Annotated in this window: 30 protein-coding genes (1 of these 30 running past the window's edge); 27 read left to right on the forward strand and 3 right to left on the reverse strand. The window is 57.8% G+C overall.

The window, feature by feature from the left end; genetic code table 11:
* The 3 genes in view from QC815_RS13785 to QC815_RS13795 are tightly spaced (at most 29 nt apart) and all read left to right on the forward strand, a layout consistent with a single transcriptional unit that may run on beyond the window.
* Positions 1-3,553: the 3' portion of a cellulose biosynthesis protein BcsC gene (locus QC815_RS13785; RefSeq protein WP_310540367.1), read on the forward strand. It extends 611 nt beyond the left edge of the window; the window shows 3,553 of its 4,164 coding nt (coding positions 612-4,164); its start codon lies beyond the left edge, outside the window; the stop codon is at positions 3,551-3,553.
* Positions 3,546-4,028, forward strand: a complete 483-nt coding sequence (bcsD, locus tag QC815_RS13790) for a cellulose biosynthesis protein BcsD (protein ID WP_230447436.1) — start codon at positions 3,546-3,548, stop codon at positions 4,026-4,028. The genes QC815_RS13785 and bcsD overlap by 8 nt, the downstream gene beginning before the upstream one ends.
* Positions 4,029-4,057: 29 nt before the next feature.
* Positions 4,058-5,083: a family 8 glycosyl hydrolase gene (locus QC815_RS13795; RefSeq protein WP_230447437.1), complete on the forward strand. Its 1,026-nt coding sequence runs from the start codon at positions 4,058-4,060 to the stop codon at positions 5,081-5,083.
* A gap of 104 nt (positions 5,084-5,187) precedes the next feature.
* Here the strand turns inward: QC815_RS13795 and QC815_RS13800 are convergent, their stop codons facing one another.
* Positions 5,188-5,859, reverse strand: coding sequence for an arylesterase (locus QC815_RS13800; RefSeq protein WP_310540371.1), 672 nt, complete (start codon positions 5,857-5,859; stop codon positions 5,188-5,190).
* Between QC815_RS13800 and QC815_RS13805 the strand changes: the two genes are divergently transcribed.
* The 13 genes from QC815_RS13805 to QC815_RS13865 all read left to right on the forward strand — a co-directional run bounded on the left by QC815_RS13805 (position 5,858) and on the right by QC815_RS13865 (position 23,074).
* Positions 5,858-6,643, forward strand: coding sequence for an ABC transporter ATP-binding protein (locus tag QC815_RS13805; RefSeq protein ID WP_230447438.1), 786 nt, complete (start codon positions 5,858-5,860; stop codon positions 6,641-6,643). The two genes, QC815_RS13800 and QC815_RS13805, sit on opposite strands and share 2 nt — an antisense overlap.
* The gene (locus tag QC815_RS13810) at positions 6,640-9,210 is read left to right on the forward strand and encodes an ABC transporter permease (protein WP_310540373.1); all 2,571 of its coding nucleotides are present in this window, start codon (positions 6,640-6,642) and stop codon (positions 9,208-9,210) included. The genes QC815_RS13805 and QC815_RS13810 overlap by 4 nt, the downstream gene beginning before the upstream one ends.
* A 231-nt stretch (positions 9,211-9,441) precedes the next feature.
* Entirely contained in the window at positions 9,442-9,666 is a 225-nt protein-coding gene (locus QC815_RS13815; RefSeq protein ID WP_230447440.1) for a hypothetical protein, read from the forward strand.
* Positions 9,656-10,024, forward strand: a complete 369-nt coding sequence (locus QC815_RS13820; protein WP_310540376.1) for a type II toxin-antitoxin system VapC family toxin — start codon at positions 9,656-9,658, stop codon at positions 10,022-10,024. The genes QC815_RS13815 and QC815_RS13820 overlap by 11 nt, the downstream gene beginning before the upstream one ends.
* A 152-nt stretch (positions 10,025-10,176) precedes the next feature.
* Positions 10,177-11,943, forward strand: coding sequence for an SLC13 family permease (locus tag QC815_RS13825; RefSeq protein WP_230447442.1), 1,767 nt, complete (start codon positions 10,177-10,179; stop codon positions 11,941-11,943).
* Positions 11,944-11,995: 52 nt separating this feature from the next.
* Positions 11,996-12,823 (forward strand): 3'(2'),5'-bisphosphate nucleotidase CysQ, encoded by an 828-nt coding sequence (gene cysQ, locus QC815_RS13830; protein ID WP_310540378.1) that lies wholly within the window; start codon positions 11,996-11,998, stop codon positions 12,821-12,823.
* A 144-nt stretch (positions 12,824-12,967) separates the two neighbouring features.
* Entirely contained in the window at positions 12,968-14,233 is a 1,266-nt protein-coding gene (gene glyA / locus QC815_RS13835) for a serine hydroxymethyltransferase (protein WP_230447444.1), read from the forward strand.
* 218 nt (positions 14,234-14,451) lie between these two features.
* Entirely contained in the window at positions 14,452-16,206 is a 1,755-nt protein-coding gene (locus QC815_RS13840) for a type I secretion system permease/ATPase (RefSeq protein ID WP_230447445.1), read from the forward strand.
* A 1-nt stretch (position 16,207) separates the two neighbouring features.
* Positions 16,208-17,587 carry an HlyD family type I secretion periplasmic adaptor subunit gene (locus QC815_RS13845; RefSeq protein WP_230447446.1) on the forward strand — a complete coding sequence of 460 codons (1,380 nt, stop codon included), beginning with the start codon at positions 16,208-16,210 and terminating at the stop codon, positions 17,585-17,587.
* A complete protein-coding gene (locus tag QC815_RS13850) occupies positions 17,587-19,053 on the forward strand; it encodes a TolC family outer membrane protein (RefSeq protein WP_230447447.1) in 1,467 nt (488 codons plus the stop codon). Before QC815_RS13845 ends, QC815_RS13850 begins: the two co-directional genes overlap by 1 nt.
* Positions 19,054-19,059: 6 nt before the next feature.
* Positions 19,060-20,436 carry an undecaprenyl-phosphate glucose phosphotransferase gene (locus QC815_RS13855; RefSeq protein ID WP_310540383.1) on the forward strand — a complete coding sequence of 459 codons (1,377 nt, stop codon included), beginning with the start codon at positions 19,060-19,062 and terminating at the stop codon, positions 20,434-20,436.
* A gap of 37 nt (positions 20,437-20,473) precedes the next feature.
* Complete coding sequence (locus QC815_RS13860) at positions 20,474-21,913, forward strand: mannose-1-phosphate guanylyltransferase/mannose-6-phosphate isomerase (RefSeq protein WP_310540385.1); 1,440 nt, start codon at positions 20,474-20,476, stop codon at positions 21,911-21,913.
* 45 nt (positions 21,914-21,958) lie between these two features.
* Positions 21,959-23,074, forward strand: a complete 1,116-nt coding sequence (locus QC815_RS13865; protein WP_230447450.1) for a glycosyltransferase — start codon at positions 21,959-21,961, stop codon at positions 23,072-23,074.
* 22 nt (positions 23,075-23,096) lie between these two features.
* Here the strand turns inward: QC815_RS13865 and QC815_RS13870 are convergent, their stop codons facing one another.
* Complete coding sequence (locus QC815_RS13870) at positions 23,097-24,263, reverse strand: glycosyltransferase family 4 protein (RefSeq protein WP_230447451.1); 1,167 nt, start codon at positions 24,261-24,263, stop codon at positions 23,097-23,099.
* 464 nt (positions 24,264-24,727) lie between these two features.
* Here QC815_RS13870 and gmd point away from each other — a divergent pair, with 464 nt between their 5' ends.
* From gmd to QC815_RS13910, 8 genes are all read left to right on the forward strand, one after another.
* Positions 24,728-25,717, forward strand: a complete 990-nt coding sequence (gene gmd, locus QC815_RS13875; protein WP_230447452.1) for a GDP-mannose 4,6-dehydratase — start codon at positions 24,728-24,730, stop codon at positions 25,715-25,717.
* Between the two features lie 20 nt (positions 25,718-25,737).
* Positions 25,738-26,721 carry a GDP-mannose 4,6-dehydratase gene (locus tag QC815_RS13880; RefSeq protein ID WP_230447453.1) on the forward strand — a complete coding sequence of 328 codons (984 nt, stop codon included), beginning with the start codon at positions 25,738-25,740 and terminating at the stop codon, positions 26,719-26,721.
* A gap of 12 nt (positions 26,722-26,733) precedes the next feature.
* Positions 26,734-27,510 carry an ABC transporter permease gene (locus QC815_RS13885; RefSeq protein ID WP_230447454.1) on the forward strand — a complete coding sequence of 259 codons (777 nt, stop codon included), beginning with the start codon at positions 26,734-26,736 and terminating at the stop codon, positions 27,508-27,510.
* Between the two features lie 9 nt (positions 27,511-27,519).
* Positions 27,520-28,752, forward strand: coding sequence for an ABC transporter ATP-binding protein (locus QC815_RS13890; RefSeq protein WP_230447455.1), 1,233 nt, complete (start codon positions 27,520-27,522; stop codon positions 28,750-28,752).
* Positions 28,739-30,175, forward strand: coding sequence for a class I SAM-dependent methyltransferase (locus QC815_RS13895; protein ID WP_310540391.1), 1,437 nt, complete (start codon positions 28,739-28,741; stop codon positions 30,173-30,175). Before QC815_RS13890 ends, QC815_RS13895 begins: the two co-directional genes overlap by 14 nt.
* Entirely contained in the window at positions 30,172-31,329 is a 1,158-nt protein-coding gene (locus tag QC815_RS13900) for a glycosyltransferase family 4 protein (RefSeq protein ID WP_230447457.1), read from the forward strand. The genes QC815_RS13895 and QC815_RS13900 overlap by 4 nt, the downstream gene beginning before the upstream one ends.
* 6 nt (positions 31,330-31,335) lie before the next feature.
* Positions 31,336-34,782: a glycosyltransferase family 4 protein gene (locus tag QC815_RS13905; protein WP_230447458.1), complete on the forward strand. Its 3,447-nt coding sequence runs from the start codon at positions 31,336-31,338 to the stop codon at positions 34,780-34,782.
* Positions 34,783-35,316: 534 nt separating this feature from the next.
* Positions 35,317-37,119, forward strand: coding sequence for a DUF4214 domain-containing protein (locus QC815_RS13910; RefSeq protein WP_310540394.1), 1,803 nt, complete (start codon positions 35,317-35,319; stop codon positions 37,117-37,119).
* 353 nt (positions 37,120-37,472) lie between these two features.
* Here QC815_RS13910 and QC815_RS13915 read toward each other — a convergent pair whose 3' ends face one another.
* Positions 37,473-38,633, reverse strand: a complete 1,161-nt coding sequence (locus tag QC815_RS13915) for a calcium-binding protein (protein WP_310540396.1) — start codon at positions 38,631-38,633, stop codon at positions 37,473-37,475.
* A gap of 231 nt (positions 38,634-38,864) precedes the next feature.
* Between QC815_RS13915 and QC815_RS13920 the strand changes: the two genes are divergently transcribed.
* The 3 genes from QC815_RS13920 to QC815_RS13930 form a co-directional block, all read left to right on the forward strand.
* Positions 38,865-40,016: a tyrosine-type recombinase/integrase gene (locus QC815_RS13920; protein ID WP_310540398.1), complete on the forward strand. Its 1,152-nt coding sequence runs from the start codon at positions 38,865-38,867 to the stop codon at positions 40,014-40,016.
* Between the two features lie 121 nt (positions 40,017-40,137).
* On the forward strand, positions 40,138-40,920 hold the full coding sequence (locus tag QC815_RS13925; protein ID WP_310540400.1) for a SapC family protein: 783 nt from the start codon (positions 40,138-40,140) through the stop codon (positions 40,918-40,920).
* Between the two features lie 228 nt (positions 40,921-41,148).
* On the forward strand, positions 41,149-42,181 hold a 1,033-nt coding region (locus QC815_RS13930; protein ID WP_310540402.1), incomplete at its 3' end, for a DUF4214 domain-containing protein.

Genomic DNA, 42,181 nt, shown 5'->3' on the forward strand with positions numbered 1-42,181 from the left:
GACGTACCGGGAAGGCACCCGTCGCCAGGGTATCAAACAGCTGGCAACCCTGTCCCGATCCAACAATGATAGCGTGGCTGAAGAGGCCCGGGATGCCTGGAGGCAAGCGCTCCTGTGGCTCAGTGCCACGCCTGCAGATGAACAGCTTTATGCTGCATATCTGGATGAGTTTCCTGAAGATACTTCCGTTGAAGAGCGCTATGAAACGTCGACAACCGAAACTCGTCGGGGGACAGGTTATAGCGCCATGGCATCGAATGATTTAAGCGATGCGGAAGAGGCGTTTCAAGACGCATTGGAAGAAGATCCCGATGATGCAGAAGCAAAAGCAGGGTTAGGGATACTGCGTCTTCGCCAGCAACGTTTCAACGAAGCACGTAATTTACTTGAAGAGGCGATTGACGAAGCGCCGGAACAACGTGATGAGTGGATGCCCGCTTTTCAAAGTGCTTCCTTTTATGCTCGCTTGTCGGAAGCTCGCCGGCTGGCTGATGCCGATAACCTTGAGCGCGCGCTATCCACGGTTCGTCCATTGACTCAGCAAGGTGGGGCGTCCGGTCGCTCCGCAAGACTGCTTGAAGCCGATATCTTAAAGCGGCAACGTCGTTTAGATGCCGCAGAAAAAGCCTATCGTCGTATTCTTAACGACTGGGACAATAATGCAGATGCACGGTTAGGGCTAGCCCAGGTCCTGGCAGAAAAAGGAAATTGGCGTGAAGCGCAGCAGGTTGCTCAAAGCTTGCCCAGTAACATGCGTGATCAATTAAGTGGTTTGGCATCCAGCCAAGTGAATGAGCTGCGCAGGCGTGCCGAAAGCGGTGATGCGTTTGATGCGGAGACAGCTCTGCGTCAGGCCATCGAGCTATCTCCCCGGGATCCGTGGGCACGACTGGATTTAGCCCGCTTGCTTGAAGCTCAAGGCCGAGAGGAAGAGGCTCAAGCAACGATCTCAGCGCTTGACCGCCCTGATGCAACCCCTGAGCAGCGATATGCGTATGCGCTTTACTCCTCGGAGAACGACCAATGGGCTGAAACTCAGCGCGCCCTGTCCAGCATTTCGACAGACGAAATGACGAATCCGATGCGTGAATTACGCCAGCAGGCTGCTCTTCAGCAACCGCTTCAAGAGGCCCTTGAGCAACTGGCAAGAGGTAACCGCAGAGCGGCGTTCGGAACACTGGATAGACTCTATGCAGACAATCCTGATTTGAGTCCGCGCCAAGTCGGTCAAGTGGCAAGCATGCTGAACGAGGCAGGAGAAACGCAAGAAGCGGCTCGTTGGGTTGATAGGGACTTGGCGCAAGGCCTCAACCCTGAATATGCCAGCGCTTATTTGAATCACGCACTGGTTCTGGCTCGGCATGGACGACCCGGTGAAGCTAACCAGCTGTTAGAGCGGGTAAGACAGCAGGACAATAGCCTGCTGCCCCAGGATGAACTTGAGCGTGTCGAAAATGGCATTGCCGTCATAGATGCAGATCGCTTGCGTCGCAATGGACAGTTGGCCAGTGCTTACGATGCTGTTGCAACGCCACTGCGTGAACAGCCAGATAATGAAGAGCTGCTATTGGCAATGGGCAGAATATACGCAGACGGAGAACGTTATTCCCAGGCCGAGCAAATATACACCTACGCATTGACTCGTCATCCGGACAGTGGCCCCGCATTGCAGGGAGCTGTACAGACGTCGTTGGCGTCAGGTCGTCCGCAAAAAGCCCAGCAATTACTTGATCGCTACCAGCAAGGTTCGGATACGCCTGAAATGTTGCTCCTGAAGGCGCGGGTTGCCCGGAGTAATGGCGATTCCAGCCGGGCACTGGCTCTGTTGTCAAAGGCACGCCAATCGCTGGGAGGCAGTGGAGGACGCACACTGGCATTATCGTCCTCGAATCCATTTACCAACAGTTCGCAGAATGACCAGTCCGGCAGTAATGACCGGCCGACCTGGCTACCGGGAGGCAGCGACCGACCTGTCGCTAGCAGCAGCGAAAGGGAGATGGCGAGAGCGCCCAGTGTAAGAGAACAGATTGACAGTTTGGCGCGCGAAATTCGCTACGAACGTGCACCCCGTCTAGGTGGAGAATTTGCTTTCAATTTCCGTGACGGTGAGAGCGGGTTGAGTGAGCAGAACCGGGTTGAAGCACCGGTCAGCTTCTCTGCAACGCCATTTGGAGAGGGCCGTTTTGATGTCACCGTGACACCGACGAGTGTCGATGCGGGTACGCCCACCGGGAATAGCGTTCAACGCTTTGGTCGCAGTGCGCTCGCCGAGAGTGCGGGCACTCTGGATCAATCGCTTAACGGGCTGACCCCGATTCTGGATGAGATCGAGTCATCCGTGACGAGTTTTTTTGATGCCCAGAACCGCTTGGAGACCGCTCAGGATAATCCTGACATCCCTGAGTCTGAAATAGATCGGCTTACCGCTGAGCTTGAAGAAGCTGAATCCAACTACAACTCAGCGCTGGATCGAAACCCTGTTTACGAAGCAGGTTTAAGAATCGCGGATTTGACCCAGGCGCAGCGTGATGTGTTCGCGGACTACCTTGGCGAGCAAGGCGTCGACTTTGATGCGCTGGCGCTAGATGGTACGTCTGCAGAAAGTTTCGCGAACAGCCGCGAGGTTATTGAGTCCTCGCTATCTGATATCCAATCTCGCCTGCAAAGCGCAGCCCAGGCTGCCCGACCTGGCAGTCAGCGTGAATCCGGGGCGGCATTGGCAATGGGCTATGAATATGGCGATGTCGACGTTGATATTGGTAGCACCCCGTTGGGCTTCGATGAAACGAATATCGTCGGTGGCATTAACTGGACACCCAATATCACCGAAAACACATCGCTTTCATTTACTGCCGAGAGAAGGGCCGTTAAAGACAGCTTGCTGTCGTATGCAGGTGCTCATGATGCACAGACCGGCGATAGCTGGGGGGGCGTGGTGCGCACCGGTGGACGACTGGGTATCAACTATGACACGCCCAGTGGTGGCGTCTATGCAAATGCAGGCGCCTATGAATATACGGGTAACAATGTAGCCGATAATACCGCCTACGACGTATCACTTGGTGGCTATGCACGTCCAATCAACAGCGAAAAGCGTGAGCTGCAAACTGGTATCAATGTGTCGGCCATGGCCTACGATCAAGATCTAAGTCACTTTACCTACGGTCACGGCGGGTACTTCAGCCCTCAAGATTACGTCAGCGTCTCATTCCCTATACGTTACCAGGAGAATGTAAGCGACGATTTATCATGGGCTGCTCAGGTATCGCCTGGCTATCAGAGCTACAGCACGGACGATATTGATTACTTCCCGACTGATCCATCATCGCAAGCGTTGCTGGATGTGTTCTCGACGCTGATTGCTGGGAGCGAGTCGCGTTACTCGGGGGAAAGCGTGAGTGGTGCAGGCGTTTCAGCGTCAGGGGAGGTGGAATACAACATGACACCTGAGCTTTCTATGGGAGGCCGGGTAGGCTTCAATAGCTTCGGTGACTATGAGGATGTATCCGCCGGAATGTTCATCAATTATACCTTTGGAGGTGGTAGTGACTAACACTAACGTTAATACGGCAACCTATCTTTCTTATTACACTGAACGTCACTGTAGCCCGCAGTGGAATCGCTTCCTGGCGTTGGTATTCGATGAATTGATGACCCAAACGGATCGCGAAGGGGCATCGGGTTTTTTGCGACACATAGGCAGCCGGCTGGCTGCCGAATGGCCGCTAGGAGAGTATGAAACGCTCGAAGCCCTGGAGCTTTCAATCAATGGTGCACTCAACCAGTTGGATTGGGGATGGGTCAGCATACGTCCAGAAGGTAATCATCTGTCCATCCAGCACGTTGCCTTTCCTGTTCCAGGAACGACAGAGCACACCCTGGATAAAGCCTTTCAGGCTATGTCAGCCGTGCTGGAAGGCTTGTATACGACATGGATCAACGAGCAAGGCGGTAGCGGAAAAACACCGTTGCGGTGTGTTGATACAAACGTCACACTACGCTCAATGACCTTTCATTACGGTCAGTGACGATGATGACTATTTGAGGATATACGCCGATGAAGATGATACCGCTAAGCGCCATGACGGTTCTTGCATCCCTGATGGTTGGCAGCGGTATCAATACCGCCAACGCGGAAGAAACATCCATGGATGACGCTTGGTCGGCGTATGTCAGTCGTTTCGTGGCGGAAGAAGGGCGGGTCATCGACACCGGTAATAACAATATCAGCCACTCTGAGGGTCAGGGTTGGGGAATGATGCTGGCCCAGCATTACGGTGATCAACGAACGTTCAAGCAACTTTGGCGGTGGACTCGCCGGGAACTGGGGCGTCAAGACGTATCGCTATTTTCTTGGCGATATGACCCGAATGAAACGCCACCCGTGCGGGATAACAACAACGCGGCGGACGGTGATCTCTTCATCGCCTGGGCATTACATTTGGCGGGTCAGCGCTGGGAAAATCGCAACTACACCAATGCGTCAAACAGCATAAGGCGTGCTATCGCGGATGAACTGGTCGTTGATCTGGCAGATTATACGGTGCTCCTGCCAGGGCTCGAAGGCTTTAAGCATAGCGACAATGTGGATATTAACTTGTCGTACTGGTTTGTGCCCGCCATGCAGGATTTTGCGGACATAGCGCCGGAAGAGCCATGGGAAGCGTTGATCAATGATGGCGTGAAACTTCTCGATGAAACCACGTTCGGGCAATACCGTCTTCCAACTGACTGGGTAACGTTGACCGATGACGGTGCTGTTTCTCCTGCAGATGAATGGGAACCACGCTTCAGCTTTGATGCCGTTCGAATTCCGCTTTATTTCGCTTGGGGACAACGTGATGAAGCGGCCAGCATTGGCAGCATCATGGCGTTTTGGAACGACCCTTCAAACCAGCCCGCTTCTGCCTGGATTGATGTCCAATCCGATGAACGTGCTGACTACCCCATTTCGCGCGGGGTGAAAGCCATACGTGCGTATGTAAACAACGAAACGCTGCCGGATCCTGTGCCAACAGAAGATGATGACTACTTCTCCGCCACCCTGCTGCTGCTGGCTCATATGGCAAATGATATGCAGTAAGCGCTCCGGCATGACGCGTATGAACAGGGCAAGCATCAACGGATGACACGGGTGGTCTCGTTGTTATGGAGACCACCATTGTGAATATCCTGACGCCCTGACACCTAATTGGGCAGCAGAGTATCGTAAAGCGCCTCCCATACCGTATCCAATATGATCGGCTGCGCCTCGGCGGTGGGGTGGATGCCGTCGTCCTGCATCAGGTTGTCCTCGGTGGCGACGCCTTCCAGCAAGAAGGGCACTAGCGCCACATCGTATTCATCGGCAAGCGCGTGATAAACGTTAGTAAACGCCTCGCGGTAAGCCTCGCCGTAATTGGGGGGAATATCGATCCCCAGCAGTAACACTTCGGCATCGGCGGCCTGGCTGGCCTCGATCATACTCGCCAGGTTGCGTTGCATCTGTTGCGGCGGCAAGCCGCGCAACCCGTCGTTGCCGCCAAGCTCCAGCAGAACGATATCCGGCGCGTGCTGTCTCAGCAGGTCGTCTATCCGTTGCGCCCCGCCCGAGGTGGTTTCTCCGCTGATGCTGGCGTTGACCACCGTCGCGTCATCCGGCAGGCGTGCTTCCAGCAGGGCGACCCAGCCTGCTTCACGTTCGATGTTATACGCCGCACTCAGGCTGTCGCCCATCACCAACAGGGTCGGCGCCGAGCCTGTGTCGGGGTCATCGGACGCAGCGTTGACTGGCGAGGCGGCGGTGGCTATCAGCACCCCCAGCCACAGGGTTAGTATGCAGTAATGTTTTCGCCATGCCACAAGGATGCCATGCTTCATGTCTTACTCCTCATCAGACTCACCTGAACCGACCGCGAATGCGGGCCGGCAACGCGTACTCCATGCGGAAAACCTCACCAAACGCGTTACCAGCGGCGAGCGTACGCTGACCATCTTACACGACCTATCGTTGAGCGTGGCAGCCGGAGAAAGCGTGGCGATTCTGGGCAAGAGCGGCGCGGGTAAATCGACCCTGCTCGGCCTGCTCGCGGGCCTGGACACTCCCAGCGACGGCGAGCTGAGCCTGTTCGGCCATCCGCTCAGCCGGCTGGATGAAGACGGCCGTGCCTCGTTGCGCGCCGGCCGGGTGGGCTTCGTGTTCCAGAACTTCCAGCTGCTGCCGACGCTCAGCGCGCTGGAAAACGTGCTGCTGCCGCTGGAGCTATCGCCCCGCGCAGGCGAGACCGACACCGCCGCCCAGTGGTTGGGCCGCGTGGGCCTGGGCGAACGCCAGGGCCACCTGCCCAAACAGCTCTCTGGCGGCGAGCAGCAGCGCGTGGCCATCGCCCGCGCCTTTGTGTCCGACCCCGAGCTGGTGTTCGCCGACGAGCCCACCGGCAACCTCGACCCGGACACCGGCGCGCAGATCATCGACCTGCTGTTCAGCCTCAATCACGAGGCGGGCACCACCCTGATTCTGGTCACTCACGACCACGCTCTGGCGCGCCGCTGCGATCGCTGCCTGCGCCTTATCGATGGTCACCTGGCGGCCTTCGACCCGCATACGCTGGCCAGCGATACCTTGGTCGATGATTCGACGACCGACGAAGAGGCCCGTCCATGAGCCACCTCAACGCGCGCCTGGCCATGCGCAGCTTGAAGCGTGATCTACGCGCCGCCGACGTGCGGGCGCTGTTTGTCGCGCTGATGCTCGCCGTGGCCGCCTCGACCATGATCGCGTTCTTCCTCGACCGGCTGGAGCGCGGCCTGGAGCGCCAGGCCAGCCAGATGCTGGGCGGCGACGTAGTGCTGGAGCAGCGCGACCCGTTCGGCGACGACCTGCGCGCCGAGCTGGAAAACGCCGGCTTCACGCTAAGCGACCAGGTGGATCTGGTCTCGATGATCAGCCGGGGCGATCGCTTCCAGCCCGCCAGCCTGAAAGCGGTGGACGACGTGTACCCGCATTACGGTAGCTCGCGGGTTGACCTGGGCGAGGGTACCCAGCAAGTCGCTTCCGGTCCGTCTCCCGGCGAGGCCTGGGCCGACCCGCGCCTGGCGCAACTGATCGACATCGAGATCGGCGACCGCGTACAGGTCGGCCAGACCGAGCTGACCATCAGCGGCATCATCGAGCGCGAGGCCGACCAGTCCGGCGGCTTCGGCAGCTTCAACCCACGCCTGATGCTTAACACCGCCGACCTGGACGCCACCGGGCTAGTCCAGGAAGGCTCCCGGGTCGAGTTTGAAATCCTCGCCGCCGGCTCGCCAGAGGCGCTGGCCAACGTACAGGGGCTGCTGAATGAGCTGCGCCGCGAAGGCGTGGAAGTCAGCGACGTGCGCGTCGACCGCCCGCAGCTGGGCAACGCCCTGGAGCGTGCGGAAAGCTACCTCGGCATCGCCGGCTTGGCCGCCGTGCTGCTGGCCGGGGTGGCGGTGGCCATGTCGACCCGACGTTACGTCGAGCGTCACCTGGATACCGCCGCGCTGCTGCGCTGCTTCGGCGCCAGTCAACGCCAGCTGGTGGTCATCTTCTCGCTGCAGCTGCTCGGCCTCGCGCTGGTGGCCTCACTCATTGGAGCGCTCCTGGGGCTCGCGGGGCAGGCGCTGTTACTGTGGCTGCTGGCCAGCTTCCTGCCCATGACGCTGCCGCCTCCGGGCATCATGCCGCTCGGCCTTGGCGTGCTTACCGCGCTGGCGGTGCTGGTCGGTTTTGCCGGGCCGACGCTTCTGCGCATCAAGCGCGTCAGCGCCCTAAAAGTGCTGCGCCGCGAGCTGGACCCGCTGCCGCCCTCGGCGTGGCTGGTGGTCAGCGTGGCCAGTCTGGTGTTCGGCGGCCTGCTGTGGCTTTACTCTGGCAGCCTGCCGCTTGCGGCGGCTTTACTTGTCGGCGGGGCGGCGCTGCTCGGCGTGCTGTGGGGTGTCAGCGCGCTGCTGCTCAACGGCGTGCTGCGCGGCGTGCAGTCGCTGTCCGGCAAGGGGCCCTGGTTCCAGGCGCTGCGCCTGGGCGGCCGCCAGCTGGCACGTCGTCGCCAGGCGGGCCTCGGCCAGCTCATGGCCTTCTCGGTGACCTTCTTCGCCATGGCAATGATCGTGCTGGTACGCGGCGATCTGCTCAACACCTGGCAGGACCAGCTGCCCGCCGACACGCCCAACTACTTTGCCATCAACATCCAGCCCAGCGAGCGCGACGACTTTGAAGACGCCATCGGCCCGAGTGCCGAAGCGCAAAGCGCGCTGTACCCCATGGTGCGTGGCCGGGTGATCGCCATCAATGACCAGGACCCGCGCCAGGCCGTGCCCCCTGACGCCCGCGGCGATAACTCCCTGCGCCGCGAGCTCAACCTCACCTGGCAGGCCGAGGTGCCGGAAGGCAACGAGATCGTTGCCGGGGAATGGTTTGCAAGCGAAGAGGAGGGCGAAGCACAACAGCAGGGCTGGATGAGTGAAGTCGACGCTACCGCCCAGGCCGCGCCGGTGCCCATCTCCGTGGAAGACGGCCTGGCCGAGCGCCTGGGGCTGACCCTTGGCGACCGGATGACCTTTGCCGTGGGCAGCGACGAGATCACCACCGAGATCACCAGCCTGCGAAGCCTCAACTGGGATACCTTTCGGCCCAACTTCTTCGTGATCTTCCCGCCGGGGGTGCTGGAAGCGTTTGGCCACAGCTATATCACCGCCTTCTACTTACCGGAGGAGGAGCAAAGCCTGGTCAATCAGCTGGTGCGCGACTTCCCCGGCGTGTCGTTGCTCAACGTCGAGGCGATTCTCGGCCAGGTGCGCGACGTACTGGCCCAGGTAACCCGAGCGGTGGAACTGGTGCTGATACTGGTGCTGCTCGCCGGGGTGAGCGTGCTCTACGCCGCACTCACCGCCAGCCGCCCGGTGCGCGCCCACGAAAGCGGCCTGCTGCGCGTGTTCGGAGCAGGGCAGACGATGATCTCGCGGGTACAGGGCGCCGAATTTGCGCTGCTCGGCTTCGCCAGCGGGCTGCTCGGCGCGGCTCTGGCCGAGCTCGCCACCGCCGTGCTGTACCTCTACCTGCTCGATCTAGCGCCCCGGCCGCATCCGGAGCTATGGCTGGCCCTCCCGATCGGCGGCGCACTGCTGATCGGCGTCATCGGCCACGGCCTCTCCCGCAGCCTACGCCAACAAGCCCCTGCGGCGAGTTTAGGATTATTGGGAGAAGCGTGATGATTATCCTGACCGCTCAACGAGTCGAGTTTTGATGGGGGGCAGGCGTATCACGGTTCTTCAAGGGTGCTGGCTAGCTTCTGACTGAAGACAAGGTCGAGGTATGAGTGTAAAGAGAAATATGTAACTATTATTGGCGGGTACTCTGATATTCGTTATCTGTAGATGATCGGCTTGTCGCATTCGCGTACCCCATTAAGGGCTTTTGAGCAGCCGATTGGGAGAACTGTCATGTATGCAATTGAGTTCGAAGCGGACATAAAAAATGGCGTTGTGACTATTCCGCCTGAATACAATGAGTTGCAGAATCATCATGCGCATATTGTGGTGATGATTGAAGACGATGCTGTCAAGGAGCCGCCTGAAAAAGCGTTAGATTTTAGCGACATCGCTATTACTGCATTCAAAGAACATGATGGTGTTGTCGTGCAGAGGAAGTGGCGGGATGAATGGTAGATATCTGCTTGATACGAATGCCATTATCTACGCGCTCAACCGCAAGCTTAAATTACCGGCTAATCGGTATGCGGTCTCAGTCGTCACGGAGATGGAGCTTCTGTCCTGGCCTTCTCTGACAGGTAAAGAGGAAGCCAAGCTGAAAGCATTGCTGCAGAACCTTGGGGTAATACAGCTGGAAAAGCCCATTCAGGATGCGGCAATCAAAATACGTAGAACGTCTTCTTTGAAGCTGCCCGACAGTATCATTTCGGCCACCGCGCTAATCGGCGGCTTTGTCCTGGTAACTGACGATCAAAAGCTTTCAGATCGACATATAGGAAATTCAGTAACGCTAGATGACTTGATATCCAAGTGAGCCCTGAACAGTACCGAAAGCGCTCGCCAGCCTCTGCAAATATAACGTATGGGACTGGCTCCCATCGCCGCAGGTTCAAATGGCCTGGACTGGAGTAAGCGTCTGATCTTAAACGGGCGACTTGCCTTGAAAATGATGTAGCTTGGAGCACTATGGAAATCGCGGCTATTTTTACTCTGCTGGTGGTCGTGGCCACCTTAGCCGCCTTGGCGCTTACCCGCATTGCCCCCGATGCCATTCTGATGTCCGCCCTCGGTGGCCTGGTCATCAGCGGCACCTTGACCCCCGGCCAGGCGCTGCAAGGGTTTTCCAATCCCGGGGTGATCACCATTGCCACGCTCTACGTGGTGGCGGCCGGGCTGAAAGAAACCGGCGCAATTCAATGGCTGGCTCACCGCCTGCTGGGCCAGCCCTCGCGGCTCCGCCAGGCGCAGCTGCGGGTGTTGCTGCCCGCTGCCGGGCTCAGCGCGTTCATGAACAACACCACCGTGGTTGCCATGTTCATCCCGGCAATACAGGAATGGGCCGCTCGCCTCAAGCTGCCTCCCGGCAAGTTGCTGCTGCCGCTGAGCTACGCGGCGATCATCGGCGGCACCTGCACGCTGATCGGCACCAGCACCAACCTGGTGGTGGATGGCCTGCTGCAGACCGAGCGGGGCGTCAGCCTTTCGATGTTTTCACTCGCCTGGGTAGGCGTGCCGCTGGTACTGGTCGGTGGCACTTTTCTGTACTTCTTTACCAACAGGCTGCTGCCCGACCGCCAGGGCGTTCTTGAGCAGCTTGAACAGGCCCGCGAGTACGCCGTCGAGGTGGAGGTCGAAGCCAAGGGCCCGCTGGTGGGCAAGACCATTGCCGATGCCGGGCTGCGCAGCCTGGCGCACGGTTATCTGGCGGATATCGAGCGCCACGGCCACCTGCTGACGGCCGTGCCGCCGGACACCGAGCTGATGGCGGGAGATATCCTGGTGTTTATCGGCGCGCCGGAATGTGCCCGGGAGCTACGCCGCGTGCATGGCCTGAAACCCGCCAGCGGCGATATCCACAAGCTGGACATCGCCCACCACCAGCGCTGCCTGGTGGAAGCGGTCATCGGCCCGGATTTCGGTGGCCTCAACCAGACCGTCCGTGACTCGCGGTTTCGTTCCCGCTATCAGGCGGTGATCCTGTCCATTTCGCGCAACGGTAAGCGTATTCCGGGTAAGCTGGGCGCCGTGACCCTGCAGGTGGGGGACACCCTGCTGCTGGAAACCGCCCAGGATTTTGTCGACCAGTACCGCTACCGCAAGGATTTTCTGCTGGTCAGTGGCCTCACCGACTCGACGCCGCCGGATTTTCGCAAGGCCCCGGTGGCGCTGGGCATTCTGGCGGGTATGGTCGGGCTGAGCGCCACCGGGGTGCTGTCGATTCTCGAAGCTGCGCTGCTCGCCGGGGGCGGCATGCTGGCCACCCGCTGCGTGCCCATGAGCAAGGCACGCCGCTATATCGACCTTTCGGTGCTGACGGTGATCGCTGCGTCTTTCGCGCTGGGGGCGGGCATGACCGAAACCGGCGCGGCCACCCAGGTGGCGCAATGGCTGCTGCTGTCGGAAGACCTTGCTCCCTGGGCCGCCCTGGCGCTGGTCTACCTGATGACGGCGGTATTTACCGAACTGATCACCAACAATGCCGCCGCCGTGTTGATGTTCCCGATTGCCGTCTCGGTGGCCGACCAGCTGGGAGTCAATTTCTTACCCTTCGCCGTCGCCATCATGTTTGCCGCCTCGGCCAGCTTCATCACCCCGTTGGGCTATCAGACCAACCTGATGGTGCTGGGCCCTGGCGGCTACCGCTTCAGCGACTACCTGCGCCTGGGCGCACCGCTCAGCGTGTTGGTAGCCATCACGGTGATTGGCCTGGTGCCGCTGGTGTGGGGATTTTGAGCAGCAAGGCGCCGCTACGCGTCTGATTTTTTTCTCTTTTCGAGGTGATCCAGTGACTGCTTTTGTAACGAATGAAAAACGTGCCCGCCTGATCGAAGGCGTCCACGCCGCTGGTCGAGAGGTAATGGCGATTTACCAGAGTGGATTCTCGGTCGAGACCAAGGCCGACCAGAGCCCGCTTACCGACGCCGACATGGCCTCGCATCACGCACTGATTGCGATGCTGAAAGACCTCACCCCCGAGGTGCCGGTGCTCTCCGAGGAGTCCGGCGAGATACCCTTTGCCACCCGCCAGGACTGGCAGCGCTACTGGCTGATCGACCCGCTGGATGGCACCAAGGAGTTCGTCAACAAGAACGGCGAATTTACCCTGAACGTGGCGCTGATCGAAAAAGGCGTGCCGGTATTCGGCATCGTCTACGCGCCGGTGCTGCAGACCACCTGGGTAGGGCAGGTCGGCGGTGAAGTCTTCAAGATCGCACAGGGCATCTACGTCAATCTCCAGGCGCGGGCGCTGCCCGATCCCGAAACGGCGCCCTGGAAGGTAGTCGGCAGCCGCTCCCACGGCGCCGAGGCGTTTGAACGCTTCTGTGCGGGTCTGCCTGCGCACGAGCGCGTCAGCATGGGCAGCTCGATCAAGCTGTGCCTGGTGGCCGAAGGCCAGGCCGATTTATACCCGCGCCTGGCTCCCACCAGCGAATGGGACACCGCCGCCGCCCAGGCCGTGGTGACGGCCGCAGGCGGCGAGGTGCTCAACGCCCACACCCTGGAGCCGCTGCGCTGCAATCAGCAGGAAAGCGTGCTCAATCCGCATTTCATTGTGTGTGGGCAGCGTGACGAACGCTGGGAAAGTGCCCTTGAAGCGGCACTGAACGGCTAGGCGAGTATGAACGCGCCTTGGTCGTGCCAACATGAGCACGATTCATCCGCATCCTGACGCGGATGCGATGAAACTCGTCTGCACCTGAGGTATCATGGCGGTCTACTCTTTCATGACCGACCCTTCTTGCGAGGTTCCCCGCCGATGTTCAGCCGCGATATGACAATTGCCGGATTCGATGATGCCCTGTTTGACGCCATGCAGAAAGAAGTGGCGCGCCAGGAAGCCCACATCGAACTCATCGCTTCCGAAAACTACGCCAGCCCCCGCGTACTGGAAGCCCAGGGCAGCCAGCTGACCAACAAATACGCCGAAGGCTATCCCGGCAAGCGCTACTACGGCGGCTGTGAATTCGTCGATATCGCCGAAAACCTCGCGATCGACTACGCCAAGGAACTGTTCGGCGCGACCTACGTCAACGTGCAGCCGCACTCCGGCTCCCAGGCCAACAGCGCCGTCTTCCAGGCGCTGGTCAAGCCCGGCGACACCATCCTGGGCATGAGCCTGGACGCCGGTGGCCACCTGACCCACGGCGCCAAGCCCAACTTCTCCGGCAAGCACTACAACGCCGTACAGTACGGGCTGAACGAGAAGGGCCTGATCGACTACGATCAGGTCGCCCAGCTGGCCCATGAGCACAAGCCGAAAATGATCATCGCTGGCTTCTCCGCCTACTCGCAAATCGTCGACTGGGCCAGGTTCCGCGAGATCGCCGACGAAGTGGGCGCTTACTTGCTGGTCGACATGGCCCACGTGTCAGGTCTGGTCGCGGCGGGAGTCTACCCGACGCCGCTGCCCCATGCCCACGTGGTCACCTCCACCACGCACAAGACCCTGCGTGGCCCGCGCAGCGGCGTGATTCTCTCCGCCGAGAATGACGCGGAGATCGAAAAGAAGCTGCAGTCCGCGGTATTCCCCGGCGGCCAGGGCGGCCCCCTGATGCACGTCATCGCCGCCAAGGCCATCTGCTTCAAGGAAGCCATGGCGCCTGAATTCAAGGCCTACCAGCAACAGGTGGTCAAGAACGCCCAGGCAATGGCGGGTGTGTTCATCGAACGCGGCTTCGACATCGTCTCCGGCGGCACCGAAGACCACCTCTTCCTGCTTTCGCTGATCAAGCAGGGCGTGACCGGCAAAGACGCCGACGCCGCCCTCGGCCGTGCGCACATCACTGTCAACAAGAACGCCGTACCCAACGACCCGCAAAGCCCGTTCGTCACCTCCGGCCTGCGCATCGGCACCCCTGCCGTGACCACGCGCGGCTTCGGCGAGCAAGAATGTAGCGACCTGGCCGGCTGGATCTGCGACATCCTCGACGTGCTGGCAAGCGGTGACGACACCAGCGCCATCGAAGCGCAGGTGCTGGACAAGGTCGCCGAGGTGTGTGCACGGCTGCCTGTTTACAAGTAATCAAACGCGGTAGCTCGATCTCTCCTGATCGCGCAATGAAGTGCGCTCCTACAAACCCGATGTGCGCACCCAGCCCCAGCAAGTAAAGCTTATTGGCTCAACGAGCTGAAATTTCCCGCTACCAGCAACGCCTCTACCCGCTGTAGGGGCGTTTCTGTTATGCTACGTCGATTAAATTTCAGTGCTTGACGCCTCCACGATTCAACGGTGACCCTCACATGGCAAAGCAACAGGAAGCAACGGATCTGCAGCGTGCGTTGAAAACCTGCAAAGGATCGTTCATGTCGGTCGGTTTCTTCAGCATGTTCGTCAATCTGCTGATGCTGGTTCCCCCCATGTACATGCTGCAGGTCTATGACCGCGTGCTCAGCACCCAGAGTGTCGATACGCTGGTCATGTTGACGCTTGTCGTGGTGTTCCTGTTCATGGTGATGGGAGGGCTGGAACTGGTTCGCTCACGCATGCTGGTCAGGGTGGGCAATCACCTGGATACCAACATCAACGAACGGCTTTACAGCGCCATGTTCCGACGCAGCCTGGTGGCGCAGGGCAGCCAGAGTGCACAGCCCCTGAGCGATCTGACCAGCCTGCGCCAGTTTCTGACCGGTAACGGGCTGTTTGCCTTTTTTGATGCGCCCTGGGTACCGGTTTACCTGGGCGTGCTGTTTCTTTTCCACCCTTGGCTAGGGATTTTCGCCACCTGTGCGGCCATCATTCTACTGGCGCTGGCCATCGCCAACGAGAAAGCCACCAAGCGCCTGATGGCAGAGGCCAACAGTGAGCATATCCAGGCACAAAACCTGGCTAACTCCAATCTGCGCAACGCGGAAGTGCTGCACGCCATGGGCATGCTGCCCGGCATCATGGGACGCTGGTCCAAGCGCCATCACGAATTCCTGGCCAAACAATCCCAAGCCAGCGACCGTGCAGGCGCTTTGACCAATACCTCCAAAGTGCTTCGCCTGCTGTTCCAGTCGATGATTCTGGGTCTGGGTGCCTTTTTGGTTCTTCAAGCCGAAATGACCGCCGGTATGATGATTGCGGGCTCCATCATCATGGGCAGAGCGCTGGCGCCGATCGACCAGATGATCGGCAGCTGGAAAGGCTTTGTCAGCGCACGCGGCGCCTATGACCGGCTTAATGAACTGCTCACCCAGATCCCCCGGGAAGAGCGCCGCATGTCGCTTCCTTCTCCCCAGGGCAAGGTCGACTTTGAAGGCGTGGCGGCCGCGCCCCCCGGAACGCGCATGGCTACGATCCGAGGCATCAATTTTTCCGCCGCAAAAGGCGAGCACATCGGTATTATCGGCCCCAGTGCCGCCGGTAAATCCACGCTGGCCCGCGTGCTGCTGGGCATCTGGCCCTCACAGGTGGGTGATGTAAGGCTCGACGGCGGGGTCATTACCCAATACAACCGTGATGAGATCGGCCCCTACATTGGCTACCTGCCCCAGGATATCGAGTTGTTCGACGGCACGATCAGCGAGAACATTGCCCGTTTCGGCGACATCAATGCCGAGCAGGTGGTCGCTGCCGCCAAGAAAGCCGGCGTGCACGAAATGATACTCGAGCTGCCCAATGGCTATGACACCATGATTTCATCCACCTCGGGTGCTTTGTCGGGCGGCCAGCGTCAACGCGTCGGGCTAGCACGAGCCCTTTACGGTAGCCCGGTGCTGGTAGTGCTGGATGAACCCAATGCCAACCTGGACGACGCAGGTGAGCGTGCGCTTTCTCAATCGATTGGCCAGCTCAAGGCGGAAGGCACCACACTATTTGTCATCAGCCACCGTACCAGCGTACTGAAGAACATGGACAAGCTGCTGGTCATGAAAGAAGGCCAGGTCAGCATGTTCGGCCCACGCGACGAGGTGTTGGCGCAATTCGCCAAGAAGTCCAAGGCGCAGGTAGGGCAGCAAAACGCAGCACGTCTATCCGCTATTCAGGGCGGCCGTGGCAGCGAGGAAACGTAACATGAGTAACGATAAACGCCAGCTATCCGCTGAATCAGAGATTGACGTTACACCGCAAGGGCCGGCAACGCTGGACGGCGAAGCACATGAAAAACTGCCTACCAGTGACAAGGGCTATCGCAAGCTCGGCTTTGGCATCTTGTTTATCGCCCTGGGCGGTTTTGTGCTGTGGGCTGTCACCGCCTCGTTGGCCGTGGCGGTGGTGGCGCCAGGTAGCGTGTCCATCGAATCGTTCAAGCGCACCGTGCAGCACCTTGAAGGCGGCATTGTCGAAGAACTCATGGTCGAGGACGGCGACAAGGTCGAGGCCGGCGATACTCTGCTGGTGCTCAGCGATACCCAGGCCCGCTCGCAGCTGGAAATCGCTCGCTCTCAGTACTTGATCAGCCGTGCCATGGAGGCACGCCTGCTCGCCGAGCAGGAAGGCGCCGAAATGCTGGAAATGCCGGAGGATATCCGAAACCCAGACAGCCCGCGCATGCAGCAGATCATTGCGGTTCAGCAAAGTCTCTTCACGGCTCGCCAGCAGTCGCTGAAAAGCACGCTGGAATCGCTGGACGAACAGATCGTGCAAATGCGCGAGCAGATTGACGGCCTGGAGCAGCGCATCAGCGTCAATAACAACCGCATCAGCTCACTGAGGGGTGAGGCGGAAGACTTTCGCTCGCTCTACCGTGAAGGGCTGGGCGATAATCAGCGCCTGCGCGAGCTGGAACGCCAAATTCTCCAGTACGAAGGTGATAACGCCGAGTTTCGATCCAACATTGCCCAGCTGCGCTCGCAGATCAGCGAAAATCGCTTGGAGCGTGAAATCCAGCAGCAAGAGTTCCAGAAGGAAGTAGGCGAGCAGTTGCGCCAGGCGCAGTCGCAAATCGCCGAGTCCATGGAGCAGATCGTCTCGCTATCCGACCAGGTAGAGCGTACCGTCGTGAAGGCACCGGTATCCGGCACGGTCGTCGGTAGTCAAGTGCACACCGAGGGCGCCGTCATTCGTGGGGGCGATACGATCATGAACATCGTGCCTTCCAATGATGGATTTGTCGTTGCAGCACGAATCCCGACCCGTGACATCGATAATATTTTTGTCGGGCAGTTTGCCGAGATTCGCTTCAGCGCCTTCAATCAGCGTTTGACCGACGTCATTGATGGCGAGGTGATTCACGTCAGTGCTGATAGCTTCGAAGATGAAGCCACGGGCGAAAACTACTATCGTGCGCGTGTGCGGGTAACCGAAAAAGGGCGAGAGAAAATGACCGAGCAAATGCAGCTGCTTTCCGGCATGCCCGCTGAAGTGATGATTCGCACCGGCGAACGCACCTTCGCAAGCTACATCGCCAAGCCGATCACCGATATGCTGGCTCGCGCCATTCGGGAGGACTGATGCAACGCACGACACGCACATGGTGTCGCTGGGCACCGCTGGCACTGGTTGTTTGGGTGGCAGCACCTCTGTCGGCGCAGGAAGATGTGCCCGCCAGCGAAGACGCCGTCGCCGAGCTGGAAGCGCTGGACGATGCCGGTGAAGAAACCCATCGCCTGCCCTCGTTGCCCGAGCTGTTTGTTCAGGCATTGGAGAACGATGCAGACCTGAGCCGTCAGCGCTATGAGCTGGAAGCCACGCGGGAAGAGCGGCCCCTGGCCCGCTCGCAGTTGCTGCCTCAGATCAGTGCCAGCGGCGGGTACCTCTGGCAGGACTCCACCAACATACAAACCGACCCGGATGGCTTCGGGCTTGATCAACCCGCCCAGCGCCCCGGCGAGTTCGACGACCAGTACTGGCAGGTTCAGCTGCAACAGCCCCTGTTCAGCCTGGAGCGTTGGCGAGGCCTGGATGTCGCCGACGCCCAGATCAGCGCCGCCGAAGTCCAGTTGGCCGTGGTGGAGCGCGATCTCGCCCTCAGCGTCAGCGAAGCCTATATCCAGGCTTATCTGGCCTCTCAGCGCCTGGGGCTGCTTAAGTCCCAGGAAGAATCGCTGGAATTGCAGGTGCGCCAGGCCAGTCGTGCCTACGACCTTGGCGTTGGTAATCGTGTCGACCTCCTTGAAGCGCAATCGCGCCTCGACCAGGCGATTGCCGATGCTGTGGAAGCGGAAAACGAGCTGGATAACGCCCTCAGCGAACTCGAGCGGTTGACAGGCACCCGTCCAAGCATGCGCGGCCTGGCGGTAGGTGAATTAGCCAACGTCGAGCTTCAGCGTGAATGGGGCGAGCCGGATGCCTGGCTGGCGCGCACCGGCCAGAACCTCAACGTATTGTTGGCCCAGGAAGAACAAAGCGCCACCGAAGCCGACACCAGCACTCGCCGTGCCGGCTATTACCCCGAGCTCAATCTCAACCTGAGCTATAGCGACCGAGAAAGCGACGACCAGCTGCGCACTAGCGAAGACTATACCGCACGCGTTGAATTCAGCATGCCCATCTACCGCGGTGGCTACACCAACGCGAGTGTGCGTCAGGGTGAAAAGCGCATTGAAGCTAATCAGGCGGCGGTAGACAACGAGCGCAATCTGGCCGTGCAAGAAGTGCGCACGCGGCTGCGTTCGCTCAACGGCGGGGTCCGGCGCCTGGAAGCGCTGAAGCAGGCCATCGAATCCAGCCAGCTATTCCTGGATGCCGCCGAGCGCGGTGAGCAGCTGGGGTTACGTGACCTGGTCGACGTGCTGGACGCCCGCGCCAGTCTCTACGACCAGCGTATCAACTACGTTGACACGCTCGGGGAATACGCCCTGGACAGATTAGCCCTGCAGTCCGCCGTCGGCGATCTCGAAAGTGACGATCTGGCGAAGGTGATGCAGCTGCTCGCCTCCATGACGACCAACGTTAATACGCCCATGGCAGCGGAATAACACCCGATGGCGGTTTACAAGCGTCCGCAGAGCAGTGACTGGCTCCGCCGAGCCATGCACTGCTTCGATGCCTCAATCGCGCTTGGCGTCTCGCTTCTGACCCTGTGGATGATGCCCGACATCGTCATCGACGGGCACGATTACCTGTTCCTCATTCTGATCGGTAGCTTGCTTTTGCCGGCCGTGGGCGAGCTGATCGGGCTTTATCAGTCCTGGCGGGGACGCAGTCTGTACACCATGTTAGGGGTTTACACGCTGGCATGGATGGTCACGATTCTGCTGCTCAGCTTATTATTGACCCTGCTGCAAAGCGTTCACCTTTACTCTCGCCTCTGGATGGGAACGGCCGCACTGTCGGTTTTTTTCATCGGCAATATGACGCGCATCGGGCTTTATCTTTATTTGCGCCGCATGCGTGCGTCCGGCCATAACCTCAAGCGCGTACTGCTTATCGGTCATGCGGCAAATCTGGCACTGCTTGAGAAAAACGTCACCGATACGCCCCACGCAGGTTACGTGATCGTCAAGCATCTTGTGGATAGTCAGGATAAGCGCTTTCTGGTCAATATTCGTCGCCTCGCGCAAGCGAGTATTTTTCAGCGTGACTTCGATGAGGTGTGGCTCGGCTACCCTCTCTCGGAAGGTGAAAGGGTGCGCCAGCTGATGGCTTTATTGGCCGCGGTACCTGCCGCCGTTCGTTACTTTCCAGACTTGCCGGACATTCGTCTACTCAATCATCGTATTGCCCAAGTCGCGGGGCTGTATTCGCTGGAACTGAACTACACGCCCTTGAACGGTCCGATGCGGATCGTAAAAAATCTTGAAGACCGTATCCTGGGACTTGTTCTTTTCGTGCTATTTCTGCCCGTAATGACCGCTATCGCCATCACTATCCGCTGCAAGATGGGCTCGCCGGTGCTGTTCAAGCAGGAGCGCCACGGACTGGATGGCAAGCGCTTCAAGATCTATAAATTCCGCACAATGTCGCTACACCAAAGCGCTACGACCGAGCAAGCCGCTCATCATGACCCGCGTGTAACGCCGCTGGGCGCATTTCTGCGCCGAACAAGCCTGGACGAGCTGCCCCAGCTCTACAATGTGCTGCAGGGAAGAATGTCGCTCGTAGGCCCGCGGCCACACGCCATGGATCATAATGATCATTACAAGAATCATATTGATATCTACATGCAACGTCACCGGGTCAAACCAGGCATGACAGGCTGGGCGCAAGTCAACGGCCTGCGGGGCATTACCGATGATGTTAAACTGATGCGTAAACGCGTGGAGTATGATCTTTACTACATCGAGCGCTGGTCATTAGGGTTTGATTTAAAGATTCTTGTCATGACGCTTACACGTGGTTTTATCAATACTCAGCCATAACAGATTATATTTATTGAGTTTTTGCTAAGGAGTGGTGGTGATTTTACCCGTTATCTTATCTGGTGGTTCAGGTTCACGTCTCTGGCCGGTTTCCCGTGAACACTACCCAAAGCAGTTCCTCAATCTACATCGAGACGATCTGAGCCTGTTGCAGGAAGCAACCCAGCGTGTGGCATCGTTGAGCGAAGCGGGGCCACCCATCATGGTGTGTAACGAGGAGCACCGTTTTCTGGTTGCCGAGCAACTTCATCAAACCGGCTGCCGTGATGCCCAGATTATCCTTGAACCATGTGGCCGCAACACGGCACCTGCCCTTGCATTAGCCGCGTTGACAGCGAAACAGACCGACCCCGAAACGGCCTTGCTGGTGATGCCAGCCGACCACGTTATCAAAGATGAAGCGGCGTTTCTCCAAGCCGTAGCGTCAGGCCTGGCGCTGGTTAATGAGGGAAAGCTGGTCACCTTCGGTATCAAGCCGCACACCGCGCATACCGGGTATGGCTACATTAAGCAAGGTCAACCGTTAAGTACCGGGTTTAGTGTTGATACATTTGTTGAAAAGCCCGACGCCGAGCGTGCTGCCGAGTATCTTGCAAGTGGCGATTATCTCTGGAACAGCGGCATCTTCCTGTTTAAAGCAGGGGACTATCTTGAAGCGCTGACCCAGTTTGCTCCCGATATTCTCGACGCATGCGAAAAGGCGTGCGCAGCGGGCACAAAAGACATGGATTTCCTGCGTATAGATGCCCATGCGTTTTCCCAGTGTCGCAGTGAGTCCATTGACTACGCAGTCATGGAACATACACGCGATGCAGCCGTGGTGCCGATGAACCCAGGCTGGAGCGATATTGGCGCCTGGGACGCGCTTTATGACCTCAAAGCAGCGGATCACCTCAATGACGGTAACGCACTGCATGGTGACGTCATGCTCCACGATACCCGCAACAGCTTGATTCATAGTGAAACAAGGCTGGTGGCGGCAGTCGGGGTTGAAAACCTCATTATCGTTGAGACGGATGATGCCGTGCTGGTCGCAGACCGCCGTCGTGCGCAAGACACCAAGCAGATTGTCAATGCCCTGAAGGTCGCGGGACGCAAGGAATCGCAGTCACACCAGCGTGTCTATCGGCCATGGGGCAATTATCGCACCATGGTGTTGACCGACAGCTTTCAAGTGAAAGAGATCGTGGTCAAACCTGGCGCAAAGCTCTCCCTGCAGATGCATCATCATCGCGCCGAACACTGGGTCGTGGTGCAGGGGACTGCCCAGGTGACACAGGGCGAAGGGCATGGGGATATAAGCAATTTAAAGAGCTTTCTACTTTCCGAAGACGAGTCAACCTACATCCCATTAGGCACGGTTCATCGTCTGGAAAACCCAGGTGTCATTCCATTGCATCTGATCGAAGTACAAACCGGCTCCTATCTCGGTGAGGACGATATCGTCCGCTATAACGACGACTACGGACGTAAATAAGCCAGGCGTGAAAAGGAATTACATGTTGAGGAGTCACATGTCGTCATGAAAGTCGCCATCGTTCACGACTGGCTGACCACCTGGGCCGGGGCAGAAAAAGCCCTGGCCCAATTGCTGGCCTGCTACCCCCAGGCGGAGATCTTTACCACCGTCAATTTTTTGAAGCCGGGCTCGGTTGCTTGCCTGGAAGGCCGTGCCATCCACACCAGCTTTATTCAGGCGCTGCCAGGTGCGCGTAAGCACTATCGTCGATACTTGCCCTTGATGCCGCTTGCGGTCGAGCAGTTTGATCTAAAAGGCTTTGATCTGATTCTTTCCAGCAGTCATGCCGTTGCAAAAGGGATTATTCCAGACCCTAACGCCATCCATATATGCTACTGCTACAGCCCGATGCGCTACGCCTGGGACATGCAGCACCAATACCTGCGGCAGTCCGGCAAAGAGAAAGGCATGGTAAGTATGCTGATGCGCTGGCAGTTGCACAGACTTCGTCAATGGGACTATCTAAGCGCACAGCGTGTCGACCACTTTATTGCCATTTCGGATTATATAAAAAGGCGTGTAGAGCTTTTCTATCGTCGGCCGGCTGCCGTTATTTATCCACCGGTAGAAATTGATAAATTTAATCCCAACCGGGAGCGCGGCGACTTTTATCTGACAGCCGCCCGCATGGTGCCCTACAAGCGCATCGACTTAATTATAGATGCTTTCAACCAGATGCCTGACCGAGAGCTTATCGTCATAGGTGATGGTCCGGATTTCGATACGCTGGCTGCCAAGGCGGCGCCTAATATAAAAATGCTGGGCTACCAGTCAGATGACATTCTTATTGATCATCTTGAGCGGGCAAAAGCCTTTGTCTATATGGCAGAGGAAGACTTCGGCATTCTGCCGGTCGAAGCCCAGGCGGCGGGTGCGCCGGTCATCGCTTATGGAGCAGGCGGTGCCGAAGAAACCATCGTCGATGGCCAAACCGGTATGCATGTACCCGAGCAAAACGCCGATGCCTTGAGGGCATGTATTGCCATGTTCGAAGCGCAGCAAGCGTCCGACCCCATGCATTACTCAACTGACGCGTGCGCTAAACAGGCTGAGCAGTTCGCCCAAGGCGTATTTACCGAGAAGGTGACGCACTTTATCAATGACAAAATGCGTCAATGAGTCAATGACTTGCGAGGCCGGCTTACTGACAGGTCAGCAAATGATAAAGCCTGTCGGCTGAATGCGCCCAGGTATATCGCTTGCTGATGTCAATTCCGAGGGCCGCATAGCGCTCTCGGCGGTTTGCATCTTGGAGTGCCTCACTGAGGGTATGGCGCATGTCATCGATGTCATATGGGTTAACAAGAAACCCTGCGTCACCAACGATGTCGTGCATCGACGTATCCTGACTGGTGAGTACAGGCACCCCGCAGGCCATCGCCTCAACCACCGGCATGCCAAAACCTTCATAGAGGGACGTATAAGCCAGCAACTCAGCGCATGCCACAATGGCGGGCAAATGCTGCTGAGGTACATAGCCCAATACATAGAGCTCCCCGGCTTGCTGAAGCTTCATCATGGTATTCGCGACCGTACGGTTGTCACCCCAGCCCTGCCCGCCAACGCAAACTAATGGCCATTGCTGGCGCAGGGGTTTGGGTAATTGGCAAAAAGCGCTTAATAGGGCGGGCAAGTTTTTACGCGGTTCAAGTGTTCCCAGCGCCAAAATATACTGCTGTGGCAAACATAATTGTTGTCTTGCCAGTGCCTTTTCGCCTGCAGACAAGGGGGCATACGCACGATGAGCAGCGGGCGGCACCACACCGATGGTGTCGGCATCAATGCCCGCGTAAGCTGCAATTTCGCGCTGCATCATATTGGAAATGGTAAGAAGCTGGCATCCGCTTTGGAGTGTTTGATCAATCTGGCGGGTCAAATATGCCACACGAGAAGGGGGATGGGCGCTGGGCATCACAATGTGCGATAGATCGTATATGGTGGCAGCGCGCTTACCTGCAAAGGGGTAAAGAGAAAGGCCTGGCTCCCAATAAGTAGCATCCTGCAAGGGGCGAGTCAGCCTTTCAAACTGGCGTTGTTGCCACCAGTTGCGCAAAGAATAGCTCAATGGAAGCTGTCGGGCGGCATGTTTTACACGCGAACCAACGCGCTGTCTTGCAGTCAGTTGGGTATCGTTATCATGGTCAAGCCATGACTGGGTCGTCTCCTGATCGAGTAGCTTCCCGCCGTGAAAGGCAGCGAATGCTTCCAGGGCATGGCGCTCCATTAAGTGGCCTAGAAGCTGTCGTGTATAATGCCCCACGCCGCTCAGTGGTGGGTTGGCGCAATTAAGGTTAGTCAGTAACTTCATGAACGGTTACACCATGCGGTATATGAATATAATTTATATATAAAACAGTTTGTTAGGAGGCAAGGTGCCAGAGGAAAAGCCGACAAGGCCGTATTTGGTTGATAACAATCCAGCGCTGAAGATACCTCAGTTAGAGCAGCGCATGGAGACAATGATCAGTGAACACTACATTGTACCAAAGCCCACCAAGCCGTTACCGAGCGTTACCCAACAAAAACGGCCGTCATTACTTCGCCGGTTATTGATCAGGGTCAAGCTAAGTCGCTGGGTCGTGGAATGGCTTCCTAAGCATCCAAGGTTATATCGTTATGCAAGAAAGGCATATCATATAGCTAAACGCATGGCGCGTAAAACATAAGGCTATCAAAAGGTTATCTAGTTGATAGCAGACATCTGAAAAATATGGACAGGGGCTATGATAAAATTTCGCCCCATTATTAACCAAGCAAACAGGAAAGCTAAGCATGGGTCATAACGCCTCAAAAACCGCGCTCATCACTGGGATTACCGGCCAGGATGGTGCCTATCTAGCCCAGTTGCTGTTAGATAAGGGCTATCGGGTGTGCGGGCTAGCCCCACGCAGAAGCTCTTCAGACGTCAATCTCTCGCGCCTTGAGTGGCTAGGTATCGAAAAGCACGTTGAGTTATTTGATGGCGACCTCGGCGACCTGGGTAGCTTGATACGCATGATGGAGAGCTGCCAGCCGGATGAAGTCTACAACCTTGCCGCTCAATCTTTCGTGCAGACGTCCTGGAGCCAGCCGGTGCTTACCGGTCAAGTGACTGGCGTAGGTGCGGTCAATGTACTTGAGGCGGTGCGTATTGCGCAGCCAAAGGCGCGTTTCTATCAAGCCTCCACGTCCGAAATGTATGGCCTTATCCAGGAGCCCATGCAAAGTGAAACCACACCGTTTTACCCACGCTCACCCTATGCAGCTGCCAAGCTGTACGCCCATTGGATGACGGTTAACTATCGCGAAAGCTTTGGTATTCATGCCTCCAGCGGTATTTTGTTCAACCACGAATCGCCATTACGCGGGCTTGAGTTTGTAACCCGCAAGGTCACGGATGGGGTTGCGCGGATAAAACTGGGGCTAGAAAGCGAACTGCGCCTTGGCAACATTGACGCCAAGCGCGACTGGGGGCATGCGCGCGATTATGTCAACGCGATGTGGCTGATGCTGCAGGAGGAAACCCCGGACGATTACGTCATCGCGACAGGCATTACCACCACGGTCAGAGACATGTGCGAAATAGCCTTCAGCTATGCCGGCTTGAACATGGACGACCACGTGGTCATCGACCCCAAGTTTTATCGGCCCGCGGAAGTCGAGGTGCTGCTTGGTAACCCAGGCAAGGCCCAGCAGCGGCTAGGCTGGAAAGCCGAGACTTCGCTCAAGGCCATGATAGAAGAAATGGTCGAAGCCGACATGCAACGGCTCGGGAGCCGCTAATGCAGGTGTTGGTGCCCAGTATGCAACGCATTCTTGTGACAGGTGCCAGCGGCTTCGTCGGGCACCACCTGCTGGCTGCCCTGCATGAAGCATGGCCAGATGCTCGATTACACGCCACGGTAAGTCGTCAAGGCACCACAGGGAGAGGCGGCGTTGCCTCTCCACGCACTACCCAGTGGCACTCGCTAGACGTCCGCGATGCTTCACAGGTCAACGAGCTGATCAACCGGCTCAAGCCGCAGGCCATCATTCACCTGGCCGCACAGTCGCACGTGCCCACAAGCTTCGAGCACACCCGCTATACATGGGACGTGAACCTTCAAGGCACACTGAATATTCTGGATAGCATTCAGCGTGAGTGCCCCGATGCGTTACTGCTCAATGTGGGATCATCCGACATGTACGGCGCCGCCTTCCGGCATGGTCACAAGGTCAGCGAAGACACGGCTTTCGAGCCCCTCAACCCCTACGCAGCCAGCAAAGCAAGTGCCGACCTGGCCGTTGGGCAAACGGCCGCCAGTCAATCACTGCGCGCGGTGCGGGCCAGGCCCTTTAATCATACCGGGCCAGGCCAAAGAGACGCCTTCGTGCTTGCCAGCTTTGCCACCCAGATCGCCCGCATAGAACAAGGCAAGCAGTCGCCGGTGCTCGAAACCGGTGACCTAACGGCCGAGCGTGATTTCATCGATGTTCAGGATGTCTGCCAAGCCTATATTGAACTCCTTTCGCTGCCGGAAGAGGGACAACGCGGCCAGGCCTACAACATTGCGTCTGGCCGATCGATGGCGATTGGCGAGCTGCTCCAGAAGCTACTGAGTTTATCCAGCGTCGCAATCGAGCATCGCCTGGATCCGGCACGTCAGCGCCCCTCAGACATCCCCGTTGTGCAAGCGAGTACCGAGGCAATTCACGCGGCGACCCGCTGGCAACCCAGCATCTCATGCGAAACCATGCTTTCCCGTTTGCTGGACGACTGCCGTCAACGGCAACGCCAAACGCCCTAAGCGAGTTAAACAATGAACTTGGCATTACTGTACCACCTAACGCGACAGGATCTTGTCGACCGCTATGCGGGCTCGATACTCGGCGCGGCATGGACCTTCATCATGCCGCTCGTCAACATCCTCATCTTCACGCTGGTGTTTTCTCGTATCATGGGAATGCGGCTAGGCGAGCTGGGCGTAGAGCTTGGCCAATACAGCTACAGCGTGTATCTGGTGATCGGCGTGCTGGCATGGAACCTGTTCGCCAACACCCTCAGTCGTGTTACCCACGTCTACCATGACAAGGCCGCCATTATCGGCAAGGTCAACATATCGCTGTTTTTTTTACCGCTCTACATCCTCTTGTCAGAGCTGGTTATTTACGTCATCGCCAACGGCTTTTTCCTCATCTTCCTTTTTAGTATCGGCTTCGAGTTCAGTTGGCACTGGCTGTGGTGGCCCCTGATACTGGTGGTTCAGCAGACGCTCGCCTACTCGATTGGTCTCATTTTTGCCACCTTGAGCGTCTTCATACGCGATATCAAGCAGTTTGTCGGAGTGCTGACGCAGCTATGGTTTTGGCTTACCCCCATTGTGTACGTGATCACGATTCTCCCTGAAAACTGGAAGCCTCTGTTCATCCTCAATCCTTTCTATCACGTCGTGAACGCACTTCGTGATGCGCTAATGCTGCAAACCGTGCCCAGTCTGCTGCCGCTGATAAGCATCATGCTCATTGCCTTGATCATGCTGCTGGCGGGTATGCAGTTAGGTCGTCGGCTCGAACGTGATATTCGCGATTTCATTTAAGAGGTGGGCATGATCCAGGTAGATAACATCACCAAGCACTTTCGGTTCTATGCCCGTCCGTCCGACCGGCTAAGAGAGATTATCACCCGAAAGCCGCGCCACCACTCGCACATAGCCCTGGATGGCATCAGCTTCAACGTCGCCGATGGCGAAACCCTGGGGATTCTGGGCCGCAATGGGGCTGGCAAGTCGACCTTGCTCAAGCTGCTAACCGGCGTGTTACTGCCAGACAGTGGCGACTTCAAGGTAGAGGGCCGCATTACCGGATTACTGGAGCTGGGTACCGGCTTTGACAGTAATTTAACCGGTGCGCAGAACATCCTCGCCAACGGCTTGCTGTTGGGCATGACCGTTAAAGAAGTCGAAGCGCGGCGCCAGTCCATCATCGATTTCAGTGAACTGGGCAGCTTTATCGATGAGCCCTTGCGCACCTATTCGTCCGGCATGGTCATGCGCCTTGCCTTTGCGATAGGCATACACGCCGACCCATCCTGTTTCGTTATTGATGAGGCGCTTTCGGTGGGGGATGCCCATTTCCAGCAAAAATGCATGCGCCGCATTCGTGAATTTCGGGCGGCCGGTGGCTCGATTATCTTTGTGTCCCACGACCTCAACGCGGTCAAAATGCTCTGCGACAGCGTCATCGTGCTGGAAAAAGGTAACGTGGTCTTCCAGGGGCCGGCGGAAGCGGCGGTCAATACCTACAACCGCCTGCTGGCTGAAGATACCGACCTGGACGGGCAAGCCATTCACACCGCCCACTACGGCACCGAGGAAGCCACCATTGCCCACTGCGAGTTGATCGGCGCCGATAGTCAGAGCAGCGCGCTCACCAGCGGTGAGCAAGCCGAAATTCTCATTGACATACACGCCCACGAGGATCTGCCCGACATCACCCTGGGGCTAATGGTGCGAGACCGCTTTGGTCAGGATATTTTTGGCACCAACACCTGGTATATGAACCAACCACTGGCCATGAAAGCCGGCGAGCAGAAGCGCTGTCGCATGACGCTGGATATGTGGCTGGCGCCAGGCAAGTACACGTTGACGTTGGCGCTTCATGAAAGCAGTGACCACACGCGGCGATGCTATCAATGGTGCGATAACATTCTGCGCTTTGATATTGCCGGGATAAGAGGGCACAGCTTTGGCGGTATTTGTCGGCTGCCGCTCACCTGTCGTTTTGAACCCCTTGACCCCCAAGGCACGCACGCCCAGGAAGGCAGCCATGTTACTGAATAACAACCCGCAACTGGATACCCAGCGGCTATCGGCCAAGGTGCGTCAACGTCTGGATGGTCTGGACGAAGCGCCGCCGTGGCGCGGAGAGACCCTCTGGCAGCAAAGCCTTGAAGGCCAGGTGGTCAATCTGGGCAGTACCCGCCAGCGTCAGCTAGGCCGAGCCACCGACTACGCCAGCCTGTTGGCCCTGCCCACGCCGGCCTTTGTGGAAGAAAGCTGTTACTACCTGCTAGGGCAGCTGCCCGAATACAGCCAGTACCACGAGCATCTGGCCACGCTGCTGTCCGGCGAGGAACGCGAGAAATGGCTGCTCTCCCTGGCGAAACAGCGCGATGCGTCTCAAGCGGCTCTCTCGACCGCATTGCCCGGGCTGGAAAAAGGGCTGGCCCGGGCCCGCATCAAATACCTGCCCAAGCTGGGCCGCGTCATCAGGCAAGCATGGAGCCTGTTGAAGCTGGATGACTTTCGGCGACGTATGCAGCATTTTATTCACCTGCAGAACGCCCGTTACGACGCATTGCTCGAACTGCATCGTCAGCAAGCCCAGACGCTGGCGGAGCTGCAGGCGGCTCAGGGCAGATTAGCGGCCGAAAACGCCATTCTGACCCAACGGCTCTCGCAGCAAGGCGCACCGACTGCAAGTGCCGCCACATCGTCATCGGCATCTCATCAGGTCGCAGCCTCTCAGCAGTCACTGGTCATGGAAGATACCGAGGCGACCCCCGAGCGAGATTTTTATCTCGCCCTTGAGGCGCGTTTTCGGGGCTCTTTGTCGAGCATCGGCGAGCTGATGAAAGAGCACCTTCCGCACCTGGCCAACACGCCACCGCTCCACCACGGCAAGGCGCTGCTCGACCTGGGGTGCGGCAGGGGAGAGTGGTTGGCCCTGGTAGAGGCAGAGGGCTACCGCGCCTGGGGAGTGGATCTCAACGAAACCAATGTCAAGATTACCCGAGGGCGCGGGCTGGACGTCCGCTATCAGGACGCCCTAACGGCGCTTGCCGAATGTGACGATGACAGCCTGGGCATGATCACCTCGTTTCACCTGATCGAGCACTTGAGCCACCAGCAGCTACGCACCCTGCTTCGCGAAGCGCTGCGTGCTCTGGCTCCGGAAGGCCGCTTGTTGCTTGAAACGCCCAACCCGCAAAACCTCCTGGTAGGCAGCTGCAACTTTTATCTTGACCCCACCCATGTGCGCCCCATACCGCCGGATTTTCTGCAGTTCCTCGCCGAATACAGCGGGTTCGAGCACGCCGACATCATGCCGCTGCACCCCGTTGATCCTTCGCTACGTCTTCCCGATGAAGGCGAAACCTCGCGCCGGCTCAACCACTACCTCTACGGCCCGCAAGATTACGCCATGCTGGCCGTAAAAGCCGCCACGACGCCCCCCATGGACACCGAGGAGACACACGGATGACCCACGTCACAACGGCCATTCATCAATTTCATCACGGTGTGGACGTCGGTGATGGCGTCACCAACAGCATGCTGTTCATCCGCAAGCTATTGCGTCGGATGGGGTTTGCGTCTGAGATTTTCGCCGCCAACATACCCGGCACCCTGCAAGGCGAGATCAAGCCGTACCACACACTGGAAGACAGCAACGCCGACACCACCGTCCTGCTGCAGCATCATTCGATGGGCCATGAGCTGGGCAACTGGCTGGTCAACCTGGCTATCCCCCGCGTACTGGTCTACCACAACATCACGCCCGGCGAATTTTTCAGCCCCGGCAGCGACTACCGCCGTTACGCCGAGCTGGGCCGTGAGCAGCTTCGTCACTGGCGGGACGCCTTTATCGGCGTGATTGCCGTGTCGGACTTCAACGCTCAGGATCTTGTGGCACTTGACTACGATCCCGACCGGATCAGCGTCATACCGCTATTGGTCGACATGGACAAGCTGGCACCCCCGGTGGGCGAGACCACCTTGCCGCGCCTTGCCCATGCGCTGCACCCCGCCTTGAAAGACCGGCCCGCGCTTGTGTTCATCGGGCGCATCGTCGAGAACAAGCGCCAGCACTTACTGCTCGAAATGCTCTGGTACCTGCACCGCCTGAGACAAGACACCCGCAACGCCCCGTTACCGATGCTGATACTGGCCGGTGGCGGCACTAACAGCCCCTATGGCCACTTCATTCGCCAGCGAACCCACCAGCTGCATCTGGATGACAGCGTCATCATGCCCGGCAAAGTGGACGATACCCTGCTCAGCGCCCTTTATCAGCAAGCCGACGCATTCGTGTGTGCCAGCGCCCATGAAGGCTTTGGCATGCCGTTGCTCGAAGCCATGGTGGCCCAATGCCCCGTCGTCGCCATGAACACCAGCAACATCGCCCATACATTGGGGGAGGGCGGGCTTGTGCTCAACGACCAGGCGCCCGCCGCCATGGCAGCCGCCACCGAGTTGCTGCTGGAAGACCCGGCATTGCGCCAAACCGTACTCGAAGGGCAGCAGCGCGCGCTTGACCGCTACCAACCCGAGGTCATTGCCGAGCAGTTAAGCCACTGGTTGGCGCACACCTTGCGCATTACGCCACCCGCCAGCCCCAACGACGCAAAAGGAAACTAACGCGGCATGCAGACACTCACCGCCCTCCATCAGTTTGCTGTTACCTATTCCGCGGGCGACGGCATCACCAACGGCATGTTGTTTATCCAGCGCATTGCCCGCGCCTGGGGGCTGCCATCGCGTATTTACGTCATTGATGCCGAGGACAACGAGGACGATGTAGCGGACTACCAAGCTTACCAGCCCCAGCCAACCGACCTGCTGTTGATTCACCACGGCAGCGGTAACCCGCTCGAACACTGGCTGAAATCACTGCCGTGCTACAAGGTGCTGGTCTATCACAACATTACCCCCGAGCGCTTTTTCAGCACCGATCATCCCGCTATTCCGGTATTGCGCCACGGTAGAGAGCAACTCAGCCAGTGGCATACCTGGCTGGACGGGGCGCTGGCCGACTCCGAGCATAACCGCCAGGAGCTATTGGCCGCCGGGTTCCCCGAAGCGACGACCACCACATTACCGCTACTGGTCGACCTCGCCCGTTTCAGCGCCATTGGCAGCCCGCCCGCCAGCGAGCTGACCCGTAAAGCGCCCGATGAGATCCCCCAACAGGCGTATCAATTGCTGTTTGTCGGCCGTTTGGCCGGTAATAAGAACCAGGCAGGGTTGATCACCACGCTAGCGGAAATGCAAACGCGCAGCGCCTGGCCGGTGGCGTTAACGCTGGTGGGCGGCGGCGACCCCGCCACGCTTGAAGCGCTGCGCGAGCAGGCCCATCAGCTCGGCCTTGCCGACCACGTACACTTTGCCGGCAAGGTGGACGACCCGACGCTTCACCGCCACTATCAACAGGCCGATCTTTACCTCAGCCTCAGTGAGCACGAAGGCTTTGGCATGCCGTTGATCGAAGCCATGGCCCATGATGTTCCCGTTGTCGCCTACGCCGCCCCGGACAGCAGCATCGCCGACACCGTTGGCGATGCCGGGCTGCTACTCGTCGACAAGGACCCCAGCGCCGCCGCCGCTGCCGCCTTGATGGTGCTGGAGAACGCCAACCTGCGCGCCCGGCTCATTGCTGCCCAGCGTGAGCGGCTTGCGCATTTCTCACCGCCGGTACTGGTTGACGCCCTCGCCAACTACCTGGCGCAGTTGGGGTTGCAAGCACCCAATCCAACCCCCAGCCTTGCCAGCGGCTTACCGCCCCGGCGTCAACTGCGTATTGAAGGGCCGTTCGATTCCAGCTATAGCCTGGCACTCGTCAATCGCGAGATCACCCAGGCCCTGCTGGCGCAGCAGGTGGACGTTACCCTGCACAGTACCGAAGGCGGCGGCGATTTCGCGCCGGACAACGCCATTCTTGACCACCGTCCCGGCCTCGCCGAGGCGCACCGGCAAGCGGCTGCCCCCGCCTGGTACGACGCCGGGCTCAGGCTCTGCTACCCACCGCGTACCACCGAGTTACCTGGCAGGCACCGCCTTATTCATACCTATGGCTGGGAAGAATCGGTGTTTCCCCACGCCCATGCCCAGGCATTCAACGCCCGGCTTTCAGCGGTCACCACCATGTCGCGCTACGTCTCGCGAGTGTTGGCCGACAGCGGTGTCAAACTGCCGCTGCCGGTCACTGGCGTGGGCACCGACCACCTGACGTCTATCACGCCCGACCCCGACGCCATTGCCCCATGGTTCCCGGCACCACAGACAGGCGCCACGGTAGCAACACCACCGCTTACGTTTCTGCACGTCTCGTCCTGCTTTCCGCGTAAAGGTGTAGATGTGCTGCTTGCGGCCTGGGCTCAGGCGTTCACCCAGGCGGATAACGTCCAGCTGGTGATCAAAACCTTCCCCAACCCCCATCACGATATCGACCAGGCAATTGCCGACTGGCGGGCGCAGACCCCCGAAGGCGCCCCCGTGACGGTGATCAACCAGGATCTCTCCGCCGAGGCCATTCGCGCATTGTATCAGCAGGCTGATGTGCTGGTCGCGCCCAGCCGCGGTGAAGGCTTTGGCTTGCCCATGGCCGAAGCCATGTGGTGCCACCTGCCGGTGATCACCACCGGCGCCGGCGGTCAGCGCGATTTTTGCACCCCCGAGACGGCCTGGCTGATCGACTACCAGTTTGCCCGCGCGGCCACCCACATGGCGGAGTTCAATTCGGTATGGGTCGAGCCGGTCACGGCCCATCTTGCCGGGCTGATGGGCGAGTTTTATCACCACCACCAGCAAGGCGGGCTGGCGCAATGGGTAACCCCCCGCTGCGAGGCGGCCTACCGGCTGATCAGCCAGGAGCACACCTGGGCGGCGGTGGCCCGGCGCCAACGCCAGGCCGTTGAGACGCTGGAACACCAACCGCTGCTGACTCCGCGCCCGCGTATCGGCTGGGTCAGCAGCTGGAACAGCAAATGCGGCATTGCCACCTATTCGCGCCTCCTGGTAAGCCCTGCGCTCGCTGGACAGGTCACCGTGCTGGCCGACCACACTCCCGCCCGTATTGCTGAAGACGACGCCAATGTGGTGCGCTGCTGGCGGCAAATCGCCGGTGACGGAAAGGGCGGCTACGACGAAGACCCGCTGGATGACTTGCTGCATGAAATTCGCCAGCGCAAGCTGGAGATCGTCGTCTTTCAGTTCAACTTCAGTTTTTTTGGCACCGCCCCTTTATCAGCGCTGCTGGAAACGCTTCACGACGAAGGCATTCAATGCCTGGTGTTTTTCCACTCCACCGCCGATGTTACCTGGGGTACCCTGCAAAAAAGCCTGCAGCACATGGCCCCGGCGCTGCGCCGCTGTGCCCGCATCATGGTGCACAGCGTTGGCGACCTTAACCGCCTCAAGCACATGCACCTGCACGATAACGCCACGCTGTTTCCTCATGGCGTAATGGCCAGCCCCGAGGCCACAGCGCCCCAGGATCCACGCTTTCAGGCCCTCGCCGACAAGACGGTGATCGCCTGCTACGGTTTTTTGCTGCCCCACAAGGGTGTTCACGAGCTGATAGAAGCCTTCGCAATCCTCGCCGACCAGGCGCCGCAGCGCCATCTATTGTTGCTTAACGCCCTCTACCCGGCGCCCCCCTCAGAAGAGGAGGCCCAGCGCTGCAAAGACACCATAGCCCGGCTAGGCCTAGAGCAGCGCGTGACAATGATCAATGACTTCCTCCCCGACGAGCAAACGCTTGGCTGGCTGCAGGCTGCCGACCTGCTGGTGTTCCCCTACCAGCATACCCAGGAGTCATCCTCGGCGGCGGTGCGCTGGGGGCTCGCCAGCGGCAAGCCGGTGGCCTGCACCCCGCTGAGTATTTTTGATGACGTGGCCGAAGCCGTCACCTGGCTGCCCGGTACCCAGCCCGCCAACATGGCAGAAGGTATCGACGCACTGCTCAACGATCCAGGCGCCCGGCAGGCCCTGGTGCACCAGGCCGCCCACTGGGTTAGCGCCCACGATTGGGCGCGGTTGTCGCAGCGTTTAAACGGCTTGTTGACGGCGCTTGCAAGGCCGCCTGTCGCCTGATCAAACGGGCATCAGGCCCGCTGGATGGGGCGGGTTTGTCGCCCTAGCCTTCATGTAAGAGGGGGGTTTTTTAGCGCTTGCCTAAGTGACGAGGTAATGAGAGAGTAACATTCGCAAATTAGCCTCATCCTGGATGACGCTAACTTACATACGGCCCAAGGTGAAAGGAGCGCCTGGCGCAGGTACATGAGATTAAAGGGCCGTCGATGGACGAATCCGAGTAATCAAACACTGTTCTTGCAAGCGTGTTTTTTTTGCTTTTAACTGTATGTCGATTGGCAGAGGCTATGCTAGTCTACTCGCGGCACAAGCGCTTAATGGCTGAAATGTCTCGCCAAGTGCCAACAGATCTTGCTAATGGGTGAAGCGTTTGACATCATCAATCAGCAGTTCTATAACATCATCGCCTCAACGGGGTGTTCATACCCCACAACGGGGTATGGCAATGCAGGCCGAGGCCGACGGGTCTAGGTGCCTTCCATGGCACCGGTGGTCTGTAAATGTCGATTCGACAAACTAACGGAGTTTGAACTCATGGAAACAACTAACGCTATTCAGCAAATTTATATCGGCCTGCTGGGCCGTGCCGCAGACCAAGAAGGCCTGCAGTACTGGACCGACGAAATCGAAGCGGGCACGCTGACGCTTGAACAGCTGCGCGCCAACATCGTTGAAGAGCAGCCGGAATACGAAGCGACCTTCGGCGGCCAGACCCGCGCGCAAGTCGTTTCTCAGCTGTACGCTAACCTGTTCAACCGTGCCCCGGACGACGAAGGCCTGCAGTACTGGGTTAACGGCGAAGGCGCTGGTGTTAACATCGATCAGCTGGTACTGGCCCTGGTAAATGGTGCTTCTGCTGCTGACACGCTGGTACTGGACAACCGTACTGAAGTCGCTAACTACTACACCACCGAGCTGGGCGCTGAAGGTTCTTTCGACGCTGAGCTGGCTGCAGCAGTTATTGCAGACGTGGACGGTACGCGTGCTTCTGTAACGCAAGCTAAAACGTCTGTTGACAACGGCGACATCGAAGCACCGACGGCGAATGAAGGCCAAACCTTCACGCTCACTGATAGTGTCGGCGAGAACATCGTAGGTACTGCTAACAACGATACTTTCCGTGCTCTTGTCGATAACGACACTGACACTGGCGGTACTAGCACCCTGAACGTTAGCGACACTATCAACGGTATGGGCGGCACTGATACGGTTAACCTAACCTTCGTCGATAGTGACGGTACTTCAGCCGACGCTGCATCTCTTCCGACTGGCGTCGCTTTCGACAATGTCGAAATCGCTAACTTGAACCTCACCAATGCTGGTGCTGCGTTTGCCGCTGCTATCAACACCAGCGCTTTTGCTGATGCTGAGCAAATCTGGCAGATTGATAACACTAGCGGTAACGCTGCTGGTAACTTTGCTGGTGTGACTGGTCTGACTGCTGATGTTACCGCTGGCTTCCGCAGCGATGGATCTGCTACAGCAGACTTGGCTACTGGCGTGGTGCTGACTTCTGGCGCTACTGTTCAAGAAGCGAATCTTGCTGTTGATGGTATCGGTTCTACTTCTGACTTCACTTTTGCTGGTGCCGGATTGGAGACTTTGAATATCTCGGGCAGCATGCGTGACGGTACCATCCTAGAAATTAACGATGCTGGTCAAGAAGAGACCATCAACATTGGCCTCGCAGGCAATGTTGAAGTGAACAGCACTGGTGTTGCCGGTGGTGTTTCCGGTCTGACTACTGCTACCACCATTGACCTGAGCGATTCTACTGGCAACATCACCATGAACGTGACTGATGCTGGTGCTCTGGAAACTCTGACTGGCGGCGCAGGCAACGACAGCCTGACCGTTGATCTGGAAGATGGCAATGACGTTACTGTAAATTCTGGAGCTGGTAACGATACTGTTGTTCTGGCTGGTAGCGGTGCTGGTGCTAACAACGCCTCTACCATCACTTTTGGTGCTGGCAAAGACACGCTTGATATCAACACCATTAGCAACATCTTTGATGCTGACGAAGCTGACTTTGAAGCAGGTATCATCACCGTAGCCGACTTCAATGTATCCGAAGACGTGCTGGATCTGGGTGGTGCATCTACTACCTTGACTAACACTCAGTTGGATAACATCGCTGGTCAAGACAACCTGTTTGATGCTGCTGGTCAAGCTATCACTGAAGCTGGTGCTAACGGCTTGGCTGTCTTCAACTATGGCGATAACGCTTACGTTATTCAAGATGAAGGTACAGGCTCGTTTGATTCAGGCGATGGCCTCGTTGAGCTGACTGGCGTTCAGGTTGAAGACTTCAACGCTCAGAACTTCGTTGCCTAAGATCCCAGGTCTTATGCGCCACTGACATTGCTCAGTGACCAGAAACCCGTCTCGAAAGAGGCGGGTTTTTTACGTTTGGGCTGTATAGAGAGCATCTTTGTCGTTGCATAGGGGGCATTCTGTCGCGCAAAAGAATAATTGAGCGCGCGCCTTATAAATTACCTTTTTTCAGGCCGGTGATGGCGAAGTGGTAGGCATCAAAGTCCAATAACGATGGTTCGCGTGATCGGTTTTCGAGAGTGCAACCCATTGGGTCATGGTACCTCCTTGAAAATTAGGTATAAAAAACCCCCAGCCGAGGCCGGGGGTTCTGTGTCACTGAGCAAGCTCAGTGGAGCGTAAGACCTGGGGTCTTAGGCGAGGAAGTTAACACCAGCATCAATGTCTGCAACGCTCATGCCGGTAAGTTTGATAAGGCCATCGCCGTTTTCAAACCCTGTGTCACCTACAGCGACTTCGTTAAAGATGTAGGCATCACCACCAAAGTCAAATACGGAGTATTCACCTTGAGTAGTTGCAGTTGATGCCAGGTCAAGCGCGGCTTCAAGATCTGCAGCGGCAGTAATGTTCGCCTGCTCGGTGTTGGTCAGAACATCGCGACCACCAAGAGCTGAAACATCAATAACGTCTTCAGAGGCATTGAAGTCTTCTACAGTAATCATGCCAGCTGCAAAGTCAGTAACATCTGCAACGTTAGTCAGAGCAGTATCAACAACAAAAGTGTCGTTGCCTTCACCTAGAGTGACGCTGGTAGCGGTATTATTAGTATCGCCAGTACCATTAAGCGTAAAGGTATCGTTACCTTCGCCCAAGTCAAAGCTAGTATCAGCTTCATCGCTGATGGCAGCAGTGATGTTGTCGTTGCCTGAGCCGCTTACGAAAGTTTCGAGGTCAGTCAGTAGGGAAACATTGGTAGAGGTTCCAGCGTTACCGATAGCGCCGGTAGAGGCTGACAGGTCAACGCTTGTTGCAGCTGTGAAGTCAGAGATGTCCAACAGAACGTCAGAGCTGAACTCACCGGTGACTTCGGTTACGCCTACGGCACCGCCTGTACCGGAAGTCGAGCTATCGGTGACAGTCAATGAACCCGGGCCTGCAGGGGTAGCACCATCGTCATCAACGGAGCCAGAAATGGAAACGCTGGTCAGGCTAGTACCGGCAACATCCAGTGCAGAACCGTCATCTACGTTATCAAGTGCAACAACACCGCTCTCGCCGGTGAAAGTTACAGTCGCAGTAGCTGCGGTGTCACGGAAACCAGCTGCTTGGCCTTCAGCAACGCCAGCAATATCGTTTGCATCGTTAACTTGCCAAACTTGCTCAGCACCGGCGAAAGAAGTGGCGTCTAAGTTAGTAACTTGACCAGTACCGTCTGAAACCAAATTAACTACTTCAACGCTGGAAACATCAACACCGGCCGGTAGATCAGCATCAGCAGTAACAGTCAGGTTAAATGTATCGTTACCACCACGGCCGTCGATGGAATCACTAGTTTGGAACGTTTGGGCCAACACAGCGCGGAAAGTGTCATCAGCTGCTGAACCAACAACATTCTCGCCGACACTATCAGTGAGCGTCGTTTTATCCCTCTGCTAAACGGCTGATTAGTAAAAAGTTGATGTACTTTGCGTTGTCTGTTTCGACTCTACAACGACGCTACCACTTCCTATTCGATACTTTTTCTCTGTTTTGTTCGCTTGATTTAACCGCCACAGTTTTCGTTTCCTGACCACGGAGACGAAACGGTGCCTGTACAAAAATTGACCGATGCTGGTGTGTTAACACTGCACTGCCCAGAAGGGCGCAGCCATAGTGAGGTGTTCGATACCTTGATGCGTGGCCTGTACGTGGATGTAATGGCCAATGGCCGTTTAGCGTACCGGGTGCGTTATCGCTTACATGGCAAACAGCGGGTGTTCACCCTGGGGGATGCTCGCTTGCTTACGGTAGAAGAAGCGCGAGCGGCGGCACGTACGACTTTACGCAGGGTGTTAATAGGTGACGACCCGAGGAGTGAAGTGCTGCCGGAGCAAGGCCCCACCCTGGCGGCCTTTTTCCTTGAGCAGTATTTGCCTTATGTGAAGAGTTACAAGCGCAGCTGGAGCACGGATGAAACGATGCTTCGTCAGCATTTAATTCCTGCCTTTGGCGAACGAGCGATGGGCAGCGTGATACCGCCCGATGTTGCTAGGCTGGTAGAGACGATGCGTGGGCGAGGCTATGCGGCAGGTACCTGTAACCGCGCCTTGGTGCTACTGCGTTATGGCTACACGTTGGCGCTGCGCTGGAATATTGAAGGCGTAGAGCAAAACCCCGCCAAGGAACTAAAAGGCTTGAAGGAGGATAACCGCATTGAACGGTTTTTAACCCCCGACCAAACCCAACATTTGCTGGTGGCGGTGCGCAAAAGCCAAAATCCGCTGCTGGCCTCTATTGTGGCCTTTTTGATTTACACCGGGGCGCGTAAGCGTGAAGTATTAGATGCCCGCTGGAGTGATATCGATGTATCGCGCAAGCTGTGGCGCATTCCTAAAACCAAATCGGGCAAGGTGCGCCATGTGCCGCTTTCGATGGGCGCGTTGCAGTTATTGGCAGCGTTACGGGCAGAGCACCCGCCGTTGGACGGGCTCGTGTTTGCCAATCCCTGCACGGGGCGCCCCTTTGTATCCATATTCCACAGCTGGGATACCGCCCGACAGCGAGCAGGGCTACCTGAATTGCGTCTCCACGATTTGCGCCACAGCTTCGCCAGCTTTCTGGTCAATGCCGGGCGCAGTCTCTACGAGGTGCAGGAACTGCTCGGCCATGCGGATATTCGCACGACGTCACGCTATGCTCATCTCAGCCGCGAGCGTTTGTTTGAGGCGGTAGAAGCGGTGCCGCTGATCAAGGGTTAACCCCACAAGCAGGGCCGCTAGCCAGTCGCCATGGCGAACCGATACACTATGCCTCGTTTAAGCCATGCCTCACCTGTTTACGGTGACGCATGGCAGTTCTATGACTCAATGAGGTATGTCAGTGACCCAATGGATTGCGCTCTCAAAAACCGGCCACGCCGATACCCTTTACTGGCCTCGTGATGGCTACCACTTCGCCAGCGACCAGCAAGTGGTGCCGGTGCTACTCGCCGAGCTAGGCAAGCTGTTACCGCACTACGCCCTGGGCTTCGTCAAAGAGGGCGAGCGTTACCAGCCCGTGGCCATCACCGGATTGGGCCAAGGCAATCTGTACCTTCACCCGGAAGGCAAATGGTTGGGCAACTATGTCCCTGCCGCGCTGCGCGGGTATCCCTTTCGCTTGGCCCAGCAAGAAGACCAAACGGTGTTGTGCGTGGCGCAAGACCATCTGACCGATGACGATGCGGCCAAGCCGCTGTTTGATAACGACGGCAACCTCGCCAAAACCGTGTCGGATACGCTGGAATTTCTCAAGCAGTGCGAGCAGAGCCGCCAAGTGACCAACGCCTGCGTACAGAAGCTGGCAGACGCCGGGGTGATTGAAGAATGGCCCTTGCAGATCGGCCGGGGTGACGACCAACAGCCTTTGAAAGTGAACGGCCTGCACCGCATCAGCGAACAAGCGCTCAACGCCCTTGATGCCGAGACCCTGCACGGCCTGCGCGGCGGCCCGCTCTCCCTGGCCTATGCCCAGATGCTCTCGACCCACCAAGTCAGCGAACTGACCAAGCGGGCTGAGCTACTGGCGAAGGTGAGTGACACCCACGAAGTCCCCGAGAACCTGGACAGCGTGCTGGATGGTATGGGCGATGACGACGATTTGACGTTTGATTTTGATAGTTGAAGATGGGGCGCTATCGGATGATTTTACGTAATACATTAGCGTCTTAGTTTGTAATATTTCTGACGTGAGTTGTTATAGTTTCAAAATCAGTGAGTAACGCCCAACTCCGCCCAAACAGTTATTTTTTCTCGATTTGGTACATGTCGAGGCGAGTGCTTCTCTCAGCCTTTTTTGTTAGGTTGTCTTTGTGTGCTCAGCTGTTCAGATCAACCTAAAAAGGAACATTACATGGCCGCTTCCGACATTCAGAAAATCTACCTGGGTCTTCTTGGTCGCCCTGCGGATGCTGAAGGACTGGCGTATTGGAACGAGCAAATCGAGGATGGCACACTGACGCTTGAGCAGCTGCGCGCCAATATCGTTAATGAGCAGCCGGAGTTTGCCGACGGCCCCGGCCAAATGAGCCGTGCGGACTTCGTCGCCCAGCTGTACCTCAAGATGTTCGGCCGCGAGCAGGATGCCGAAGCGGACTACTGGATCAACGGCGAAGGTGCAGGCGTTAATCTGGACCAGCTAGTCATGGCGTTTACTGACGGCGCTTCCGAGGATGACACCGTCGCGCTGAACAATCGCGCCACCGTTGCCCAGCAAGTGACGGACGCTGGCCTCGCGTTGGAAGACGATGCGTCAACGCTGCTAGAAGGTGTGACAAATGACCCGGCCACGGTAACGGCTGCCCAGCAGGCGGTTGAAGCCCGTGCTAGCGGTGAAGAAGAGTCCACCGGTGGTGGTGGCACCACAGTGCCAACACTAACAGTTGTCGAAGCTGGTACAGCTACAGGTAGCTATCACTTGGAAGACACGGCTGGCAGCCTCAACGGCGCAACTAGTGATGTCCTCAATGGTGCCACAGATATCGCCGCCACTGGCACAGCCGATGTTGCCCAGGCCACAGCGATTGAAGCTGCGACCAACAGCGGCACTACCGAGATTGCAGCCCTTGAAGACACAGCAGCAGCGGTTGCTGGCTCTTCTGATGCGGTGCTCGATTTAGTAACTGGCACCGTTACCTCAACAGGAAACGCTACAGTAGCTCAGTCCGAGACGTTGGCAGGCTTCACCAAGGCTGTTGTCTACAACGTTGAAGGTACTGCAACCGAGGTGGCTGATGCTCTAGGCGGTACTGCTGAAGCACAAGCAGGCATTAACGATGCAGTTGACGTGTCTGCTACTGGCACAGCCGATGTTGCCCAGGCCACAGCGATTGAAGCTGCGACCAACAGCGGCACTACCGAGATTGCAGCCCTTGAAGACACAGCAG

It is taken from the genome of Vreelandella gomseomensis (assembly GCF_031451645.1).
GTDB classification, from domain to species: domain Bacteria; phylum Pseudomonadota; class Gammaproteobacteria; order Pseudomonadales; family Halomonadaceae; genus Vreelandella; species Vreelandella gomseomensis.

What these genes read in the sequence shown, in the direction of transcription:
- QC815_RS13795 (WP_230447437.1), top strand. Translation starts at nt 4,058, where the DNA reads ATGAAGATGATACCGCTAAGCGCCATGACGGTTCTTGCATCCCTGATG.
- QC815_RS13805 (WP_230447438.1), top strand. Translation starts at nt 5,858, where the DNA reads ATGTCTTACTCCTCATCAGACTCACCTGAACCGACCGCGAATGCGGGC.
- QC815_RS13800 (WP_310540371.1), bottom strand. Translation starts at nt 5,859, where the DNA reads ATGAAGCATGGCATCCTTGTGGCATGGCGAAAACATTACTGCATACTA.
- QC815_RS13810 (WP_310540373.1), top strand. Translation starts at nt 6,640, where the DNA reads ATGAGCCACCTCAACGCGCGCCTGGCCATGCGCAGCTTGAAGCGTGAT.
- QC815_RS13815 (WP_230447440.1), top strand. Translation starts at nt 9,442, where the DNA reads ATGTATGCAATTGAGTTCGAAGCGGACATAAAAAATGGCGTTGTGACT.
- QC815_RS13820 (WP_310540376.1), top strand. Translation starts at nt 9,656, where the DNA reads ATGAATGGTAGATATCTGCTTGATACGAATGCCATTATCTACGCGCTC.
- QC815_RS13825 (WP_230447442.1), top strand. Translation starts at nt 10,177, where the DNA reads ATGGAAATCGCGGCTATTTTTACTCTGCTGGTGGTCGTGGCCACCTTA.
- glyA (WP_230447444.1), top strand. Translation starts at nt 12,968, where the DNA reads ATGTTCAGCCGCGATATGACAATTGCCGGATTCGATGATGCCCTGTTT.
- QC815_RS13840 (WP_230447445.1), top strand. Translation starts at nt 14,452, where the DNA reads ATGGCAAAGCAACAGGAAGCAACGGATCTGCAGCGTGCGTTGAAAACC.
- QC815_RS13845 (WP_230447446.1), top strand. Translation starts at nt 16,208, where the DNA reads ATGAGTAACGATAAACGCCAGCTATCCGCTGAATCAGAGATTGACGTT.
- QC815_RS13850 (WP_230447447.1), top strand. Translation starts at nt 17,587, where the DNA reads ATGCAACGCACGACACGCACATGGTGTCGCTGGGCACCGCTGGCACTG.
- QC815_RS13855 (WP_310540383.1), top strand. Translation starts at nt 19,060, where the DNA reads ATGGCGGTTTACAAGCGTCCGCAGAGCAGTGACTGGCTCCGCCGAGCC.
- QC815_RS13865 (WP_230447450.1), top strand. Translation starts at nt 21,959, where the DNA reads ATGAAAGTCGCCATCGTTCACGACTGGCTGACCACCTGGGCCGGGGCA.
- QC815_RS13870 (WP_230447451.1), bottom strand. Translation starts at nt 24,263, where the DNA reads ATGAAGTTACTGACTAACCTTAATTGCGCCAACCCACCACTGAGCGGC.
- gmd (WP_230447452.1), top strand. Translation starts at nt 24,728, where the DNA reads ATGGGTCATAACGCCTCAAAAACCGCGCTCATCACTGGGATTACCGGC.
- QC815_RS13880 (WP_230447453.1), top strand. Translation starts at nt 25,738, where the DNA reads ATGCAACGCATTCTTGTGACAGGTGCCAGCGGCTTCGTCGGGCACCAC.
- QC815_RS13885 (WP_230447454.1), top strand. Translation starts at nt 26,734, where the DNA reads ATGAACTTGGCATTACTGTACCACCTAACGCGACAGGATCTTGTCGAC.
- QC815_RS13890 (WP_230447455.1), top strand. Translation starts at nt 27,520, where the DNA reads ATGATCCAGGTAGATAACATCACCAAGCACTTTCGGTTCTATGCCCGT.
- QC815_RS13895 (WP_310540391.1), top strand. Translation starts at nt 28,739, where the DNA reads ATGTTACTGAATAACAACCCGCAACTGGATACCCAGCGGCTATCGGCC.
- QC815_RS13900 (WP_230447457.1), top strand. Translation starts at nt 30,172, where the DNA reads ATGACCCACGTCACAACGGCCATTCATCAATTTCATCACGGTGTGGAC.
- QC815_RS13905 (WP_230447458.1), top strand. Translation starts at nt 31,336, where the DNA reads ATGCAGACACTCACCGCCCTCCATCAGTTTGCTGTTACCTATTCCGCG.
- QC815_RS13910 (WP_310540394.1), top strand. Translation starts at nt 35,317, where the DNA reads ATGGAAACAACTAACGCTATTCAGCAAATTTATATCGGCCTGCTGGGC.